Genomic DNA, 57,671 nt, shown 5'->3' on the forward strand with positions numbered 1-57,671 from the left:
CCCCCCCCCGGCTCCCACATGAGCCTATGTCCACCAGGACGATCTGTATCGTGCCTGTCAGGGCACCGGCATCACATCGATACGATACGGCTCGAAAATCTTCAGCATCTCGCCATCATCGCGCAAACGCTTGAGCAACGCGGCAAACGCTTCCCCCGTAATCGGCGCTTTCGGGCGCAACAAGGCGTAGTGGTGATAGACCTGGTCAATGCGTTCCGACACCAGGAACTGCCCGGCCATATCCGCGTTGCGCACCATGAAGTCACTCAAGTACGAACGCGTCACCAGGGCGATGTCGGCACGCCCGCGCGCGACCATCAACAGGTTGCTGTCATGGGAGTAGGTCAACGTGGCATTGAAGTGCTCGGCCATGTACTTGGGGTCGGGGTTGAAGTTGGCGAAGGCGTAGTGATAACCGCTGAATACCGCCAGACGCTTGCCGTTCAAGTCAGCGAAGTAAGCCTGATCACGGCCGGGCTCACGCTGGGCGACGAAAATTTCCGCGTCTTCCAGACCCATGTCGACTGTCGTGTGGGAAATCTTCTGCCAGCCCCAGGCGGGGTTTTCGAAGATCGCCATATCGACTCGGCCCTGCTCGAAATCGCGGAAGCGTCGAGGGATAGAGGTGGGCACCAACACAAACTGGTAATCGGTTTGCGCGGCGTTCAAGGCCTCGACCAGTTGCGGCAGCAACCCCGTATCGGCGCCCTGCTCCGGGCGCACGGTGTAGGGTGGAAAGTGCGCCGCACCGATGCGCACCAACTGCGCAGCCGAGGCTGGCATCCACCACGCGGTGCCCAGTGCCCAAAAGGTAAGTCCTGCAGCCAGCCGCCATGGCGAAAACATCAAGGCACACACCGTTCAAAAACACTAATGGCAATAAGCTAGGCGTTTTTGTCTGGCGAGACAACTTTCTACCGGCAAATTAATAGCTTGCACTTCAATCGGCCTTTAAAACCATCAACAGGGCTTCTTCAGCCAGTTGTTCGAGGGTCATGCTGCCTTCTGCGCGGAACCAGGTGGTCGTCCACGACAACGCCCCGGTCAGAAAACGTCGGGTGATAAATACATCGCCCCTGATGTAACCGGCGTCCTTGGCCTCGCCCAGCACCTGCAGCCACAACGCCTCATACACGTCACGCAGGGCCAGCACCTGGGCCTGGCCGTCGGCCGACAAGGAGCGCCATTCGTACACCAGCACCGCCATCGCCTCGCCGCTGCCGCCCATGATCGACTGCAATTCGCAGCGGATCAGCGCCAGCACCCGCTCGCGTACGTTGGTGGCTTCCTCAAGGGACGCGCGCATCATCGCGGTGTTGTAGTGGATGGTTTCTTCCATCACCGCACGCAGGATCTCGTCCTTGCTCTTGAAGTGGTGAAAGATACTGCCGGACTGAATGCCCACAGCACTGGCCAGGTCACGCACGGTCGTGCGCTCGAAGCCTTTGTTGCGAAACAAGTGGGCGGCCGTCTGCAGCAGCTTGCCCCGGGCGCTGTCGGGGTCGGTCAATTGGCCGCCGTCGACCATGGTGCGCATCACCCGCTGGGCTTTATGCTCATCCATGCCTCTCTCCTCTACTTCCACGGACGTCTTGGCCGGCAATTTAGGCCGTGGCGGCCACCCAAGCAAGCGCTCGGGTAAAACTTGTGACTGGAGTTTACAAACCAAGCGCTTGCTTGGTAGTCTCGCCCACAGCCATTCGAGGAAGGATTTCTCATGAGCAAGACGGTTCGTATCGGCTGTGCCAGCGCCTTCTGGGGCGACACCTGCACCGCCGCCGCCCAACTAGTGAACGGCGGCACGCTGGATTACCTGGTGTTCGACTACTTGGCGGAAGTCACGATGTCGATCCTCGCTGGCGCGCGCATGAAGGATCCCCAGGCGGGCTACGCCACGGATTTTGTCGACGTGCTCACGCCGTTGTTGGCGGATATCCAACGCCAGGGCATTCGCGTGATCAGCAATGCTGGCGGCATCCATCCACAAGCCTGTGCCGCCGCCCTGCAAGCGGCGTGCGACAAAGCCGGTGTCGAACTCAAAATCGCCGTACTGTTGGGCGATGACCTGCTTCCCCAGCTCAAGCCACTGCACGGCATCACGGACATGTTCAACGGCACACCCTTGCCGCCCGTGTGCGTGTCCGCCAATGCTTACCTCGGCGCACCGGGCATCACCCAGGCACTGGCCCTGGGCGCGGATATCGTCATCACCGGCCGCGTGGTCGACAGCGCCGTGGTCAGCGCGGCGCTGGTGCATGAGTTCGATTGGTCCTGGCAGGACTACGACCGCCTCGCCCAGGCCGCATTGGCCGGGCATATCATCGAATGCGGCGCGCAGTGCACCGGCGGTAATTTCACTGATTGGCGCGACGTGCCGGACTACGCACACATCGGTTTTCCCATCGTTGAAGTCAGCGCCGACGGCCAATTCACCGTCAGTAAGGTCGACGGTACCGGTGGGTTGATCAGCGAACTCAGCGTCGCCGAACAATTGCTGTATGAAATCGGCGACCCGCGCGCCTATCTGCTGCCGGATGTGATCTGCGACTTCAGCCAGGTCAAATTGCAGCAGCAGGGCAAAAACTGCGTGCGCCTGCACGGCGCCAAGGGTTTGCCGCCCACCGATCAGTACAAGGTCAGCGCGACCTACCCGGACGGTTTCCGCTGCACCGCCAGTTGCCTGATCGCCGGAATCGACGCAGTGGCCAAGGCCGAGCGGGTCAGCCAGGCAATCATCGACAAGACCTCGGAGCTGTTCAGCCAACGCGGCTGGGCGCCATACACCGAGGTGAATATCGAACTGCTCGGCAGTGAAGCGACCTATGGCATTCACGCAAGGCGCCAGGACTGCCGTGAAGTGGTGGTGAAACTGGCGGTGCGTCACCCGAATAAACAGGCGCTGGTGCTGTTCGCTCGTGAGATTGCCCAAGCCGCCACTGGCATGGCGCCGGGCCTGACCGGCATCGTCGGCGGACGACCGACCGTGTACCCGTTGATCCGGCTGTTTTCATTCCTGATCGATAAATCCGCCTGCGAGCTGCTGATCGACTTTCAACGGGAACGCCACGCCTGCACCCTGCCGGTTGCCGACGCCCCCGCCCTGCCCGAAGCACCGATTGACCCTCCCAAGCCACAAGGCCGCGCCGACGCCAGCGTACCGCTGGTGAAACTGGCCGTGGCGCGCTCCGGCGACAAGGGCAACCACAGCAATATCGGCGTGATCGCCCGCGATCCCGAGTACTTGCCGTGGATCGCCGAAGCGCTGACCCCGGAAGTGATCGTCGACTGGATGGGCCACGTGTTGGACCCCGTGCACGGTCGCGTCGAGCGCTGGTATTTGCCCGGCAGCCACAGCCTCAACTTCCTGCTGGAAAACGCCCTGGGCGGCGGCGGTATCGCCAGCCTGCGCATCGACCCGCAGGGCAAGGCCTTCGCCCAGCAACTGCTGGAAATCCCTATCGCCGTGCCGCAACAGATCGCAGATTTACTCAAATAACAGGAGCGTTGCCGTGGCCTTCGACTCGATCTTCAAAACCGACCTGTTCCAGGGTCACACCGTGATTGTTACCGGCGGAGGCAGTGGCATTGGTCGCTGTACTGCCCATGAACTGGCGGCCCTGGGTGCCCAGGTGATCCTGGTGGGGCGCAAGCCGGAAAAGTTGGAGAGAGTCGCGGCGGAAATTGCCGAAGATGGCGGCGTTGCGCAGTGGGGCGCTTGCGATATTCGCGACGAAATCAGCGTCACCACACTGGTCAGCCACCTCATTCAACAATACGGCCCGATCCACGGCCTGGTTAACAACGCCGGAGGGCAATACCCGTCACCGCTGGCTTCAATCAACCAGAAAGGCTTTGAAACCGTAGTCCGCACCAATCTCGTCGGCGGCTTCCTGATGGCCCGCGAAGTGTTCAACCAATCCATGAGCAAACACGGCGGCGCCATCGTCAACATGCTCGCGGACATGTGGGGTGGCATGCCCGGCATGGGTCACTCGGGTGCCGCGCGCGCCGGCATGGACAACTTCACCAAGACCGCCGCCTTCGAATGGGGCTACGCCGGGGTAAGGGTCAACGCCGTTGCGCCGGGCTGGATCGCCTCCAGCGGCATGGACACCTATGAAGGCGCGTTCAAGGCGGTGATCCCGACGTTGCGCGAACACGTGCCGCTCAAGCGTATCGGCACCGAATCGGAAGTCAGCGCGGCCATCGTGTTCCTGCTCAGCCCCGCCGCCGCGTTTATTAGCGGCAGCACCTTGCGCATCGACGGCGCGGCCAGCCTGGGCAGCCGCGCCTGGCCGTTGCACAAGGCGCAGGCACCGAGCGAGTCCTTCAATGGCTTTCATCGTGCTTACCTGCCGGATGTGCTCAGGGCGGAGAAATAAACCATGCCGGTGATTGAATCCCTGATCGACGCCCACAGCGCCCAGTTCGCGCAAAACCGCGCGGCCATGCTCGCGACCATCGCCCAACTTCATCAGTTGGAATCCAACCTGCTCGCCAAGGCTCAGGAGGCCAAGCCCAAGTTCGACAAACGCGGCCAACTACTGCCCCGCGAGCGCCTCAACCTGCTGCTGGACCCCGGCGCGCCGTTCCTGGAACTTGCCAGCCTGGCCGGCTACAAGCTGCACGATGACAAGGACGGCAGCGCCGCCGGCGGTGGGTTGATCGCCGGCATCGGCTACGTCAGCGGCGTGCGCATGCTGGTGGTGGCCAATAACAGCGCGATCAAGGGCGGCACCATTTCCCCCACCGGCCTGAAGAAGTCCCTGCGCCTGCAACAGATCGCCATGGAGAACAAACTGCCGGTGGTGACCCTGGCCGAAAGCGGCGGCGCCAACCTCAACTACGCCGCAGAGATTTTCGTGGAGGGCGCGCGCAGCTTTGCCAACCAGGCACGCATGTCGGCCATGGGCTTGCCGCAGATCACTGTGGTACACGGCTCGGCCACGGCCGGCGGCGCCTATCAGCCGGGGCTGTCGGATTACGTGGTGGTTGTGCGCGGGCGGGCCAAGCTGTTCCTCGCCGGACCGCCGCTGCTCAAAGCCGCAACGGGTGAAGTGGCGACGGATGAAGAACTCGGGGGCGCCGAGATGCACGCGCAAATCGCCGGCACCGCCGAATACCTGGCGGAAAACGACGCTGATGGCGTGCGCATCGCGCGGGAGATCGTCGGCCTGCTGCCCTGGAATGATCGCCTGCCCGCAGTGCCCAGACGTCCCTATAAAGAACCGCTGTACCCCATTGAAGAACTGCTGGGCCTGATCCCCGACGACCCGAAAAAACCCTACGACGTCCGCGAAATCCTCGCGCGCCTGGCCGACGGCTCGCACTTCCTCGAATTCAAAGGCGAGTTCGATGCCCACACCGTCTGCGGCCACCTGCACATCCAGGGCCGCGCCGTCGGTGTGATCGGCAACAATGGCCCGATCACACCCAAGGGCGCGAGCAAGGCCGCGCAATTTATCCAGCTCTGCGACCAGAGCCGCACGCCGTTGCTGTTCCTGCACAACACCACCGGTTTCATGGTCGGCACCGAGTCGGAGCAGCAAGGCGTGATCAAGCACGGCGCGAAGATGATCCAGGCAGTGGCCAATGCACGGGTGCCTAAACTGACGATAGTGGTGGGCGGTTCTTATGGCGCCGGCAACTATGCGATGTGCGGCCGTGGGCTCGACCCTCGCTTCATTTTCGCCTGGCCCAACAGCCGCACGGCGGTGATGGGCGGCGCACAGGCGGGCAAGGTGCTGCGCATTGTCACCGAGGCCAAGCAACTGAAAGATGGCCTGGTGCCGGACCCCAAGGTGCTGGACATGCTGGAACAGGTCACCGCGCAGAAGCTCGACAGCCAGTCCACTGCGCTCTACGGCAGCGCGAACCTATGGGATGACGGACTGATTGATCCACGGGATACGCGAACCTTGCTGGGCTTTCTGCTGGATATCTGCCATGAGGCCGAGGTACGTGAGTTGCAAGCCAATACCTTCGGTGTAGCACGCCTCTAAATTTCGCCCGAGACGCTCCGCGTCGCGATAAGGAGCACAATAAAAATGATCTTTACCCAGGAACACCAGGAATTGCGCCGCACCGTCCGCGCCTTCGTCGACCGCGAGATCAACCCCCATGTGGACGAATGGGAAAAAGCCGGGCGCTTTCCCATCCACGAGATCTTCCGCAAGGCCGGCGACCTCGGCCTGCTGGGCATTTCCAAGCCGGAGCAATTCGGTGGAATGGGCCTGGACTACAGCTACTCCATCGTCGCCGCCGAAGAGTTCGGCACCATCCGCTGTGGCGGCATCCCCATGTCGATCGGCGTGCAGACCGACATGTGCACCCCCGCCCTCGCCCGCTTCGGCAGCGATGAACTGCGCGACGAATTCCTGCGCCCGGCGATCAGCGGCGAGCAGGTCGGCTGCATCGGCGTCTCGGAAACCGGCGCTGGCTCCGACGTGGCCGGGCTCAAGACCCACGCGCGCAAAGACGGTGACGACTACGTGATCAACGGCAGCAAAATGTGGATCACCAACTCGCCCAGCGCCGACTTCATCTGCCTGCTGGCCAACACCTCCGACGACAAACCGCACATCAACAAATCGCTGATCATGGTGCCGATGAACACCCCCGGCATCAGCGTCAGCCCGCCCCTGGAAAAGCTCGGCATGCACAGCTCCGAGACTGCCCAGGTGTTCTTCGACGGCGTGCGCGTGCCCCAACGCAACCGCATCGGCCACGAAGGCGCGGGGTTCATGATGCAGATGCTGCAGTTCCAAGAAGAACGCCTGTTTGGCGCGGCCAACATGATCAAGGGCCTGGAGTACTGCATCGACAGCACCATCGAATACTGCAAAGAGCGCCAGACCTTCGGCAAGGCGCTGATCGACAACCAAGTGATCCACTTTCGCCTGGCCGAACTCGCCACCGAAATCGAATGCCTGCGCGCGTTGGTCTACCAGGCCACCGAGCAATACATCAAAGGCCAGGACGTGACCCGCCTGGCCTCCATGGCCAAGCTCAAGGCCGGGCGCCTGGGCCGCGAAGTCAGCGACAGTTGTCTGCAATACTGGGGCGGCATGGGCTTCATGTGGGACAACCCCGTGGCCCGCGCCTATCGCGATGTGCGCCTGGTGTCGATCGGCGGCGGCGCCGACGAAATCATGCTGGGCATCATCTGCAAACTGATGGGCACCTTGCCGGGGAAAAAATCATGAACACCCTGCTGCTCGAACCGCACAACGGTGTGCTGCACATCACCCTAAACCGCCCGGAATGCCGCAATGCGATGAGCCTGGAAATGGTCAATGAACTGCGCAACGTGCTGGCGCAGCTGGACAGCCAGACGCGGGCCGTGGTGATCAGCGGCGCGGGCGGGCACTTTTGCGCCGGGGCGGACGTGAAAGACCTGGTCACGGCGGGCAATCAACTCCAGGCGCTGAACCGGGCGTTTGGCACCTTGCTGCAGGCAGTGGAAGCCGTGCCGCAAGTGGTGATCGTGGTGCTGCAAGGCGCGGTGCTGGGCGGCGGTTTTGGCCTGGCATGCGTGAGCGATATCGCCATCGCCGATCACCAAGCGCAATTCGGCCTGCCGGAAACCAGCCTGGGCTTGTTGCCGGCACAGATTGCACCCTTTGTGGTCAAGCGGATTGGCCTGACCCAGGCACGCCGCTTGGCACTCACCGCCGCGCGCTTTGATGGCGTAGAAGCCGAGCGACTGGGGGTCGTGCACTTTACCGAGCGCGATCCGCAGGCGCTGGCAGAACGATTGGATGAAGTGTTGAGCCAGGTACTGAAGTGTGCGCCAGGCGCCAATGCACGGACCAAAGCGCTGCTGCTCGCGAGTGTGGATGAACCGATTGAGGCAGTACTGGATCGAGGAGCGCAGTGGTTTGCCGAGGCCGTGAGGAGTGAGGAAGGGATTGAGGGGACGCAGGCGTTTGTGCAGAAGCGGAAACCGAAGTGGTGCAGATGACGCCTTCGCGGGCAAGCCCGCTCCCACATTTTGAACCGAGCACACCCCAAACACTACCGGTCGGCTACCAGGCCGCCGCGCTTTTGCTTTTGATCTTGGGCGCCCCGTCAAACACGCTGGCCGAACGCAGGCTTGAATCCGTGGGTAACCCGCTGTAAGAGCGGAACCGCCAGCAGCCGTTACCGCAGAAATGGATATGTACCCGAGGACCGCAGCAATGCCGCAGCTAACAAAAATCCTAATCGCCAACCGCGGCGAAATCGCCTGCCGCATCCAACGCACCGCCCAATCCCTAGGCTATCGCACTGTGGCCATCTACAGCGAAGCCGACGCCCAAGCCCTGCACGTCCAGATGGCCGACGAAGCCGTCCACATCGGCCCCGCCCCCGTCCAACAGTCGTACCTGAATATAGAAAGCATCATAAACGCCGCCAAACGAGCAGGCGCCGATGCCATCCACCCCGGCTACGGCTTCCTCTCCGAAAACCCCGACTTCGCCCGCGCCTGCCAACACGCCGGCCTCACCTTCATCGGCCCCAGCGTTGAGGCCATCGAACTGATGGGCAGCAAACGCCTGTCCAAACTCGCCATGCTCGAAGCCGGCGTCCCCTGCATCGCCGGCTACCAAGGCAGCGCCCAGGACGACACCACCCTGCAACAGGAAGCCGACCGCATCGGCTACCCCCTGATGATCAAGGCCAGCGCCGGCGGCGGCGGTCGCGGCATGCGCCTCGTACACCAATCGAAAGACCTGCTGGACAACCTGCACACCGCCCGCTCGGAAGCCAAAAACGCCTTCGGCAGCGACGAACTGATCCTCGAACACGCCCTGATCGACCCGCGCCACGTCGAAATCCAGCTGTTCGGCGACAGCCACGGCCACCTCATTTACCTCGGTGAGCGCGACTGCTCGATCCAGCGCCGCCACCAGAAAGTCATCGAAGAAGCCCCCTGCCCTGTCATGACGCCCGAGTTGCGCCAAGCCATGGGCGAAGCCGCTTTGAAGGCCGGACGTGCGGTGAACTACGTCGGCGCCGGCACCGTGGAATTCCTGCTCGACCGCCACGGTCGGTTCTACTTCCTGGAAATGAACACGCGCCTGCAAGTGGAACACCCGGTGACCGAACTGATCACCGGCCTCGACCTGGTGGACTGGCAACTGCAGATCGCCGCCGGCCAACCGCTGCCGTTGACGCAGGCCGACGTCACCCTCAGCGGCCACGCCATGGAAGTGCGCTTGTACGCGGAAGACCCGACCCAAGGCTTCCTGCCGCAAACCGGCGATGTGTTGCGCTGGGACCCAGCCACTGGCGTGCGTATCGACCATGGCGTGATGGAAGGCCAACGCATCAGCCCGTTCTACGACCCGATGCTGGGCAAGATCATCGCCCATGGCGCCACTCGCGAAGAGGCGCGACGCAAATTGCTCCGGGCAGTGGAAGACACGGTGCTGCTGGGGGTCGCGACCAACCAGCCACTGCTGGTGGATTTGCTCAAGCATCCGGACTTTGTCGGCGGCGATTTCAGTACCGGGTTTATCGCTGAGCACTTCCGCGAAATCCCGCCCCTGACGCCATCAACAGAACAGCTGGCCCTGGCCGCCGCGCTGTTTTACCAGCACAGTGCCAACCAGCACCCCCAAGGCCTGGCGGGATGGCGCAACAACGCCAGCGCGCCTTGCACCTATCGCCTGGAGGTCAACGGGAACATCCATACCGTCAGTGCTGAGCCACTGCAACTCACCACCGACGGTCGCCACGCCACCCTGGTCTTCAATGGCATCCGGCGCCGCACCGCCTATCACCTCGACGCCAATCAGTTGTGGCTGCCCGGCCTCAAGGTGATCAACCGCACCCAGCAAGTCGCCAGCCGCCAGGCCGACGCCAGCAGCGGCACGGTCAAGGCGCCGATGGACGGTGCAATCGTCGATGTGCGGGTCAGCGCCGGCGACAGCGTGACCAAAGGCCAGTTGCTGCTGGTGCTCGAAGCCATGAAAATGGAGCATCCGCTGACGGCCGGTATCGACGGCATGATCAAGGGCGTGCAAGTGATTGCCGGTGATCAGGTGCGCAATCGTCAGGTTCTGCTGGAGATCGTCTAGCCCCTAGGCGGAACTACAGGGCCGGGCTACGCTCTATCCCCAACAGAAAGGGAAGAGTACGGGAACCTGCACGATGCCTCATTGGCTGATTATTGACCTTGAAGCCACAACGGATGAAGGCGGCTGGCCCGTGACGGAGATGGAAGTCATCGAGATCGGCGCGAGCCTGGTCAACCGCCAGGGCCGCGAGCTGGACCACTTCCAGCGCTTTGTGCGGCCGCTGCGCCGGCCATTGCTGACGCCCTTTTGCCGCCAACTGACCCACATCACCCAGGCCAACATCGATAGCGCGGCGCCGATTACCGAGGTGTGGCCGCTGTTCGAGCGCTGGCTGGGCCAGCATCAGCCGCGCCTGGAAGGCTGGGCCAGCTGGGGCGATTACGATCGCAAGCAACTGGAACTGGAATGGCAACGCCATGGCCTGGCCAGCGCACTCGCCACCACGCCCCATGTGAACCTCAAGCAACGCTTCGCCAAGGCCCGCCGCCTGGACAAGCCCCTGGGGCTCAATGGCGCCCTGCAATTGGCGGGGATGCAGTTTCATGGCCAGCAACATCGGGCGCTGGAGGATGCACGCAATACGGCGCGCCTGCTGCCGCTGATTTTGCCGGTCTAGGCAGCTCCTCTGCCCTTGGGCATACTGGCCGACCTTTCCAGACCCTTTTCCGAGGAATCGCCCATGTTTAAAGTCAACGAGTACTTCGACGGCACCGTCAAGTCGATCGCTTTCGGCACCGCAGAAGGTCCGGCGACCATCGGCGTCATGGCCCCCGGCGAATACGAATTCGGCACCGCCCAACGTGAAATCATGCACGTGGTGTCCGGCGCGCTGACCGTCAAACTGCCAGATGCCAGCGAGTGGGAAACCTTCGCCGCCGGCAGCCAGTTCAACGTGCCGGCCAACAGCAAGTTCCAGCTGAAAGTCGCCGTGGACACTGCTTACCTGTGCGAATACCGCGGCTAAGGCTTTCCCGGAAGCAAAAAAATGCCCGTCTCACAAGAGACGGGCATTTTTTATACGTGAGGAAAACTACTCCAGGATCGTCACCGGCATCCCGACTTCCAACCGCCCAATGCCATCGTTGACCAGGTTCTGGCCGAAAATCGCACCGTCTTCGGTCTTGCGGTAAGCCTCCAGCGTGGCGAAGGGTTCGCGGTCGGCGCTGCGCTCGCCGGTGTGCGGGTCGATGGTGGTGAGGATGCAGCGCGAGCACGGCTTGACCGCACGGAACTCCACGTCGCCGATGCGCAGGCGTTTCCAGCCGTCTTCGGCGAAGGCTGCGCTGCCCTCGATGACGAGGTTGGGACGAAAGCGCAGCATGTCCATGGAGCGGCCGATGCGTTGGGAAAGATCGTCCAGCGACGCCTGACCGATCACCAGCAGCGGGTAACCGTCGGCAAACGCGACCTGATCGTCGTCCTTGCCGTAACCGGCCTGGGTGGTGCGGGCGCGTTCAACGGGGATTTGCACCAGGCGCGTTGGCTTGCCGATGAAGTCGCTGACCCAAGCGGCCGCCGCGTCTCCCGCGTCCGGTACGCGCAGAGTGTCACGCCAGATCGTCACCCCCCGCAATTCGGCGTCGCTACCCGGCAGCGCCACGTCCAGCGCGGCGTAGCCCGGAGAACTCAATGTGAGGCCGCCGCTGCTGTTCCACAGCGCCGACAACTGACTCATCTTGGCCACAGCGCGCTGCGTGAGGAAACGCCCGCTGGCTTCATCCACCAGCATCCAGCGTCGGTCCCCGTCCACCCCGAGCTTATCCAGGCCGACCTGCTGCAGGATTTCGGCCTTGCCGGACTTCAAGGGGTAACGGTACAACGCGCTGAGACGAAGCATGGGCCTGCATTCCTGAGGGGCAAAGCCATCACCCTAAGGTCAAGCGGGCGCTTCGTCCAGCATCAGACGCTGACGCACCACATCGACCAGCTTGTCGGGCTGGAATTTGGACAGGAAGTTGTCACAGCCGACCTTCTTCACCATCGAGTCGTTGAAGCTGCCGGACAACGAGGTGTGCAGCACTACATACAGGCCACGCAGGCGCGGGTCGTTGCGGATTTCGGTGGTGAGGCGGTAACCGTCCATCTCGGGCATTTCGGCGTCGGTGAAGATCATCAGCAGCTTATCGGTCATTACGTGGCCGGCGTCGGCCCAGGCCTTGAGCATGTTCAGCGCCTTGAGGCCGTCACTGGCGATGTGCATCTTCACGCCCAGTTGGCCGAGGGTGTCGCGCAGTTGCGAGAGGGCCACATTGGAGTCGTCCACCAGCAGCACCTCGCGGCCACGGGCGCGCTCCAGCACCGGGTCTTCGAGTTTTTCACGGGAGACCTTGGCGTTGTACGGCACGATCTCGGCCAAGACTTTTTCCACGTCGATGATTTCCACCAACTGGTCGTCGACCTTGCTGATGGCCGTGAGGTAATGCTGGCGACCGGCGCTGGTCGGCGGCGGCAGGATAGCTTCCCAGTTCATGTTGACGATGCGGTCCACACCGCCCACCAGGAACGCCTGCACCGAGCGGTTGTACTCGGTGACGATAATGGTGCTGTTAGGGCCCGGCACCAACGGGCGCATGCCGATGGCCTGGGACAGGTCGATCACCGGCAGGGTCTGGCCCCGCAGGTTGACCACGCCGCAGACGAAAGGATGGCGCTGCGGCATCAAGGTCAGCTTGGGCAGTTGCAGGACTTCCTGCACCTTGAACACGTTGATCGCGAACAGCTGGCGCCCGAACAGGCGGAACATGAGGATCTCCAGGCGATTCTCACCCACCAGCTGCGTGCGTTGATCTACCGTGTCGAGAATGCCAGCCATTAAAAGCTCCTGATGCGCAAAGGGATTGTGCTGCTCACTTAAGGCTTGTTATCGGCGGCAAGCGCCAGACCTTGACCCTTGTAAAATGCCACGTAAATTCATTGATGTCACACTGACATCATGGTTTACTGCGCTGGCCTCTCCACAGAGCGGTACAGCGACGTTGCACGACATTCAATTCGATGCAAGGTTCCGCTATGTAAGGGATTCCCCTATGCACAATCAGGCCCAACCTGATATTCGCAATATCTAATAGCCATTAATGTGACGCCATTCTCAATGCATGAATGGAGTCAGGCTTTTGTTTGCCATCCCAAGCCCTCGGCCCACGGCCCTTCCAGACCTCCAGATGTCGGCAATTGAAGGTGCGCAATTGACCCCGCCTACGAGGGCCGCGCAGAGCCGTCGCCGTCACTCTAATAAACGCCCTACTAAAAACTCGGAAGCAACCTACAGATTCCAGTCATATTTGATCGCTACTTTTAAGCCATTCACCCGGTGCGACATCTCATCACCCGACCTTATGTTGTGGAGACTTGCATGATGAACGACGGTAAGGAGTGGCAACTTGCTCTTCCCGAATTCCTGCATGAAGCTGAAAAGCTGCTGGTCAAGTCGGAAGAGTGCCTGAGCCACCTGCACTTGATCCGAAACGACAGTGACGCCATCGACTGCATGAAGATCAGCCTGATCAAGCTCGCTGAAAAGGCCGACTGCCTTGCCCTGCAAGCGATCAGCGAATTTTCACGGCATATCCAGTACCTGATCGCCAATGCCGAAAGCCCCCTGCAATTGCATGATCAAGCCTTGGACGCCCTGGAGGAGTGCCTCAAGTTGCTGGCCTGGCAGTTGGAGTTGATTGATGTAAAGACAGGTCAGTTGGCACTGGATGAAGCGGAGCAGACCACGCTGATTGCTACGGTAACGCTGCATATTCCACAAAAGGATTTCAGCTTTAAACCACAGCAACGCACGCATCACGCGTCCTGAATAGATCGCAGGTCGTATTTAAACCTGAAGTTGTCTGAAAACGACATAAGCCGTTAATCCAACCGAGTTGAACTGAGCAGAAAAAGATATCAATTAGCCATTAACGGTAATATCGATACAACCAAACAAAAATAATATAACCCCCCCACTCCATGAACTCTGGGAATACCGCCCGGAGCATTTGCGCAGTTAATACCCCTTGCCAGGCACGGCACCAGGCGACCAACGGTAACAGTGGTGGTACTATGCCCGACTCGAAGTGACTCAACTTCATCATGCATAAAAACGATTCGATAACGCATTCCAAACAGAGTCCTGTCAGCCGCCATGACCGGACTTCCCGCAGCGAACCTTCATTGGCTCCATCCGCTATGTACGCCAACCTCAAGACACTCATCGCAAGGTCCGCGTCCCGCAGCAATGCACGCCGTCTGATCCTCGCCCTGTGCCTTGGCTCGCTACTGCTGAGCCTGTGGGCCTACAGCTTCTCCGCCGCCTTGCCGCTGCTGGTGGTACTTAACCTGGCCACGCTGGTGGTGGTCGGCCTGCAACAGTGGCACTCGCGTAAATCCATCAAGTTCCAGCCCCAGGAACTGGCCGATCGCCTGCTGCAAGTGCAGGAAAACGAACGCCACCGCCTCAGCCGCGAATTGCATGACGATATTGGCCAACTGCTCACCGCCGCCAAGCTGCAAAGCGAATGGCTCAAGCGCCGCCTGCCCGAAGACCTGCAAAGCCAATGCACGGTGCTGTGCAACACCCTGAATGAAACCCTGGCCAAGGTGCGTGACGTCTCCGCCATCCTCAACCCTCGCCAATTGGCCAGCCTGGGTTTGGAAGCCAGCCTGCGCGCGCACCTGCTCAAGACCCTGGAAAACACCCCAATTCACTGGAGCCTGGAATGCCAGCAGCGGTTGACCGGCATCCCGGAAGAAATGGCCGTGGCGGCCTTTCGCATCACCCAGGAAGCGGTGACCAACATGCTACGCCACGCCCAGGCGCGCAATCTGCTGGTACGCCTGCAACGCCTGCCCGAGGGCCTGTCGCTGAGCATCTGCGATGACGGCCAGGGTTTTTCGCCGGCCATCAACCCGGGCCTGGAAGGCCAACGAGGCATGGCCGGCATGTCCGAGCGGATTGATCAGCTTGGCGGTTCGTTATCCGTCAACAGCCAGCCAGGCAAAGGGACACGGATCGACGCGCTTTTCCCCTGGGCGCCCCGCGCCCTCGAACGGGCCAGTTCCCCTAAGGTTATCGAGTGACCTGCACATTACTCCTGGTGGATGACCATGCTCTGATCCGGGCCGGCGTACGCGCGCTGGTCCAGGACATTCCCGGCTACACGGTGGTCGGTGAGGCCAGCGATGGCGTACAGTTGCTGGAGCAGTTCAGCGCCCTGCTACCCGATATCGTGCTGTTGGACCTGTCGATGAAGCACACCGGTGGGCTGGATGCCCTGCAGCAACTCAAGCGCGCCTACCCCAAGAGCCGCGTGCTGATCCTGTCGATGCACACCGACCCGGAACTGATCATGTGCGCGCTGGAATCCGGCGCCCACGGCTACCTGCTCAAGGACACCACCGCCAACGAGCTGGAACACGCGTTGCTGGCCCTGCGCAACAACGAGCGCTACCTGAGCCCGGCGATTGCCCACACGGTGATCAACCAGGCGCTGGTGCGCAGCCAGGGCCCCACCACCCCGGCCGGCCATAGCCATAACCTTACCGCGCGGCAGCTGGAGATTCTGCGGTTGATTGTGCGCGGCAAGTCCACCCGGGAAATCGCCCACGGCCTGGGCCTGAGCATCAAGACCGTGGAAGCGCACCGCTCGCAGATCATGAAGCGTTTGCAGATTTTCGACGTGGCCGGCCTGGTGTTATTTGCGGTGCGCGAGCAGATCATCAGCCTGGACGACTAACGGCGAATCCACCGGCAGGTGCACGCGCAGGGCCTTGGGCAGGGCCTCGAAATGCAGGTCATCGCCCTCCAGAGGTTCGCCATCCAGGTTGATATACAGGCCTTGTGCGACCTTGATATTCACCCATGGCAGGCGCGCCCGCACAAACATGGTGTCCAGGCCCCAGCCATTGTTCATCAGCTCGCGCAGAGTGCCGACCACTTCCTGGGGTGCGGGCAGGATGCTGATATCCAGCAAACCATCATCGGCCATGGCGCCTGGGCATAGCTCATGCCCTCCGCCCGCCTGGCGACCGTTGCCTATACCCAGCGCGAGCAACTCGCCTTTCCAATGGAAATCCGGGCCATCCAGCTCGGCGTAGGCGGCCTTCAATTCGCTGAACCGCGTCAAGCCCGTGAACAGGTAGGCGGCGCCGCCCAGGACTTTCTTCAAGTCCTCGGAAGTGTTGGCGGTGACTTGGCTGCCGAAACCACCTGTCGCCATGTTGAGGAAGATCTGCCCCCCGACCTGACCGAGGTCGATCGCCCTTGGCGGCACGTCCAGCAGCGCCAGGGCCTGGGCGGGCTCCAGCGGCACGCCAGCGGCCTTGGCGAAATCGTTCGCGGTGCCCAGGGGCATCAGCACCAGGCTGGCGTCGGTCTTGGCCTGGGCCATGGCTTCGGCCACATCGCGCAGGGTGCCGTCGCCGCCACCGGCGATGATATGGGTGTAGCCGTCAGTGAGGGCTTCGTTGACCAGCCGCTGGGCGTCGCCGCCTTCCCAGGTGACCCGCACTGCCAACTCGCCGCCCTGCTCGCGCCGTGCCTGCACGGCGGTGCGGACGTCCTCGTTGAGGGCTTGCTTGCCGTGGAGGATCAACAGGGCTTTGGGGGTGGTCATTGCGGGAATCTCCTGATTCAAGGGTGCTTGGGGGATGTGGACCTTGGGCGGGGAGAAAAAAGCCATTGGATGGGAAAAAAATTGGATGATTGAGTACATATTCGTTTTTTGGGTAACGGCCACTTTGGGTTCCGTGTACGGGACAACCACATGGGTTACAAAAAAGTGCATTCACATAGGTGACACTTTGATCGAAATGTAGCCGTTCTTTGCATCCCTAGCATTAACACGCCCCAAAATCACCGGACCGAAAATCACGTTCCATATCCCGTCACCAATCATCTCCATGCCAATGGTCTGGTGTCGAAGTAAATGCCCCACATAAATCCGCAGACCTGAGCGACTAATAACTCCACTACAGTCAGCCAGGTAACACTCAACATGGCTTGCATACCCCATTTCCGGCAGCTTCTCCGGGTAAGTTCGGGCCGAGGGTGTATAGCAAGACGCCGGGGTTTTCTGGCTAAGTGCCTCGTGTCCCCGCTCATAATTATAGTGCTGCATGAAACGATCAAAGTGTTTTTGCTGAGCGTCCCAGGCAACCGCCGGCGGTTGGGGCAAGGTACTTTTCAGTGTCCGGTGCATCCGTTCATGGCGGCTCTGGGCGGCCTGGCTCAATTCGTTCAGGAATGATCCCTAACCTCAGCCACCAGATCGACAGCTGAGACAGCCCGGCACGTCCCTTGCTTGCAAACGGCACACCATTATCGGTGCGGATACGCTCAGGCATTCCATGCTCTCGAAAAACCCGCTCGAAAGTCTGCTGGGTCTCTTTGAGATTGGTACTCGCCATGCTCTCGCAAGCCAGCAAAAAGCGGCTCGCGTGATCCATTATCGTCAACGGATAGCACCACACACCGGCGCCTGTCAGGAACTGGCCCTTGTAGTCGGCACTGAAGAGCTGATTAGGTAATTCTGCTTTACGCAAAGGCTTAGGATAGACAGCAACACGCTGGCGCAAGAGCCTAGGTGTGATCAAATCGGCTGCCTTGAGTATGTTGTAAATAGTCGTTTTCGACGGTGGATCCTCACCCGGAAAACGTCGCTTCAGATCGTTCTGGATCTTCTTTGGGCCTGGCACTGTCTCGCCAATAGAACGAAGCTCGATGATCGCCTGCCTTACTGCCAAGGGCACCACATAGGTCTGGTGGTGCCGACGGCGACTACGTTCATCAAGCCCACAGGGGCCTTCTGCCTCGTACCGCTCGACCCATTTGTAACCAGTCTTCCGGCTGATCTGATAGTCCTGGCACAGCTGGCTAAAGCTGTGCTTTTCAGACAGATACTCGGCGATGAACATCACTTTGAGGTCCATAGGTTTCAGCTCTCTCCAGGGCATGGTCAGATCCTCGCGAAGTCGACCTTGCCAGTTAAAAACTGTTACCTATGTGCGTGAACTGATTTGTAACCCATGTGGGTGAGTCATACCCGCGAAGGCCTAATGAGATGGTCAGCCCGGCGAGAACCTCAGGTCTACACTACTGAGGTTCTCACTTTTCCTGAGGAGGCTTTCTCATGAACAGCGTAACGATTCTAGGCATCGACATTGGCAAGAATAGCTTCCACTTGCACGGCCAAGACGCACAAGGCCATCAGGTACTGCGCAAAAAGCTCAATCGTAGCCAGTTACTGCCATTACTTGCACAAATGCCACCCTGCAAAGTTGCCATGGAATCCTGTGGCGGATCACAGTTTCTTGCCAGAGAAATCACCAAGCTCGGTCATCAGGTCCAACTGATTGCGCCGCAGCATGTGAAGGCTTACGTCACCGGCAACAAGAACGACTTCATTGATGCCGAGGCTATCTGCGAGGCCGCATCACGCCCCAGGACACGCTCTGTGCAGGTGAAATCGGTTGACCAGCAGGTGCTGTCGACCGTACATAAACTGCGTAAATCACTGGTGAGTCGACGCACTGGCGTGATCAACCAGGTGCACGGATTCTTACTGGAGTTTGGCGTTATCTTTCCTGCCGGCTATGCCGCATTGGAGCGGGTTCCTGCATTGATGGAAGAGCACAATCTACCTCTGCGCCTGCGCCAGGCTATCAATCGGATGCTTGATGACATTCGCCAATTGACCAGCGAAATCAAAGCGCTGGATACCGAGATCAAGCAGCAGGTAAACGGGAGTGACGCTGGTAAAAGATTACAGAGCATCCCCGGCATCGGCCCCCTCATCGCTAGCGCGCTGGTGGCCGATGTCGGGGACGCTTCGATATACAAATCGTCCCGAGATTTTTCGGCTTCGTTGGGGCTGGTGCCACGGCAATACTCGACCGGAGGGCAAACCACGTTGCTGGGTATCAGCAAGCGTGGGGACAGGTATTTGCGAACCTTGTTGATGCAGGGCGCCCAAACCTTGCTTTATCGAATCGACAAACGAAACGACGCCCTTGGCGTCTGGGCCAGAAATCTACTGGCTCGAAAACCTCTCAACAAAGTTGCTTGTGCGCTGGCTAATAAAATGGCCAGGATCATCTGGGCGCTGTTGACCAAAGGTGGCACCTACAACGGACATTTCACCGCGTAATCCAGTTTTACCACCGGCTTTTGCGACGTCAGTAAGTGATGGCGATAAACGGCAGATACCCTGGCTGAGAACCTGATAAGCAAAATAGCTATCTAAGCTGAAGCCCTTTTCAGGACAGGCAGGAGCGGATACTCATCAAGGGCCGAGCGCGTAACCGCGCTCACAAGGAGCCCGGATACATTAGCGCAAGCCTGATTTACCGTTCATCGTGACTGGATAGCAAAAGGTGGGCTGACCATACATTTGGTTACTTTTGGGGCTCTTTTCCAAAAGTGACCCGCCGTAAGGGCGGAACCATAAGCGGCCGTGACCGCAGCAACGGATATGTACCCCCCCCTACATGACAAGATGAACTCCCCTCAGGTTTACTACTCTCTGAGTATGCTTTCACCGACTCCCCGGGTCGGTCCATCTAGGTCACCGAATGAACAAATACACCCCCCACACCTGGGAACCCCACGAGCGCCCAAGCCTCCCAGGTTCACCGTCCACCCCGCTGCACCCCACGCACAAGCGTTGGCTGTTCGCGCTGGTCGGCGTGCTGGTGGCAATCACCGGGGGCCTGGGTAACGCGCTGGTCATCGCCAACCTGCAATACCTGCAAGGCGCCCTCGGCGCGACCACCGCCGAAATGGCCTGGCTCCCCGCCGCCTACGTCATGACCAACGTCTGCATGAACCTGCTGCTGGTGAAGTTCCGCCAACAGTTCGGCCTGCGCGCCTTCACCGAAGTGTTCCTGGTGCTGTACGCGCTGGTCACCTTTGGCCACTTGTTCGTCAACGACCTCAACTCGGCCATCGCCGTGCGCGCAGCCCATGGGATGGTCGGCGCGGCGCTGAGTTCGTTGGGCTTGTACTACATGATCCAGGCGTTCCCGGCCAAGTGGCGCTTAAAGGCGCTGGTGCTGGGCTTGGGCACCGCGCAGCTGGCTTTACCCTTGGCACGCCTGTTCTCCGAAGACCTGCTGCAAATCGCCGAATGGCGCGGCCTGTACCTGTTCGAGCTGGGCATGGCGCTGATCTGCCTGGGTTGCGTCTTCCTACTTAAACTCCCGCCCGGCGACCGCTTCAAGACCTTTGAAAAACTCGACTTCCTCACCTTCGCGATCCTCGCCACCGGCGTCGCCTTGCTTTGCGCGGTGCTGTCCCTGGGCCGCATCGACTGGTGGCTGGAAGCGCCCTGGATCGGCATTGCCTCGGCCTGTTCCCTGGTGCTGATCATGGCCGGCCTGGCCATCGAGCATAACCGTGCGAACCCGATGCTGATGACCCGCTGGCTGGGCAGTGGCGTGATGATCCGCCTGGCGCTGGCAGTGATCCTGATTCGCATGGTGCTGTCCGAGCAGTCCACCGGCGCGGTGGGGTTCATGCAGATGTTGAACATGAGCTACCAGCAGATGCACACCCTGTACGTGGTGATGCTCGCCGGGGCGATTGCCGGGCTGGTGGTCAGTGCGTTGACCATCAACCCGGCGCACCTGTTGATGCCGCTGGTGATTTCCCTGGCGCTGATGGCTACCGGCTCGGTGATGGACAGTTTTTCCAGTAATCTCACCCGCCCACAGAACCTGTACATCAGCCAGTTCCTGCTAGGCTTCGGCGGCACGTTCTTCCTCGGCCCGACCATGGTGTTGGGCACCAAGAACGTGCTGACCAACCCGCGCAACCTGGTGAGTTTTTCGGTGATGTTCGGCATCTGCCAGAACCTCGGCGGCCTGATTGGCGCGGCGTTGCTGGGGACGTTCCAGATCGTGCGCGAGAAGTATCACTCCAGCATGATCGTCGAACACCTGACCTTGCTCGACCCGCGTGTGGCCGCGCGGGTGCAGAGCGGCGGCTCGGCCTACGGCGGCATTGTCGCTGACCCCGAGCTGCGCAACCTGATGGGCATTCGCAGCCTGGCCACGGCGGCGACCCGTGAGGCGAACGTGATGGCCTACAACGATGTCTTCATGTTGATCGCGATCATCGCGATACTCACCATGATCTGGATCTTTATCCGCAGTCTGTGGCTGATGAGTACCACTCGAGCAGCAGCCACTCCCGTTCAACCCAGCGGCGCACCTTCATGACCGAACCTTCGACCACCACGACCACTGCCATCGCCTCCACCCCGGAGGGCAGCACCCCACCCGGCGCGGTGCCCACTGAGCTGCGCCCGTTACGGGTGCGGATCATCTCGTCCCTGGGCTTTGCCGCAATCGCCATCGTCGGCGTGCTGATTGTGCTGTACGCCTGGCAGTTGCCGCCGTTCAGCAGCGCGGTGGAAACCACCGAGAACGCGCTGGTGCGCGGGCAGGTCACGATTATCGGGCCGCAGCTCAGCGGCTATGTGTTCGAGGTGCCGGTGCAGGATTTCCAGCACGTGAAGGCCGGCGACCTGCTGGTGCGCCTCGACGACCGCATCTACAAGCAGCGCCTGGACCAGGCGCTGGCGCAGTTGGCGGTGCAGCAGGCGTCGTTGGCGAATGTGGTGCAACAGCGCAACAGCGCCGAAGCCACCATCAAGTTGCGTCAGGCAGCCTTGGCGGACAGCCAGGCGCAGGCGCGCAAGAGCACGGCCGATTTGCGCCGCAACGAAGAGCTGATCAGCGATGGCTCGGTGTCCAAGCGCGAGCTGGACGTGACCCGCGCCGCCAACGCACAGACCATCGCCGCTGTGGCGCAAGCCCAGGCCAGCCTGGAAATCGCCCGGCAGGACCTGCAGACGGTAATCGTCAACCGTGGTTCCCTGGAAGCAGCCGTGGCCAGTGCCGAGGCGGCGGTGGAACTGGCGCGCATCGACCTGTCCAATACCCGCATCACCGCGCCTCGCGACGGCCAGTTGGGGCAGATCGGCGTGCGGCTTGGGGCCTACGTCAACTCCGGCGCACAGTTGATGGCGCTGGTGCCGCCGCAGTTGTGGGTGATCGCCAACATGAAGGAAACCCAGATGGACAACGTACAGGTCGGCCAGCCGGTGACTTTCACGGTGGATGCGCTGAACCACCGCAAATTCCGCGGCACGGTGCAGCATATTTCCCCGGCCACGGGCTCGGAGTTCAGCCTGTTGCAGGCGGACAATGCCACCGGCAACTTCGTCAAGATCGCCCAGCGCGTGCCGGTGCGGATCATGGTGGACCCGGACCAGGCCGAGAGTGAACGGTTGCGACCGGGGTTGTCGGTGGTCGTCAGTATTGATACGGCGGGGCGGTTAAACAACAGCCCGCCTTGAGAGGGGTTGATACTTGAGGGTAAAGGCCAGCTCCGCGGACTGGCCTTGCTCCAACAGCTTCAGCCCAGGCCGCCCTGGCAGGTGATGGGCATTCACCGGGTGACTCACCGGCTCAATACAAAAAAATCCCAGCCCCGGCGGGCAGTAGAGGAGGAAGTAATCACTCCCCGTGGCCTGGCATTCCAGGGTGTAACCCGGCTCCGGTTGCTCGATCAGGCAATGGCCGTCCCAGTCGCAAAAACCGTTGTCGACCAGGCCGTCAGGCAGGCTTTTCAACTGCTGGAAATCCCAAGCGGTGGGCACCGGCGCCAGCTCTGTCGGTAACTTGGCGGCGTCGCTCATCCACACCTGTGACGCCTTGGCCTGCAACCGCGTACTCGCCGTGCGCGGCAGATACGGATGCAATCCCAGCCCATGCCACGCGGGCTTTTCCGCCAGATGCGTCACGCGCAAAGTGATGCTCAGCTCACCGTTCTCCAACCGAAACCGCTGCTCGGCGCGATAGGCAAACGGCACGTCGCACACCACTTCCAGCACAACTTCATCCGCTGCTTGGCTGACCACCTGCCATGCCTGTTGCCAGGCCGAACCGTGAATCGGCAGCGGGTCGGTCAAGCTATTGGGCGCCAGCGCCAGCCAGCCGTCGGGGTTGTCGAAGCCCCCTTCGGCAATCCGGTTGGACCAGGGCGCCAAGGGATAGCACCCCAGCTTGCCTGGCAACCCGGTGTTGATCGCGTGCGCATCGCTGGGCCGCAACAGCGGCTGGCCGGTGGCGAGCACCGTCCAGTTGACGATGCTGCCTCCCGTGGCCGGCGCGAGGGTAAGGTGGGTCTGGTTGTCTTGCAGTTCAATCAGCATCAGAGCACCACGCTTGGCAGCCACAACGACAGCGCAGGAACGTAAGTCACGGCCATCAGTACCAGAAACAGCACGGCATAAAACGGCAGCAGCGCCTTCACGGTTTTCTCGATACTGACCTTGCCCACCGCCGCGCCGACGAACAGCACCGCGCCCACCGGCGGCGTGATCAGGCCGATACCGAGGTTGACCAGCATGATCATGCCGAAGTGCACCGGATCGACGCCGATACCCAGCACCACCGGCAGCAGGATCGGCGTGAGGATCAAGATGAGCGGCGCCATGTCCATCACCGTGCCGAGCAACAGCAGCATGGCGTTGATGCACATCAGGATCACGTAGCGGTTGTCCGACAGGGTCAGGAACATCGTGGTGATTTTTGCCGGGATCTGCATCAGGGTCATGATGTAGCCGAAGCTGGCGGCGAAGGCGATCAGGATCATCACGATGGAAATGGTGCGCACCGTGCGGTGCATCAGCTTGGGCAGCTCGCTCCACTTGTAGTCTCGGTAAATGAACATGGTCACGAAAAACGCCCACAGCACGGCAATTGCGGCGGATTCGGTGGCGGTGAAAATCCCCGAGAGGATGCCGCCGAGGATGATCACCATGGCCATCAGGCCCCAGAGCGCATCGGCGCAGATTTTCAGCGCCTGCTTGAGCGGAATGACTTCACCCTTGGGGTAGTTGCGCTTTTTCGCGAAGATCAGGCACAGCACCATCAGGCACGCGCTCATCAGCAAACCCGGCACCACGCCGGCCATGAACAGCGAGGCAATCGACACTGTACCGCCGGCTGCCAGGGAGTAGAGCACCGAGTTATGGCTGGGTGGGGTCAGCAGCGCCTGTACCGATCCACTGACGGTCACGGCCGTGGCGAATTCCCGGGGGTAGCCACGGCGTTCCATTTCCGGAATGAGCACCGAGCCAACCGAGGCGGTGTCCGCCACCGACGAGCCGGAAATTGCGCCAAAAAACGTCGAGGCCATGATGTTCACCAACGACAGGCCGCCGCGTACAAAACCCACCAGTACGCCGGCAAATGCCACCAACCGCCGCGACATGCCGCCCTCGGCCATGATCGCCCCGGCCAGCACAAAGAACGGAATCGCCATCAGCGAAAACTTGTTCACCCCGCCGGCCACCTGAATCATCAGGGCCTGGAACGGGATGTCGATCCACCACGCGCCGATCAGCGCCGACAACCCCAGGGCGTACGCCACAGGCATGCCGATCAGGATCAAGGCGATAAAGCTGCCCAACAGAATCAATGCGTCCATATCAAGCGGCCCCTTCGCTTTCTTCAACCAGGTCGAAGCGCACGACCCGACGGTTGCTCTGGTCACCGAGCAAGAGTTTTTCCACGACAAAGATCAGGGTCAGCAGCCCGCCGATCGGGATCGGCATATAGGTGATGCCCACACGCAGGGTAGGGATGGCACTCATGAACTGGTTCCAGGTGGACAGGCACAGTTTGGTGCCCCAAATGGCCATGAACAGGCAGATGGTGCCCATCAGCAATTGCGAGACGATGCCGATGATCTGGCGCTGACGGGGCGGCAGGCGGTCAGTGACCATGGCCACCGACATATGCGCGCCGGCGCGGTAACTGGCGGCGGCGCCGATAAAGGTGAACACCAGCATCAACAGGATGGCGGTGGGCTCCGGCCAACTGGAGCCGGTGCCGAGGACGTAGCGGGCGAAGATGCCCCAAGGGATGATCAGCGCGACCCCCAATACCGAGAGGCCGGCGACCCAGATGCAGGTCATGTAGATGCGGTCGTTGATGCGCAGCAGTAAATTCTTCATGGCGTTCACCGTAACCGGGCGCGTCGATGCCGACCGCGCCGGGCCTTGCTAGAGAAGGAGGGCGTTACTGAACGGCGTCGATACGCTTGATGATGTCGGCGTAGGCCGCACCGTACTTGGCGCGAACCGGCGCGGTGGCGTCATAGAAGGGTTTTTTGTCGACGGTGATGAACTCGACACCGGCGGCCTTGAGCTTGGTTTCACTGCTGGCGGACTTGGCGTCCCACAACACGCGCTCGTCAGCCTGGGCGGCCTTGGCGGCTTTTTTCACCATGTCCTGCTGCGCGGGGGTGAGCTTGTTCCAGGTGATTTTCGACATCACGATGGGCTCGGGCAAAATCAGGTGCTCGGTGAGGGTGTAGTACTTGGCGTTCTGGAAATGGTTGTGTTCCAAAAGGGTCGGCGGGTTGTTTTCCGCGCCGTCGATCACGCCGGTCTGCAGGGCGCTGAAGATTTCGCCGGTGTCCATGGCGATGCCGTTGGCCCCCATTTCATTGAAGGCTTCGATGAACAAGGGGTTACCTTGTACGCGGATTTTCATGCCCTTGAGGTCTTCGATCTTGCGCACCGGTTTCTTGGTGTAGAGGTTGCGCGTGCCGCCGTCCATCCAGGCCAGGGCGACCAGGCCGAATTCGGAATCGGTGATCTTGGCGAGGATCTCGTCGCCGATCTCGCCGTCGATGACCTTGCGCATGTGCGCCTGGTCGCGGAACACGAACGGCAGGTTGAACACGTTCACGTCCGGCACCACCGGGCCGACAATGCCGAGGCTGACGCGCGTCATCTGGATAGCGCCGACCTGAGCCTGTTCGACCACTTCTTTTTCGGACCCGAGGACACCGCCCGGGAAATACTTGAAGGTCAGTTCACCGTTGCTTTCCTTGGTCAGGGCCTTGCCCATGTTCTCTTCGGCAACGACGGTGGGGTAGCCGGCGGGATGGATATCGGCGAATTTGATTTCCAGCGCGTGGGCGGCGCTGCTGAGGGTGAAGAATGCAGCGGCGAGCAAGGTGCGTTTGAAGTCCATGGGGGTTCATTCCTGTCTTGTTATTGTTGTATTCAAGGCACAGCGATGCAGCTAAAGGGTGAAGGTGGGCTCCGGCAATCCGACAACGCCGGGGTTGAGGGCGAACACGCCGCCGGACAGTGACTGTTCACTCTGGTCATCGCGGATCGAGGTGACAAACAGGGTGTCCAGGCGACTGCCGCCAAAGGCGCACATGGTGGGTTTTTTCACCGGTACGGTGAGGGAGCGATCGAGGCGACCCTCCGGGGTAAAACGGTGGATCAGCCCGGCGTCGTTGGCGCAGATCCAATAGCAGCCATCGGCATCCACGGCCGCGCCGTCAGGGCGGCCGAGGTGCTTGTGCATGTCCACGAATACGCGGCGGTTGGACGGCGTGCCGGTGTCAATGTCGTAGTCGAAGGCCCAGATCTGCTGCACCAGCGGGTGTGAGTCCGAGGCGTACATCGTGCGGCCGTCAGGGCTGAAGGCCAGTCCGTTCAACGTGATGAAACCGTTCAACTGCGCATGGGGCGCCGCACCTGCTGCGTAGCGATAGAGGGTGCCCTCGGCCGCATTCAAACCCATGTTCAACACCATGCTGCCGGCCCAAAAACGGCCCTGGCGATCACACCGGCCGTCGTTCAGGCGCATGTCCTGGCGTGGGTGCTCTACAGCCGCCAGAGGCGTGGTATCAAGGCTGCCGTCGTTGTGCGGGGTGAGCTGGAAGAACCCGGTTTCCATGCCAGCGACCCAGTTGCCCGCCTCGCTGCGGGCGATGCAGGCAAGCATCTGCGGGGCTGTCCAGGCGGCAACATGACCAGTGGCGGCGCTCCAGCGTTGCAGGCCGCCCTTGGGGATATCCACCCAGTAAAGGGCTTTTTCCTCGGGCACCCACACCGGGCATTCGCCTACGGCATTGCGGGCATCGACGATCAGTTCAGCGTTCATGGTCAGTCCCCGAAAGGACCGGCCGCGCAGAACGCCCCGCCCTGGTAGACCTTGGCCGGGTCATCGGCGGCCACCGGTGGCTGGGTTTCGACTTGGGCGCGGAACACTTCGGAGCTGTCTTTGGGGGCAAAGCCCAGGTGGGCGGCGTAGCGGTTGTCCCACCAGGTGTCGAGGTTGTCCGACATACCGTAGACCACCGTGTGGCCGACGTTGGGGGTGTACAGCGCGCGCTCGAGCAATTGAGTCAGGTCATCGAAACTCAGCCAGGTGTGCATCATGCGGCGGTTCTGTGGTTCCGGGAACGACGAGCCGATACGGATGCTCACGGTCTCGATGCCGTAGCGGTCAAAGTAGAAACTGGCCATGTCTTCGCCGTAGGACTTGGACAGGCCGTAGTAGCTATCCGGGCGGCGCGGGGAGTGGGCGTCGAGTTTTTCACCTTGTTTATAGAAGCCGATCACGTGATTGGAACTGGCGAAAATCACGCGCTTCACACCGTGGCGGCGCGCAGCTTCATAGATATGGAAAATGCCGCTGATGTTCGCGCCGAGCACTTCTTCGAACGAGCGCTCCACCGAGACGCCGCCGAAGTGCAGGATCGCGTCGACGCCTTCCACCAAGTGGTGCACGGCTTGTTTGTCGGCGAGGTCACAGGGTTGCACCTCTTCGGACGCGTCGGCAGCCGGGGCCATGTTGGCGATGTCCGACAGGCGCAGTACCTGGGCGTAAGGGCGCAGGCGCTCGCGCAAGACTTTACCCAGGCCGCCAGCGGCCCCGGTGAGCAGCAGGCGATTGAATGGAACGGGCGTGGTTGTGGTGGTGGTCATGAGGGTTCCATTGTTGTTGTAGGTTGTCGTATGACTATGCCGAAGTATCGTTAGGGATTCTTGTGCTTGTCAACGCCCTTCTGTAGTGAACGGGTTTGTCTGTGGTGAGCGGGCTTGCCCCGCGCTGGGGGCGCAGCCGCCCCAATCCAGACAGCACCTTCTGTCTGATACAACGAGGTGTTTTTTTGGGGGGCGGCTTCGCCCCCCAGCGCGGGGCAAGCCCGCTCACCACAGACAAGCCCGCTCACCACAAAGTCATTCAGTGGCCTTTAGAGCAGTGAAATCGGATAGCTGATAAACAGCCGATTTTCATCAAACTCGTTATTGCTGAAATCCCGACGCATGGTCGAATTGCGCCAGCGCACATTCAGGTCCTTCAACGCACCGCTCTGCACCGTGTAAGCCAGCTCCGACTCCCGGCCCCATTCCTTGCCATCGGTGATCGCCCCGGTGTGCACGTTACTGCCGCTGATATAGCGGTTCATCAGGGTCAGGCCCGGAACGCCGAGCACCACGAAGTTAAAGTCATGGCGCACCTGCCAGGATTTTTCCTTGGCGTTGTCGTAGCTGGCGTTGTAGCTATCGTTGGCCAGGGTGCCGCCGCTGGTGCCATTGACGCGCATCCACACGCTATCCCCGGTGAGTTTCTGCAAACCCACATAGAAGGTGTTGCCGTTGTACTTGGCCGAGAGCAGGGCGAAGGCGGTCTTGTTGTCGAGGTCGCCGGCCAGGGCGCTGCCATCTTCCTTGCCGGTGAAGAAACCGAGGTTGGCGCCCAGGGTCCAGTCGCCCACCGGTTGGCTGTGGGTCAGGTTGAAATACTGCTGCTGGTAGATATCGGTGAGTTCGGCGTACCACACACCCACTTGGGTACGTTTGTCGTTGAAGCTGTACTCGCCGCCGCCGAAGTTGAAGCGGTCAGAGGTGAACGCGGCTTTGCCGTTCATGAACAGGTCTTCCATGCTCGCGTCGTTGCGCGGGCTGTTGCCGCGGAACTGGCCGCCGTAGAGGGTCAGGCCGGCGATTTCATTGGACGTGACCTGGCCGCCACGGAACGTTTGGGGCAGGGAGCGGCCGTCGTCGGAGCGCAGGATCGGCAGCACCGGCATCCATTCGCCGACCTTTAATTCGGTCTTCGATAACTTGGTTTTCAGTGCCACGCCGAGGCGGCCAAAGTTGTCGGCCGGGCGGCCGTCGCTGTGAATCGGCAGCAACTGCGTACCGCCAGTGCCTTTACCTCCATCAAGTTTTTGCGAATACAGGCCCAGCACGTCAATCCCAAAGCCCACGGTGCCTGTGGTGTAGCCGGACTTAGCGTCGAGAATGAAGTTCTGCGTCCACTCTTCGGCTTTGCCCTGGGGGTTGGTCGGGTTAGTGAAGTTGCGGTTGAAGTAGGCGTTGCGCAGGTTAAGCGTGGCCTTGGCGTCGTCGACGAAGCCTTCGGCCGAAGCGGCGAGGGGCAGGGTGAAAGCCAGGCTGCCGAGACCGATAAAACCCCGGCGAATGGAGGAATTGCGGGCGAGTGAACTCACAGTGAAGCTCCCTTTCTTTTGTTGTTTTTATTTTTCGTTATACGTTGTCGTACAACATTGGAGCGAATATTTGCGAGGTTTTCCGGGATTGTCAATCAGAAGTTATACGATGACCTGCTCGGGCCGGAGGCGGGAAGTTATTCAGCCCGCCATCACCATGGGAGGCAAGGTGCCAAGAAGGGAAACGGCGGCCACCGCTGCAACACCCAGCAGCCACTCCAGCATCACACTGGACTTCAAACTGCCCAGGCGTTGTTCACAGCGCTCGATACGCAGCCGGTTCAGCAGCGCCAACGCCAGCATGCCCAGCACCAGAAATACTTTGATCAACAGAATCAGCGCGAACCCGTTGAACAACGGCGTGGGCCAGAATTGCCCGGTCAGTACGCGCACGTTGATCAAGCCGGTCACCAGCAACCCGGCGACCAGCCCATAACCCACGCCGCTGAACCGCCGCAGGATCGGCTCCAGCGCCAAGGCTGGCGCTTGCCTGAGGATCAACACCAACAACAGCAAGCCGCCGAGCCAGGCACCGACACACACCAAGTGCACCACTTGATTTAGGATCAGCAATTGCCCGCTGAGCCCATTGAGCATGGCGCCATGACCCACCGGCGCCAAGGTCGCCAGCAGCAGCGCAATGACCGGCAGGCGCAGCATCCGCCAGGGTTTGGCCAGCACGATCACCAGCAACAGGTTCAGCAACAGGTGCCACACCCACACCTGGCCAAAAAAGGTCTTGCCCAGCACCAACTGCACGGTGGCCGGTTGCAGCGCCGCGTCCCAGCTGCCCGCCATGCTGGCGGTAATCAACAGCAGCCAGGCCACGCCAGAGAATAACGCCAGCCAGGCCAGCCCGCGGGTGATGCGCTCAAGTTGCCGGTCCAGCGCCGGTTGCGCTTCAGCGCCGAGCAGCCAGGGCCTGAATGCACAGGCGCCGAACATCAGCAGCACGACGATGAAATGCAGGAAACGGCACAGCACCAGCAGCGTTGCCATGGGTTATTGGCCGACCTTGAAGCTGTATTCACCGTTGCTCTTATGAGTGTCGACCGAGACCGCGTTCCACACCACTTTGTAGTTACCGGCCGCCAAGGGTGCGGCCGGAGTGACGACCAGGACTTTTTTGTCGGCGTCCGGTGTTTCCAGGCCCTTGATGGCGACTTCGGTGCCGTCCTTGCTCAGGGACACCTTGGTGAAGGTGGCCTCGACGCCTTCGCTGAAGGTCAGGCGCAGGTCTTTAGGCGCGGTGACGCTGCTGTCGGGCGCCGGTTCAGCGCTCTTTAGGCGCGCGTGGGCAAATGCAGCGGAGGCGCCCAGCAGGGAGGCGAGCAGGGCGACGGTGGTGAGGCTTTTCTTGATCAACATTGTTCAATACCTTCAGGGTCAGGGAGTCGGTAGAGCCATGTGCAGCAAGGGAAAGGGCTTGCCTTCGCCATCCAGCGGCGAGCGCGCAACCTGGATAAAACCATAATGCAGGTAGAAACCCACGGCCTGGGGGTTTTGTTCGTTCACGTCCACCGTGAGGGCGTCGTGACGGGCGCGGGCGTGGTCCAGCAATTGGCGGCCGATGCCCTGGCCACGGCGGTCGGGCTCGATAAACAGCATTTCCACGTTGTGCCCGCCAGTGCCGATGAAGCCGGCGATGCCGTTCTGGTCTTCATACACCCACACATCGAGTGCGGGCATGGGCAGGTAGGTGTCGCGCACCAGGGGTAGCAGACGTTGAATGTCATCCTCGGGGAGGAAGTCATGGGTGGCCCGCACCGAGCGCTCCCAGAGTGCGCCCAGCACGGGGTCGTCGGTGGCCACGCGAGGTCGAATAGTCATTGCAATGATCCTTCATGGGGACCGCGATCCTAACCAATCCGATTTCCAGGGGAAAGGTTCGCGTCAGAAGTTTCATTATGGCCTGTCGCCGCGATCTAGAGCCGATGGTAGTCTTTAAGCCAAGTTGTTGTCAGGGAGCCCTTATGGGCAATCACAAGATCGGAATTCGTCGGGTCAACGTCGAGAAAATCCTGCTGGCGGCGGAGAAAATCTTCGCCGAAAAAGGCTACGGCAGCACTGCCATGGCGGATATCGCCGAAGAAGTGCAATTGCCGCGCTCCAACCTGCATTACTACTTCACCACCAAGAGCGAGCTGTACAGCGCGGTACTGTTCGACCTGCTGGAAGTGTGGAAGCAGGATGCCCTGAGTTTCGAGACCTTCGACGATCCACGGGTGGTGCTCAGCAGCTACATCCGCGCCAAGATGCAGCGCTCGCGCACGCGGCCATATGGTTCAAAAGTCTGGGCCAATGAAATCATCCACGGCGCGCCGACGCTCGGTGAGGCGCTGGATGAGAGTCTGTACGACTGGGCCAAGATGAAGGAAGCGAAAATTCGCCAGTGGGTGGAAGACAAACGCATCCTGCCGGTGGAGCCGTCGAGCCTGCTATACATGATCTGGGCCTCGACCCAGCACTATGCCGACTTTGATCATCAGGTGAAGATCTTGAATGAGCACCAGCCGTTGTCGGATATGCAGTTCGAGAAGGCGATTCAGACGGTGACGAGTGTGATTTTGCGGGGGATTGGGTTGGAGCCTTGATATCGGTGAGCTGATCCCATTTTTGTGGTGAGCGGGCTTGCCCCGCGCGAGGCAAGCTCGCTCACCACAATATTTCGGGTTACACAGCCTCCCTGTATGGATTCCTCGGATCCTGCGTCCAATTCAAAAACGGCTTGCCCGTGTCCATCGGCACCATCTCGATACAGTCCGCCACCGGGCAGGTGATCTGGCACAGGTTGCAGCCCACGCACTCGTCATCGATCACTTCGTATTTATGCGTGCCATCCGTCTGTTTCAAACTGGAGATGGCCTGGTGCGAGGTGTCCTCACAGGCAATATGGCAACGCCCACAGCCAATGCACGCCTCCTGATCGATCTTCGCAATCACCTGATAGTTGATGTCCAGGTACTTCCAATCCGTCGTATTTCCCACCGCCCGTCCGGAAAAATCCTGCAGGCTTTTGTATCCTTGACTGTCCATCCATCGTGACAGCCCGTCCTTCATCTCCTCCACAATCCGAAACCCATGCAGCATCGCCGCCGTGCACACCTGCACCGCACCGCAGCCCAGGGCGACAAACTCCGCCGCGTCACGCCAATTGCCGATGCCGCCAATGCCGCAGATCGGCAGGCCCTGGGTCTGCGGGTCGCGGGCGATTTCGGCGACCATGTTCAGCGCGATCGGTTTGACCGCCGAGCCGCAATAACCGCCGTGGGTGCTTTGCGTGCCGACGACGGGCAGCGCGACCATGCGTTCCAGGTCGACGCTGGTGATGGAGTTGATGGTGTTGATCAGCGACACCGCATCCGCGCCGCCGCGATACGCTGCCCGCGCCGCCACGCGGATGTCGGTGATATTCGGCGTGAGCTTGACGATCACCGGCAGCGAGCAATACGTCTTGCACCAGCGCGTCACCTGTTCCACGTATTCCGGTACCTGGCCCACCGCCGCGCCCATGCCGCGCTCCGGCATGCCGTGGGGGCAACCGAAGTTCAGTTCGATGCCGTCGCAACCTGTGGCTTCCACCAGCGGCAGGATGTTTTTCCAGGATTCCTCGACGCACGGCACCATCAGCGACACGATCAGCGCGCGGTCGGGCCAATCCTTTTTCACCTGGGTGATTTCCCGCAGGTTGATCTCCAGCGAGCGGTCGGTGATCAGCTCGATATTGTTGATGCCCAGCACTTCACGGTTGGCGCCGTAGTGCGCCGAGTAGCGCGACGACACGTTGACCGCCGCCGGGTCCTCGCCCAGGGTTTTCCACACCACGCCGCCCCAGCCGGCTTCGAAGGCGCGCACCACGTTGTAGGCCTTGTCGGTGGGCGGCGCGGAGGCCAGCCAGAATGGATTGGGGGCTTTGATACCGGCAAATACAATCGAGAGATCGGCCATTACGCAGCCTCCACATTCAGCATGAGTTGGGCATGGATGGCCTCGGCGGCCAGCTTGCCGTGTTGCACGGCTTGCACGGTGAGGTCCTGGCCGAGGCTGACGCAATCGCCGCCCGCGTACACCCCGGGAATGCTGGTGCGCAACTGTTCATCGACAAAGATCCGTTCACCGACACGCTGCAGTTGCTGGGCCAGCGGATCGTGCAGTGCCTCGCTGTCGAAGCCCTGGCCGATGGCCTTGAAGATCGCATCGGCCGCCAGTTCGAAGGTTTCGCCGGTCGAGTGCAAACGGCCGTTTTCCATGCGTGTGCGCAGGAAGCGCATGCCACGCACATGGCCCTGATCGTCCAGCAGCACGGCCTCCGGCTGGGCCCAGGTCAGCAGGCGGACCTGGTTGGCCTTGGCGATGTCCTGTTCGTGATGAGTGGCGCCCATGTCCGTCAAGCCACGCCGGTAAACGAGGTTCACATCGCGGGCACCGAGACGGGCCATCTGCACGGCCATGTCGATGGCGGTGTTGCCGGCACCGAGCACGATGCAGCGGTCGGCCAGGGGCAGTTGGGTGAGGTCATCGGCCTGGCGCAGCTCACGGATGTAGTCGGTGGCGGCGAGCAGGCCGGGGGCGTCCTCGTGGGGCAGGCCGAGTTGTTTGCTGGCGGCGAGGCCGAGGCCGAGGAACACTGAGTCGAATTGCTGGTGCAGTTCACTGAGCGTGAGGTTGTCGCCCAGGCGCTGGCCGTGGCGAATCTCGATGCCACCTATCTGCAGCAGGAAATCCAGCTCCTTCTGCGCAAAGTCATCCACCAGTTTGTACTTGGCGATCCCGTATTCATTCAGGCCGCCGGCTTTTTCCCGAGCTTCGAAAATCACCACGTCATGACCGTGCAACGCACTGCGGTGGGCACAGGACAGCCCCGCAGGCCCGGCGCCGACCACGGCGATGCGCTTGCCGGTAGAGGCTGCGCGGTGGAAGGGGTGTTCGGTGAACTGTGCATTGTCGACGGCATAGCGTTGCAACAAACCAATCAACACCGGGGCGCATTCTTCAGCGTTGTTACGCACGCAAGCTTGCTGGCAGAGGATCTCGGTGGGGCAGACCCGGGCGCAACTGCCGCCGAGGATGTTGGCCGAGAGGATTTTCTGCGCGGCGCCTTGTACGTTTTCGGTGTGGATATTGCGGATGAACGATGGGATGTCGATTTCGCTGGGGCATGCGTTTACGCACGGCGCGTCGTAGCAATACAGGCAGCGCGAGGCTTCAAGCTGGGCTTGCCGGGCGTTGAGCGGTGGCGCCAGGTCGGTGAAATGGCTGGCGAGCGTCGGTCCATCCTCGGCGGGATGGGGGAGGTGGGTCAGGGTCTGGATCACGGTGTTGGCCTCACGGTTATTGAGGTACTGCCTCTGATGGGCATTGGTTTTTGTGTTGCCTTTGCTGGCCTTTTCGCAGGCAAGCCAGCTCCCACATGGGATCGGGTTCACATCGTTCAAATGTGGGAGCCGGCGGTGCGACGATTCGACTTGCCCGCGATAGGCCGAAGGCCGCTTTTAGCGCTTTACGGCGGTAGGCCTGGAACGCTCCGCCCGCTTGCTCAACTGCTCGAACACCGGCGGATACGTCGGCCGCTCCACATACCGCCCGGCACCCCGCTCGGCGCGCAGGTCGCCATCGGCCCACACAAGCTTGCCCTGGCTGATGGTGTGGCTCGGCACGCCGCGCACGGTCTTGCCTTCGAAGATGTTGAAGTCGACCTGCTGATGGTGGGTCTTGGCGGAAATGGTTCGCGTACCTTCGGGGTCCCACAACACCAGGTCGGCATCCGCACCCACGCGGATCGCGCCCTTGCGCGGGTAAAGGTTGAAGATCTTCGCTGTGTTGGTGGAGGTCAGCGCGACAAACTCCTGCATCGACAGGCGCCCAGTGTTGACCCCTTCATCCCACAGCAGCGCCATGCGGTCTTCGATCCCGGCGGTACCGTTGGGGATCTTGCTGAAGTCGTCCCGGCCAGCGGCTTTTTGCTCGGCGCAGAAGCAGCAGTGGTCGGTGGCGGTGGTGTGCAGGTTGCCGGATTGCAGGCCATGCCACAGCGCTTCCTGATGCCCGCGTGGACGGAAAGGCGGGCTCATCACGTAGCCAGCGGCGGTTTGCCAGTCCGGGTGCTGGTAGACGCTGTCGTCCAGCAACAAGTGGCCGGCCAGCACTTCGCCGTAGACCGGCTGGCCTTTGCTACGGGCGTAGGTGATTTCATCCAACGCTTCCTTGGTGGACACATGGACCAGGTAAAGCGGCGTGCCGATGGTCTCGGCGATGCGGATGGCGCGGCTGGCCGCTTCGCCCTCGACTTGCGAAGGACGCGACAGTGGATGCGCCTCGGGCCCGGTGATGCCCTGGGCCATCAGCTTGCGTTGCAGGTGGTACACCAGCTCGCCGTTTTCCGCGTGCACGGTGGGCACCGCGCCCAGTTCCAGGCAGCGTTCGAAACTGGCGACGAGGGTGTCGTCCGCCGCCATGATCGCGTTCTTGTAGGCCATGAAGTGCTTGAAGCTGTTGATGCCGTGGTGGCTGACTAACTCGGCCATTTCCTCGCGCACCTGTTCGCTCCACCAGGTGATCGCCACGTGGAAGCCGTAGTCCGCAGCGGATTTCTCCGCCCAGCCGCGCCACTGGTGAAACGCTTCCAGCAGTGATTGCTGCGGGTTGGGAATCACAAAGTCGATGATCGACGTGGTGCCGCCCGCCAGGCCTGCCGCGGTGCCACTGAAAAAATCTTCACTGGCCACGGTGCCCATGAAGGGCAGTTGCATATGGGTATGGGGATCGATGCCGCCGGGCATCAGGTATTGGCCGCTGCCATCGAGTATCTCAGTGCCGGCGGGAATATCCAGATTCGTACCAATAGCCCGGATTAGACCGCCTGCGCATAACACATCGGCGCGGTAACTTTCATCATGGGTAATAACGGTGGCGCCACGGATCAACAGCGACATGTCGAATTCCTCACAGGCTTGACCGGCTTGTGCCAGTTCTAAGTGTTGTAATGCTGCTTGCCGATGGCGTGATTAATTCCTGTCATCGGTGACAGGAATAGAAACTAGCCCGAGTTTTTAGATTGGGCAAGAAGATTTTTCATAAGCTTATATTTATATTAACTAGTTGATTAATAAGGATAAAAATAGAAAATCACCAAAATGTAGCGCGCGCTCACCATTTTGACGCACTTGACAGGTTCTTAAATTGAGCAACATTTCTTATTGCAAATCAGACGCTTGAGACTTGCCTCTTGACGGGGCAGGGAAATAAAAATAATTGTGTTGCACCAGATTGAGTCCTGACAGTTCGGGCAACTTTCACGTTATCTAGCCTGAGTAACATGGCAAGTACCGAAGGCTCACTCGGAAAGCTGATAAACATCAGCGAGTTATATAAGCGGTGCGGGTGTGGTAATGGTTGTCGGCACGGATATTGAGTGCAGTGGCGGCTGGCCGGGCCCGTGATGTCATGTTGTTTACGAGGTACTCCGGCCACCGGCACACACCGTGCAGGTGAGCAAAAATAATTCGAAAAAACCGTGGAGCGGCCATGCAACAGAACAGATCGCAAGTCATTGAACGCAACGGCCTGTACGAACTCGACGCCGGCCCCGACGTCCTCGACAGCCCGCGCTACAACCACGACATGGCACCGACCAAGGTGCACGAACGCACCTGGAACAAGTGGCACATCACCGCGCTGTGGGTCGGCATGTCGATCTGCGTGCCGACTTACACCTTGGGCGGGGTGCTCACCGCGTATTTCGGCTTATCGGTGGGCGAGGCGCTGATGGCGATCCTGCTGGCGAACATCGTGGTGTTGATCCCGCTCACGCTTAACGCTTTCCCCGGCACCAAGTACGGCATTCCGTTTCCGGTGCTGCTGCGCTCGTCGTTCGGCATCCTGGGTTCCAACGTGCCGTGCCTGATCCGCGCGCTGGTGGCCTGTGGTTGGTTTGGTATCCAGACGATGTTTGGTGGGCTGGCGATCCACCTGTTCCTCGGCTCGATTTTCGAGGGTTGGAAGTCCCTCGGCGGCACTGGTGAAGTGATCGGCTTCATGATTTTCTGGTGCCTGAACCTGTGGGTAGTGCTGCGTGGCGCCGAGTCGATCAAGCGCCTGGAAACCCTGTCGGCGCCGTTGCTAGTGGCGGTGGGCATTGGCTTGCTGGTGTGGGCGATGCCCAATGTGTCGATCAGTGAGTTGATGGCGATCCCACCGAAACGCCCGGAAGGCGCGAGCCTCACCGGTTACTTCATGGCCGGCCTCACCGCGATGGTGGGCTTCTGGGCCACCCTATCGCTGAATATCCCGGACTTCAGCCGCTACGCCAAAAGCCAGAAGGACCAGATCCTCGGGCAGATCTTCGGCCTGCCGCTGACCATGTTCCTGTTCGCCGCCCTCGGCGTGATCATGACCGCCGCCTCGGTGAAACTGGTGGGCGTCAGCGTGTCCGACCCGGTGACCCTGATCGGGCATATCCAGAGCCCGGTGTGGGTGGCTGTGGCGATGGCATTGATCATCGTCGCGACTTTGTCTACCAACACGGCGGCGAACATTGTGTCGCCCACCAATGACTTCCAGAACATCGCGCCCAAGCTGATCAACCGCACCACGGCAGTGATCCTGACCGGCCTGGTGGGGCTGGCGCTGATGGGCCATGAGCTGCTGAAAAAGCTCGGCCTGATCGTGTCCGACGTGAGCCTGGAAACCGTGTATTCGAACTGGTTGCTGGGCTATTCAAGCCTGCTGGGGCCCATTGCCGGGATCATGGTGGTGGACTACTTCATCACCCGCAAACAGCAGCTTGATCTGGCCGGCCTGTACCGCGACGACATCTACCCAGCGTGGAACTGGAGTGGATTCATCGCGTTTGGCGTTCCAGTGGTGCTGACCTTGCTGTCGCTGGGCAGTGATGCGTTCAGCTGGTTCTACAGCTATGGCTGGTTTACCGGTTCGGCGTTGGGCGGCTTGTTGTATTACGGCCTGAATGCCAAGCGCAGCGCTCAATCATTGGCCATGAAAACCCCCACATAACCCTGTAGGAGCCGGCAAGCCGGCTCCTACAGTTGACCATGTCAATTTATAAGAAATGTAGCTTGAGGAGATCACCCATGAACGCTGCCCTCGACGTCCTGCAAATCAACCGCGACCGCCTGTGGCAGTCGCTGATGGACCTGGCCAAACTCGGCGCCACACCCAAGGGCGGCGTCTGTCGCCTGGCCCTTACCGACCTGGATCGCAAGGCCCGCGACCTGTTCGTGCAGTGGTGCGAAGAGGCCGGCTGCACCGTGACCGTGGATGGCATCGGCAACATTTTCGCCCGTCGTCCGGGGCGCGATCCGAACCTGCCACCGGTGATGACTGGCAGCCACATCGACACCCAGCCCACCGGCGGCAAGTTCGATGGTTGCTTCGGTGTGCTGGCCGGTGTGGAAGTACTGCGCACGCTCAATGACCTGAACGTGGAAACCGAGGCGCCGCTGGAAGTGGTGGTATGGACCAACGAGGAAGGCTCGCGCTTCCCGCCGTGCATGATGGGCTCCGGCGTGTTCGCCGAGAAATTCATCCTGGCGGACACACTGGCCAAGGTCGATGTGGACGGCGTCAGTGTCGGCGATGCATTGAATGCGATTGGCTATGCGGGCTCGCGGCCGGTCAGTGGGCATAAGGTGGGTGCGTATTTCGAAGCACACATTGAGCAAGGCCCGATTCTTGAGGACGAGAAGAAAACCATCGGTGTGGTGCTTGGCGCACTGGGGCAGAAGTGGTTTGACCTGAAGCTGCGTGGGGTTGAAGCGCATGCGGGGCCAACGCCGATGCACCTGCGCAAGGATGCCCTGGTGGGCGCGGCGGCCGTAGTGGCGGCGGTGAATGCGGCGGCGCTGGGTCATCAGCCTCATGCGTGTGGCACGGTGGGTTGCCTGCAGGCGTATCCCGGCTCGCGCAACGTAATTCCGGGTGAGGTGCGCATGACGTTGGACTTCCGTCACCTGGAACCGGCGCGATTGGATTCGATGATTGCCCAAGTGCGCCAGGTCATTGAAGACACCTGTGCCAAACACGGGCTGAGTTTCGAAATGGAACCCACGGCTGACTTCCCGCCGTTGTACTTCGACAAAGGCTGCGTGGATGCGGTACGCGATGCCGCTAATAGCCTGGGTTTGTCGAACATGGACATCGTCAGCGGGGCAGGGCATGACGCGATTTTTGTCGCTGAGCTGGGGCCGGCGGGGATGATTTTTGTGCCCTGTGAAGGTGGCATTAGCCACAACGAAATCGAGAATGCCGCGCCGGATGATCTGGCGGCGGGGTGTGCGGTGTTGCTCAGGGCAATGGTCGCGGCGTCGGCGGCAATCGCCTGTGGCAAGTTGGCCGCCTAAGCCATCACTGCCCTCCGTAGGAGCCGGCAAGCCGGCTTCTAAGGAGAATGGACAGTGTCAGGAAGAGGGTCGCCAGCCGCCACCCAGCGCGGTCACCAGCCCGACACTCGCCTGCAACTGCCGCGTCTGCACCGCCTGCAATGTCCGCTGCGCCTGTAACGCCGCCGTCTGCGCCGTCACCACATCCAGATAACTCACGGCCCCCGCCTGATAGCTGTTCATCGCCAGTGCTTGCGTGTGCTGCGCTGCATCCGCTGCCGCTTGTTCATCCTGTGCTTCCTGCTGCAGATCCCGCAGTTGCGCCAGGTTGTCCTCGACTTCGCGCACGGCTTTCAGTACCTGGCTGCGGTACTGCGCCGACGCCTCTTCAAACTCGGCCTTGGCCTGGCGTTCGTTGGCGCTTAGACGACCGCCATCGAAGATCGGCAAATTGACCAACGGCCCCAATGCCCAATAGCGATTGCCCGCGGACAGCAGGTTGCCGACCCCCTGAGTCTGCCCGCCAATCAACCCCGTCAAACTGAAATCCGGATACCACGCCGCCTTGGCCACGCCGATGTTGGCGTTGGCGGCAAATACTCGTCGCTCGGCCGCTGCAATATCCGGACGACGTTGCAGCAGGTGGCTAGGCAATTGCGAGGGTATCCCCGGCAAGGCGATCAATTGCGTGCTCGGCGGTAACGAAAAATCGCTGGCTGCCACACCCACCAGTTCTCCTATGGCGTGCTCGGTCAGATTGCGCTGCCCGCGCACTTCATCCCATTGCGCCTTGGCCTCGGCCAGTTGATTCTGCGCGCGGGTAAGGTCCAGCTCCGACGCAATCTGCCCCTCATACCGGCTACGGGTCAGCTGCAACGCCTGGCTGAAATCCTCCAGTGAGCTGTTGAGAATCCGCGCCTGCGCATCCAACCCGTTGAGCTGCACGTACAACGTCGCCAACTGATGTTGCAGGCTCAAGCGCGCCACCGCCAAATCATCGCCGGACGCCTGTGCCTGCGCATCACCGGCCGCCACCTGGTTGCGGATTTTGCCCCACAGGTCCAGGTCGTAGCTCAGTGAAAACCCTGCGGTATTGCTGTTGTAGACCGACGGCTGCGTATCGCCTCGCAGTGGCCGCGAGTCCGATTGGCGCTGGCGCAACGGCTGCGCACTGGCGGTGATCTGCGGGAACAACCCCGCATGCAACTGGCTGGCATAGGCCTGGGACGCGTCGAAGTGCGCCAGTGCCGCCGCCAAATCCGGGTTGGCCTTGAGCAGTTGCTGTTGCAGGTCATTCAGGCGCGAATCGTGGTAGAGCGTCCACCACTCAGGCGCCAGTTGATCGGACGGTTGCGCGCTGTGCCAGGGGCCATCGCTGGTCTGTTCGCGGTAGCCGGCCGGCAAATCAACGCTCGGCACTTTGTAGGTCGGCGCCATCGAGCAGCCCTGCAACGCCAGCAGCATCAGCGCTGCCAGGGGTTTAAGCCTTAGGCGCATGCGCACCTCCGGCAGCATCGGCCAGTTGTACCGGGTCGCCTTCACGCAGGGCGTCCGGCGGGTTGTCGACCACGCGGTCGGCGGGTTTCAGGCCTTGGTCGATGACCAGGCGTTCGCCCAGGTCGAGGCCGATGTGAATGTCCTGCAGGTGCACGTGATTCTGCGCATCCAACACCGCCACTTGCGTGCCTTGGGCGCGGAAGATCAATGCGCTGGCGGGGATGCTCACGCCATGGGTATCCGCCGGAATCGGCAGGGTGGCTTCGGCGTAATCACCGGGCAGTAATTCGCCGTTGGGGTTGTCGGCCACGAACTGCGCGAGCAAGGTGCCCGAACGGCGGTCGATGGCGGTGGAATCACCGATCAGGTGCGCCTTGAAGTGTTCGCCGGGGTGCTCGGGCACGGTCAGCTCGGCTTCGAGGCCTGGGTGGATGACCGCCGCGTAGTTCTGCGGCACAGGCACATACAGGCGCAGTTGGTGGGTGTCGGCGATGTTGAACAGTTCCGGATCACTGTCGGTGTCGGCCTTGATCAACTGGCCGATATCGGTGTTGCGCGCGGTGATGGTGCCGGCGAATGGCGCGCGGATCGTCTTGTAGCTTTCCAGCGCGGACAGCCGCGCATAGTCGGCAGCGGCGGCTTCGGCGTTGGCTTTTGCGGCAGCGGCATTGGAGGTTTTTTCATCGGCCTCCTGGCGCGATACCGAATGGCTGGCGAGCAGGTTTTGCCAGCGGGTGGCGGTGGTTTCGGCCAGGCGTGCGTTGGCCTGTTCCTGTACCAGCCGGGCGTGGGTTTGCGCCAGTTGCTGGTCCAGGTCGGGGCTGTCGATCTCGGCGAGGATTTGCCCGGCTTTGACCTGGGTGCCGATGTCGGCTTTCCAGTCCTTCAAGTAGCCGCTGACACGGGCGTGAATCGGCGCCTTGCTCCAGGCTTCCAAGTGCGCCGGCAAGCGCAGGGTATCGCCAGCGACATTCTGCTGCGGTTGGAACACCATCACCTGCGGGATGGCGGCGGTTTCGGTCCAGGCGGTGACCGATTGTTCGTGCAGCGTGCGGGCATGCAGGCCGTTGGCGACCAACAGGGCGGCCAGGGTCAGGCCGCCGACACCCATGAGCATCAGACGCTTGCGCGAGGGTTTGTGATCAGACGACATGAGGCGTTTCTCCAGCAGTGGCGCGAGTAGGGTGACGGCCGTGGACCAGGCTGAAGACCACGGGGACAAACAACAGGGTGGCGGTGGTGGCGAGGATCAAGCCACCGATCACCGCACGGCCGAGCGGGGCGTTCTGCTCCTCGGAAATCGCCAGGGGCAACATGCCGATGATCATCGCCAGGGCGGTCATGCACACCGGGCGGAAGCGCGTGTAGCCGGCTTCCAGCGCGGCCTTCAGTGCATCACCATGTTCGGCCAGGCGTTCGCGGCAGAAACTCACCACCAGGATCGAGTTGGCCGTGGCCACGCCCATGCACAGGATCGCGCCGGTCAAGGCGGGCACCGACAACGAGGTGCCGCTGAGGAACAGCATCCACACGATCCCTGCCAGCGCCGCAGGCAAGGCGGTGATGATCACGAACGGATCGACCCAAGACTGGAAGTTGACCACGATCAGCAGGTAGATCAGCACTACCGCACCGAGCAGGCCAAGGCTCAAGCCGCTGAACGCTTCATGCAGCGCATCGATCTGTCCGTGCAGGCTGATCACTGCGCCTTTGGGGCGCATGGAGGCGGTGTCATCCAGCACTTTCTGCACATCACGGGCCACGCCGCCGAGATCGCGGCCTTGCACGTTGGCGTACAGGTCCAGGGTCGGTTCGATGTTGTAGTGGGTCACCACCGCCGGGCTTTGCACGCGGGAGATAGTGGCCACGCCGCCGAGGATCTGCGACTGGCCGTCGGCGCCGGTCACCGGCAGCGCTTCCAGCGAAGGCAGGCTGTCGAGGCGGTATTGCGGGGTGGCGGCGACGATGGAATAAGACACGCCGTTGGCCGGGTTGAGCCAGAAGGTCGGTGCCACTTGGGAACTGCCGGCGAGGGAGGCGACCATGCTGTTGGTCACGTCCCGCTCGGTGATGCCCAGGCCATTGGCGCGCAGGCGGTCGACGTTGACCTGCAAGGACGGGTAGCCGGTGGACTGCTGGATGCGCAGGTCGGCGATGCCCGGTACGTGTTGCAGGCGCCGTTCCAGTTCCACCGCATAGGCGCGGTTTTCTTCATCGCTGCGCCCGGAGATTTTCACGTCCAGAGGGGCTGGGGCGCCGAAGTTGAGGATCTGGCTGCTGATGTCTGCCGGCAGGAATGCGAAATGGCTGCCGGGGAAACTTTCTGGCAGGGCTTCACGCAATTTCTTTACGTAGTCGGCGGTGGGCGCGTGGTCTTTTTTCAGCGTGACCTGGATATCGCCGTCCTGCGGGCCGATGGTGCCGCTACTGCTGTAGGCCATGTCGATACCGCTGAGCGGGATGCCGATGTTGTCGACGATGGTGTCGAGTTCTTCGGCGGGAATCACTTCACGAATCCGCGCTTCGATACGGTCGAAGGCGGCGGCGCTTTCTTCGATGCGCGTGCCCAGTGGCAGGCGCACGTGCAGGGCCAAGGCGCCCGCGTCGGTGGCCGGGAAGAAGTCCTGGCCAAGGCTTGGCAGCAGCAGGAACGACGCCAGTACACAGGCCAGGAAGCCGACGATAAAACGCTTGCGATTGCCCAGGGCCAAGGTCAGCAGGCCGTGATAAGTGTCGCGGATGTTCGAGAAATGCCGCTCGAAACCCTGTTGGAAATTCAGCACCGATTGCAGCACGGCATTGCGCTGTTTCTGATGCTGCTCACCCTCGTGATGATTGATGAATTCATCTTCTGGGTGGTGCCCTGCACCTTGCTCCGGGGTGTGCGGCTTGAGCAGGAACATTGCCAGCGTCGGCACCAGCGTACGCGACAGAATGAAAGAGCTGGCCATGGCAAAGATCACCGCCAGGGCCATCGGCCGGAACAGATAACCGGCGATGCCTTGCAGCAAGAACATCGGCACGAAAACGATGCAAATACACAGCAGCGAGACGAACGCGGGGCCGACGATCTGTGCGGCGCCGTCGAGAATCGCGGTCTTCACCGCCTTGCCTTGTTCCAGGTGCCAGTTGATGTTTTCGATGGTCACCGTGGCGTCGTCCACCAGGATCCCCACCGCCAACGCCAGCCCGCCGAGGGTCATCACGTTGAGGGTTTGCCCGCTGACCGCCAGCAGCGCGATGGCCGACAGCACGGCCAGGGGAATCGAGGCGGCAATAATAATCGTGGAACGCCAGCTGCCGAGGAACAGCAGGATCATCGCACTGGTCAGCAGCGCGGCGATGATGCCTTCCTGGGCCACGCTGCCCACTGACTGTTTCACGAACACCGAGGCATCCCCCAGCAGCGAGGTCTTCAGCGACGGCGGCAGGGTTTCGTTGATGCGCGGCAGCATCTGGCGGATGCCGTCGATGATCGACAGGGTGGAGATGCTGCCGTTTTTCAATGCGGGCATGAGGACTGCGCGGTGGCCGTCGACGCGCACGATGTTGGTCTGCGGCGGCGAGCCGTCACGCACGTGGGCGACCTGGCCGATGGTGATCAAGGCTCCGTCGACCGTTTTGATCGGCAGGTCATTCAGCTCGTCGATGGCTTTGGGGCTGTTGTTGAGCAAGATGGTGTATTCGTTGGGACCGAGTTTGGCGGTGCCCACCGGGATGATCTGGTTCTGCAGCGCCAAGGCGTTGCCGACGTCCTGGGCCGATAAACCTTTGGCGGCCAGCGCCTGCGGGTCGAGGTCCAGGGTGATCTGGCGTTGCTTGCCGCCCATCGGTGTGGGCATGGCCAGGCCGGGCAGGGCGCTCAGGGGCAGGCGAATGTTGTTCTGCACCAGGTCGCGGATCTTGGCTTCCGAGAGGCTGGGGCTGGAGAACGCCATCTGCAAAATCGGCACCGTGGAGGCGCTGTAGTTGAGGATCAGCGGCGGCGTGATGCCCGGTGGCATCTGCTTGAGCACGGTTTGTGATACCGCCGTCACCTGGGCGTTGGCGGTGCGGATATCCACACCGGGTTGAAAGAAAATTTTAACAATGCCCATGCCGGGCAAGGATTGCGACTCGATATGCTCGATGTCGTTAACCGTGGTGCTCAGGGAGCGTTCATAGGTGTAGATCACCCGGCCAGCCATGGCGTCCGGCGACAGGCCGTTGTACTGCCAGACCACGGCGACCACAGGTATGCCAATGTCCGGAAAAACGTCAGTGGGGGTACGCAGGGCCGCCATCGGCCCGATGATGCAGATGAATATGGCCAACACGATAAACGTGTACGGCTTTTGCAGTGCGGTCTTTACCAGCCCGAGCATGCGTGAAACCTCCGGAGGGAGCAGGATTGCAAACCCCGGCAGTCTTGCCCGACCCACCTAACACGCACCTTTCAGCCAGGTGAAGGAACATTTAGGAAGGGGCTGAAGATCGTTTCATCTGTATTCATTTGTTCTACAAAGGGTGGCTCCTCAAGCTTGTAGCCCATTGGACACATCGTCCCTATTTGTTGGAGCCCTGCCATGTCACTCAAACCCTTGTTATTGATCCCGGCCCTCGGTGCTGTGCTGTTGTTGTCGGCGTGCGCCGGTCCGATTCCCAAGGCCGACCCGAGCGAAGCGTGGATCGGTTTGAAAGAAGAAGCCCCTAACGACCTGATGGCCGAACGCGTGGACGGCAAGCGCGTGGATGACGGACGTTTCTTCGAGGTGACGCCGGGGGATCATCGCCTGGATGTGACGCTGTTTGAGGAGGAGCCAGGCGACGACAACCAGCAGGACTGCCAGGGTCGGGTCGAATACAAGGATTTCAAGGCGGGTGAGCACTACACCCTGGTGGAGTCGAGCCTGGGCACCACCGTGCGCGCATCCTTGATGGATGGTCGCGGCAAGGAGGTCGCGGCGACTCAGGACTTCAATTGCATGCCTGGCTAGGCGTGATGTACCGCCACCTTATGGGGTTTGGCGGGCGCAGCGGGTTTGACGTGGGGGTGATGGTGCCGACGGGTGATGCGCAACACCCCCCACAACATGGCGCCGGCTACCGCCAGCCAACCGCAGATCAACAGGACAATCGTTGTTGCAAGGCTCATTAGGGCCTCCTTTCGCCCCCAGGGGGCACACACAGTCTTCTCAATGGACAGTCTAGCTACCTGACGGTTGCCTGCTATTGACCAATGGTCGTGTCTGTCCAACTTCTTTGCTCTATCCGCGTCCTTTACTAAGCCTGCGGGCTATACCCACGTGGCAGAGCGTCCTATGATCAGGGCCCTTACCGGCAGTTGATCAAGAGAGTAGAAAATTGCGGTTACGGTCGAACCTGAAAACATCCTTGTTCCTCGCGTGTGCCCTGGGCCTTGCGGCGTGTTCCTCCACTCCGTCGAGACTGGCGGGCCTGCCGGAGCGCGTCGAGCTCAATGGCGTGCCGACCTTTCGCAGCGAGGCTTATCAGGGCGGTCCTACGTCTTTAGCCAGCATGCTGTCGCAACAAGGCATTGTCATGACACCTGGGCTATTGGATAAACCGCTGCATTTGCCGGGCGGCGAAGCGGACCTTGAGCGCAATATGCAGGTGCTGGCGCGCGAGTACGGGCTGATGGTGTACCCGCTGGACGCCAAGCTGACAGCGGTGCTGGCACAGGTGGCAGCGGGTTATCCAGTGATGGCGCGGATAGGTGGCGGGCTGTGGTCGGACGCGCACTACGTGGTCGTGGTGGGGTTCAATCAGCAGAAAAGTACGGTGTTGTTGCGCTCTGGCATGGATCGACGTTTGCTGATGAGCTTCAGCGACTTTGAGTCCAAATGGAAAAGCGCCGGCAGTTGGGCAATCCTCACTCAGCGCCCGAGCCAGTTGCCGGCGAATGTAGATGCACAACGTTGGCGCGACTCGGCGAATGCGACGGCCCAGGCCGGGCAGGAGCGGGCGGCGGCGCAGGCACTGAAGGTGTTGGCGGAACGCAAATAAAAAACGGCGCTATCAAAGCGCCGTTTTTTATATCGTTTAGCGACGGGCTTCCGCAGCGTTGGGGCGATTCTTCAGGTTCTTGTCGGCCTTGTAGCGCAACGCCACATCCGGCACCGAACCGCTCTTGCCGGTCTCGACCCAATTGCGGATACGGCTGGCATCGGCAAAGTGGGTGAATTTGCCGAAGGCATCCAGGATCACCAACGATACCGGGCGGTTGCCCATGCTGGTCACCAGCACCAGGCAGTGGCCGGCCTGGTTGGTGAAACCGGTCTTGGTCAGCTTGATGTCCCAATTGGCACGGTTGATCAGGTGGTCAGTGTTGGAGAAGCCCAGGGTATAGTTGGGCTTGCGGAACGACACGGTCTTTTCCTTGGTGGTGCTCAATTGGCTCAGCAGCGGGTAGTGACGCGCGGCGGCCAGCAGTTTGCTCAGGTCGCGGGCAGTGGACACGTTGTGGATCGACAGGCCAGTGGGTTCTACATAATGAGTGCTGGTCATGCCCAACGCCTTGGCCTTGGCGTTCATCGCCGCGATGAACGCTGCATAGCCACCCGGGTAGTGGTGGGCCAGGCTCGCGGCGGCGCGGTTTTCCGAGGACATCAGGGCGATCAGCAGCATTTCCTTACGCGGCATCTGGCTGCCGATCTTCACGCGGGAGAACACGCCTTTCATTTCCGGCGTGTCGGTGATGTTGATATCGATGTACTCATCCATGTTCTGCTTGGCTTCCAGCACGATCAGGCCAGTCATTAATTTGCTCACCGAAGCGATGGGCACTACCACGTCCGGGTTGCTGGAATAAATGACCTTGTTGGTCTGCAGGTCGACCAACATGGCGCTGCCAGAAGCGATTTGCAGCTTGGACGTATCACGCGGGGCCTGGGTGGTTTCGGCGGCGTGCGCAAAGGTGCCTGTGAAAGCGAAAAATAGGCTGACAATAGAAAGACGAATTTTCACGCGGATGAACTCGCTAAAAGTAAGGAAATACCGTTCTGGAACGGGTTGTATGACAAATGCCGTTACATTTTAGGAGTATGGATCAGAAAGCGATAGAGGCCTTTAAATAAAGGCCGTAAGCCGATGATTGGTTAGGGTTGTACCGATTTTGAACCCACCTTGGGGGGCTCAAGTAACAGAAGCGTTCCAAGGTCATTTTTTGCATTGACCGGATAGTGCGAGATGAGCGCCGCGTCATCGATCTTCGCCAGGGTTTGCGAAGAGGGGCCTATTCCTAGGTAAATGCACGGTAGAGGGGTCGCGAGTGCCCCAGCCATGAGCGCGTCGAGGTCGCTCTGCAGCAAGGTTTCGATCATGCCGGGCCCAGGCAAAGGCGAGGAGGTTTGCAGTTGCGCATGATAGATAGCCTGTCGTTGTGCCAGGATCAAGCAGTTACGCCCCTTGTAGGTTGCGCGTAGAAACGCCAGTTCGTTCGCTACCACAGAGTCCCTGGGCGTGTGGAAGTCGGAGAGGGTGTCGATGCCAGTTGTTACAAGGTTGCGACTCGAAAAGGCCAGGGTCACCGTGCCGAGGCTCACGAAGACAAGAAACGGGACAGCCAGCACGTTGGATAGGGCAGATGTAGAGCGTTTGCGGATTGATCGCAGGATCAAGTCTGTCAGCACCGCACCTGTTACCAGTGCGGGCCATAGCACCATCATCAGGCAGAAAATGTGTGAACGCCCCTGGTAGTAGGTGAACAGTCCAAGTCCCATCAGGGAGGTGCAGAAGAGCAAGTCATACACCGGCTTGTCGCTATGTCGCCGCCATGCCGAAAGCGCTGTGACGGCCGCCGCTGCATAAACAAGCAGAATGACTTGCCAGGGATGGAAGGTGAGGGGCATTGGCAGCATCATGAAACCCGCTCCGTAGAACAGTTTCTGGGACGCAAGGGCTTCCTGAATGCCGAGTGGGGCGCCAGCCTTGATTCGCAGGGTAATCATCAGGATACACAGGCTCAGCACTGCAAAAAGTGAAAAGCCGAGCGCGGGTAGCAGACTTTTCCATTTCGGGCGCTGACTAAAAAGAGGTTTCACCAAAAGCGTTGCGCCTATGGAAATCAGCACTGGAATTCCAGAATCTATGTTCCAGAAAACCGCGATACCTGAGGCTATTCCCAGCGCGCCAAGGCGCATGCGTGAAGGGCGGGAGCAGTAGTGTGCGAACAGGAGCAGCGACACGGCAGGGCAAATAAAGCGAATAGGGTAGTACTGCAGATAGATTTCCTGCGCGAATCCGTTCAGGTACAGAAACAGGCTTGTAGGTATTAGCAGGCACAGGAACGTCAATATCCTCAGGCCGTGGTTGCGTACGTGAAGGTGCAAGATCACGGCGAGGCAGACAAGGCCGACGAGCTGGAGCACTGCAAAAAAAGTGCTGACGGAGAAGACACTCACTCCGACAAGTTTGAAAAATGGGGCGATCAGTTCCGGGAATAAACCATATTGCGAAGGTAATTCGCTGAGTAACGTTTTGCCTGCGACGACTTGGGTCAGCGCATAGGTGGCGGCGTCATAGCTGACAGACCATTGGCTTGCGAGGGTGACCGTGTCAATGGAAGCCAACCTGTAAGGGGCTATCTGGAAGATGAAGGTCGCTATACAAGCCAGCGCAATGGTAAGCGCCATCGACGAGCGGCTTGGCTTGCCCCCGGTCCAATTCTGTACCAGCACGGCTATCGAGAGGACTACGGACAGCGCCAGCATGATCGTCCGGCTGGTACCCGACACGCTCTTGGGGAAGAACATCACGCTGGTGAAGTCCGAGGCGATGAATGGGCCTGCCAATACGAGGGATAGCAGGGCTAGCGTCAGGCCCGCGAGCCAGGGTGGCGGGTTGAAGCCTCGCAGGAACCTGAGCGCGGCAACCAGGCCAATTGGAGCCAGTGCGGCGAGAATTATGAAAACCGCGCGTTCAACTGGCTCGGGATTCAACTGAGAGGGGGTTGTTATGCGCTCGGCTGCAAAAACCGGCACCTGAACATTGCTTCCTATTTGGAAGTAGATTGCCAGCAGACTCAGCCCAACGGCAGCAAGCGTGACGAATGCGGCGAAAATAATCAGGGTAAGCCCTTGGCCGGGGATAGCATCGTGCCTTGCCTGCGTAACGCTGTTCTTGGTCATTATCAACGCGCCGGGGTCAAGCGAATCGGGAGGGGAAGGCAACTGGCCAATAAAAAGCCCTGCCGATGGCAGGGCTCTTTGTTGGAGCGCTTGTTAGCTGTGCAGGGTTTCTGCAGCGTATAACGTGTTTTCCAACAGGCAAGCACGCGTCATCGGGCCGACGCCGCCTGGCACTGGCGTGATCCAGCCGGCGCGGGGCAGGGCGGTTTCGTACACCACATCGCCCACCAGCTTGCCGTCGTCCTGACGGTTGATGCCCACGTCGATGACGATGGCGCCTTCCTTGATCCACTCGCCTTTGACCAGCCCCGGCTTGCCGGCAGCGACCACGACCAGGTCGGCGCGGCCGACGTGGCCGGCGAGGTCTTTGGTGAAGCGGTGGGTGACGGTCACGGTGCAGCCGGCCAACAACAGTTCCATGGCCATCGGGCGGCCAACGATGTTGGAGGCGCCGACGACCACGGCGTCGAGGCCGTACAGGTCGACACCGGTGCTTTCCAGCAGGGTCATGATGCCTTTCGGCGTGCACGGACGCAGCAGCGGGATACGCTGGGCCAGGCGGCCGACGTTATAAGGGTGGAAACCGTCGACGTCTTTGTCGGGGCGAATGCGCTCCAGTAGTTTTGAGGCGTCCAGATGCTCGGGCAATGGCAGTTGCAGCAGGATGCCATCGATCTTCGGGTCGTCGTTGAGGCTGTCGATCAGGTCGGTAAGGGCCTGCTGGGTGGTCTCGGAAGGCAAGTCGTAGGCCTTGGAAATAAAGCCGACCTCTTCACAGTCTTTACGCTTGTGCGAGACATAAACCTGAGAGGCAGGATCGCTGCCGACCAGGATCACCGCGAGGCCAGGCGTGCGCAGGCCCTGCTGGCTACGCTCGGTGACTCGTTTGGCGATCTGCTGGCGCAGGCTGGCGGCGATTGATTTGCCGTCGATAAGTTGTGCAGTCATTACGCGTGATTAACCATCGAGAGGGGGAAGAAAAGTGCGCGCATTCTCGCATGCCAAGACGTGAGGGCAAAGGCGCTTGGTCTGCAAATTGCCCTAACCCCTTAAATAAAATGAATTTTTTTCAAAAAAGATTTGACGGGTTTCGAGGGCGTCTATACTATTCGTCGCACTTGTCGGGCACAGCCTAGCACTGGTTAAGAAGGTCGAGCAGAATAGCGTGTTGTTCTGCAAGGCTGGAAGCACTTAGTTTGTAATCCTCAAAGAGTACAGATTAATCAGGCGCCCGTAGCTCAGCTGGATAGAGCATCCGCCTTCTAAGCGGATGGTCGCAGGTTCGAGTCCTGCCGGGTGCGCCATTAGGCAGCTTTGGCACAAGTAGCGCTATATGGTGGGCGTAGCTCAGTTGGTAGAGCACGGGATTGTGACTCCCGTTGTCGAGGGTTCGATCCCCTTCGTCCACCCCATATTTTAAAAGGCGCCAGATTAATCGTCTGGCGCCTTTGCTTTAAGAGCTTCAAGCGCGGATGTGGTGGAATTGGTAGACACACTGGATTTAGGTTCCAGCGCCGCGAGGCGTAAGAGTTCGAGTCTCTTCATCCGCACCAAATAAAGCTTGGCCCCGTCGAAAGGCAGGGCAGGGCTCAACAAAGAAGTGGTTTGGTTTCTTTGTTAACGCAATATGGTGGGCGTAGCTCAGTTGGTAGAGCACGGGATTGTGACTCCCGTTGTCGAGGGTTCGATCCCCTTCGTCCACCCCATATTCGAAAGGCGCCAGATTTAACAGTCTGGCGCCTTTTTTGGTTTTAGCGGTTCGAAATATCCAGCGCCTGCAGGTGATGGGGTGCGACGGCGGGGCGTTTCATCGTATTTGTGTATCTCGATGATGCTGCGCTGCCAGCCAGTCCTGTTTGCGGGGTTGGCCGTCAGGGCGATGGATGACGACTTCTTCTATATATAGAAGGGGCGGCGCAGAGCCCTGGCGTGATGGGTTGTATTTGTCACCGGGGCGAAGTGCATCCGTGCCTTCGTACCGATAAATTGCCGGCTGTTTTCGGGCGTATTTGCAGTAGGGTGACTTCTTGAGTTTGACCCACTAGAATGCATGCCCTTGATTGGGGTCGGAAATGGCCGGCTAACGTCTGTGCAACGAGGAATATCCATGCAAGTTTCTGTTGAAAATACTACTGCTATCGAGCGTCGCCTGAGCATCACCGTGCCGGCCGAGCGTATCGAGACTGCGGTCAACAAGCGTCTGCAGCAGACTGCCCAGAAGGCCAAGATCGCTGGTTTCCGTCCAGGCAAAGTGCCAATGAGCGAAATCAAGCGCCGTTTTGGTGCCGATGCGCGCCAGGAAGCTGTCGGTGACGTGATCCAGGCTTCTTTCTATGAAGCTGTTGTTGAGCACAAGCTGAACCCAGCAGGTTCGCCGTCGATTGAGCCTAAGTCCCTGGAAGCTGGCAAGGACCTGGAATACGTTGCCGTATTCGAAGTGTTCCCTGAATTTGAAGTGGCCGGTTTCGAAGGTATCGAAATCGAGCGTCTGAGCGCTGAAGTGGCTGATTCGGACCTGGACAACATGCTGGAAATCCTGCGCAAGCAGAACACCCGTTTCGAAGTGGCCGACCGTGCTGCCCAGAACGAAGACCAACTGAACATCGATTTCGTTGGCAAGGTTGACGGCGAAGTCTTCGCTGGCGGCTCCGCCAAGGGTACTCAGCTGGTGCTGGGTTCCAACCGCATGATCCCTGGTTTCGAAGATGGCCTGGTTGGCGCCAAAGCCGGCGAAGAGCGCGTTCTGAACCTGACTTTCCCTGCTGACTACCAGAACCTGGACCTGGCTGGCAAAGCCGCCGAGTTCACCGTGACCGTCAACAGTGTTTCCGAGCCTAAGCTGCCAGAGCTGAACGAAGAGTTCTTCGCTCAATTCGGCATCAAGGAAACCGGCATCGAGGGCTTCCGCACCGAAGTTCGCAAGAACATGGAGCGCGAGCTGCGTCAAGCCATCAAGTCCAAGGTCAAGAACCAGGTCATGGACGGTCTGCTGGCCGCCAACCCGATCGAAGTGCCCAAGGCCCTGCTGTCCAACGAAGTGGATCGCCTGCGCGTACAAGCTGTTCAGCAGTTTGGTGGCAACATCAAGCCTGACCAACTGCCAGCCGAGCTGTTCGAAGAACAAGCCAAGCGCCGCGTCGTGCTGGGTCTGATCGTGGCTGAAGTGGTCAAGCAGTTCGACCTCAAGCCTGACGAAGATCGCGTTCGCGAAATGATCCAGGAAATGGCTTCGGCCTACCAGGAGCCTGAGCAGGTCGTGGCTTGGTACTACAAGAACGATCAGCAACTGAACGAAGTGCGTTCGGTTGTGCTGGAAGAACAAGTTGTGGATACTGTTCTGCAGAAGGCTAAGGTGACCGATAAAGCGGTCTCTTACGAAGAAGCAGTCAAACCGGCGGAAGCAGCACAAGCCGACTGATTGCCCAACTCGTTGGAAATACAACCATAAGCCAGCCTCGCGCTGGCTTATGCGTTTTCAAGACATGACTATTTGGGAGTAACTGCAGAGCATGTTCCGTAATTCCTATATTCAGCAGAACTCTGATATCCAGGCCGCTGGCGGCCTGGTCCCGATGGTTGTCGAGCAGTCCGCTCGTGGCGAACGCGCCTACGACATCTACTCGCGCCTGCTCAAGGAGCGAGTGATCTTTCTGGTGGGCCCGGTAGAGGACTACATGGCCAACCTGATCTGTGCGCAGCTGCTGTTCCTTGAAGCGGAAAACCCGGACAAGGACATCCATCTCTACATCAACTCCCCAGGCGGCTCGGTCACTGCAGGCATGTCGATTTACGACACCATGCAGTTCATCAAGCCGAACGTGTCGACCACCTGCATTGGCCAAGCCTGCAGCATGGGCGCATTCCTGCTGACCGCCGGTGCCGAAGGCAAGCGTTTCTGCCTGCCGAACTCGCGTGTGATGATTCACCAGCCACTGGGCGGTTTCCAGGGCCAGGCGTCGGACATCGAAATCCACGCCAAGGAAATCCTGTTTATTCGCGAGCGCCTCAATACGTTGATGGCCAAGCACAGCGGGCACACCTTGGAAGAAATCGAGCGCGATACCAACCGCGACAACTTCATGAGTGCCGAAGCTGCGAAAGCATACGGGTTGATCGACGACGTGATCAGCCAGCGCCCCGCTTAATATAAGCTGCTCAAAATAGGGCTGGTCGGCATGTCCGACCACTGGCGGGCTTGAAAAAGCCCGCATAAGCCTTCATCTTGTGTTGCAAGCCTATCGGATTTGGATCGAACGAATGACTGACACCCGCAACGGCGAGGACAACGGCAAGCTGCTCTATTGCTCCTTCTGTGGCAAAAGCCAGCATGAAGTGCGCAAATTGATTGCCGGCCCCTCGGTCTTTATCTGCGACGAGTGCGTCGACCTGTGCAATGACATCATCCGTGAGGAGGTGCAGGAAGCCCAGGCCGAAAGCAGCGCGCATAAATTGCCTTCGCCCAAAGAAATCAGCGGCATCCTTGACCAGTACGTGATTGGTCAAGAGCGTGCAAAGAAGGTTCTGGCCGTAGCGGTGTACAACCACTACAAGCGCTTGAACCAGCGTGACAAGAAAGGCGACGAAGTTGAACTCGGCAAGAGCAACATCTTGCTGATCGGTCCTACAGGCTCGGGTAAGACCCTGCTTGCAGAAACCCTCGCTCGCCTGCTGAACGTTCCGTTCACCATCGCCGACGCTACCACCCTCACCGAGGCTGGCTACGTGGGTGAAGATGTCGAGAACATCATTCAGAAACTGCTCCAGAAGTGCGACTACGACGTAGAGAAAGCCCAGATGGGTATTGTCTACATCGACGAAATCGACAAGATTTCACGCAAGTCGGACAACCCGTCGATCACCCGGGACGTTTCCGGTGAAGGCGTGCAGCAGGCCCTGTTGAAACTGATCGAAGGTACGGTCGCTTCCGTTCCGCCACAAGGTGGTCGCAAGCATCCGCAGCAGGAATTCCTTCAGGTTGATACGCGTAACATCCTGTTTATCTGTGGTGGTGCGTTCTCCGGTCTGGAAAAAGTCATCCAGCAGCGTTCGACCCGCGGCGGCATCGGCTTCAGTGCCGAAGTGCGCAGCAAGGAAGAAGGCAAGAAGGTTGGCGAGTCCCTGCGTGAAGTCGAGCCTGACGATCTGGTCAAGTTCGGTCTGATCCCGGAATTCGTGGGCCGTCTGCCGGTCCTGGCCACGTTGGACGAGCTGGATGAGGCTGCTTTGATCCAGATCCTCACCGAGCCGAAAAACGCCCTGACCAAGCAATACGCCAAGCTGTTCGAGATGGAAGGTGTAGACCTCGAGTTCCGCACCGACGCCCTCAAATCGGTGGCCAAGCGGGCACTGGAGCGCAAGACCGGTGCACGTGGCCTGCGTTCGATTCTTGAAGGCGTGCTGCTCGACACCATGTACGAAATCCCCTCGCAGTCCGAGGTGAGTAAAGTGGTGATCGACGAAAGCGTTATAGAAGGTAAGTCCAAGCCACTGTATATCTACGAAAACAGTGAGCCGGCTGCCAAGGCTGCGCCCGACGCGTAAGCGTTTCGCAGTTTCGGTATAAACAAGGGGCCTCCAGGGGCCCCTTTGTTTTTACGGCGTTTTTTACCCCAAAGCGTTTACTGCGTTTAACTGCTGGCAATAAGCTTGTTTTTTTTGCATGCAGCCCCCATCTTGGTTTCAAGCTTATTTTTCATCTGTCATAGAGGCGAAATCATGAAGACCACCATCGAATTGCCTCTCCTGCCGTTGCGTGATGTCGTCGTCTATCCGCACATGGTTATCCCGCTGTTTGTGGGGCGCGAGAAGTCTATCGAAGCCCTCGAGGCCGCGATGACGGGCGACAAGCAAATCCTGCTGTTGGCCCAGAAGAATCCTGCTGACGATGATCCAGGCGAAGACGCCCTGTATCGTGTCGGCACCATTGCTACCGTACTGCAACTGCTCAAGCTGCCTGATGGCACCGTCAAGGTGCTGGTGGAAGGTGAGCAGCGTGGTGCGGTCGAGCGCTTTATGGAGGTGGACGGCCACCTGCGCGCCGAAGTGGCGCTGATCGACGAAGTCGAGGCCCCTGAGCGCGAATCCGAAGTGTTTGTACGCAGCCTGCTTTCGCAATTCGAGCAGTATGTGCAGTTGGGCAAGAAAGTCCCGGCTGAAGTCCTGTCTTCCCTCAACAGCATCGATGAGCCAAGTCGCCTGGTCGACACCATGGCCGCGCACATGGCGCTGAAGATCGAGCAGAAGCAAGACATCCTCGAAATCATCGACCTGTCGGCGCGTGTCGAGCACGTGCTGGCGCTGCTGGATGCCGAAATCGACCTGTTGCAGGTTGAGAAGCGCATCCGTGGTCGCGTGAAGAAACAAATGGAGCGCAGCCAGCGCGAGTACTACCTGAATGAGCAGATGAAGGCCATTCAGAAAGAACTCGGCGACAGCGAGGAAGGCCACAACGAAATCGAAGAGCTGAAAAAGCGCATCGACGCCGCCGGCCTGCCGAAAGACGCCTTGACCAAAGCCACTGCTGAGTTGAACAAGCTCAAGCAGATGTCGCCGATGTCGGCCGAAGCCACCGTGGTGCGCTCCTACATCGACTGGCTGGTGCAAGTGCCGTGGAAGGCCCAGACCAAAGTGCGCCTGGACCTGGCGCGCGCTGAGGACATCCTTGACGCCGACCACTATGGCCTCGAAGAAGTCAAAGAACGCATCCTCGAGTACCTTGCCGTGCAAAAGCGCGTGAAGAAGATTCGGGGTCCGGTGTTGTGCCTGGTGGGTCCGCCTGGCGTGGGTAAAACCTCGCTGGCTGAGTCGATTGCCAACGCCACCAACCGCAAATTCGTGCGCATGGCCCTCGGTGGTGTGCGTGATGAAGCGGAAATCCGTGGTCATCGCCGCACTTACATCGGTTCGATGCCAGGAAGATTGATTCAAAAGATGACAAAGGTGGGCGTGCGCAACCCGCTGTTCCTGCTCGATGAAATCGACAAAATGGGCAGCGACATGCGTGGCGATCCGGCCTCTGCCTTGCTGGAAGTGCTCGACCCCGAGCAGAACCACAATTTCAACGACCATTACCTGGAGGTCGACTACGACCTGTCCGACGTAATGTTCCTGTGCACCTCCAACTCCATGAACATCCCGCCGGCGCTGCTGGACCGGATGGAAGTGATTCGTCTGCCGGGTTACACCGAAGACGAGAAGATCAACATCGCCGTCAAATACCTCGCGCCCAAGCAGATTTCGGCCAACGGCCTGAAGAAGGGCGAGATCGAATTTGAGGTCGAGACGATCCGCGATATCGTGCGCTACTACACCCGCGAGGCCG

Annotated in this window: 48 protein-coding genes, 4 tRNA genes and 1 pseudogene (1 of these 53 running past the window's edge); 27 read left to right on the forward strand and 26 right to left on the reverse strand. The window is 60.3% G+C overall.

The features are described 5' to 3' along the window. Positions 1-57 precede the first annotated feature (57 nt). Positions 58-846: a substrate-binding periplasmic protein gene (locus WH299_RS02455; RefSeq protein WP_122725699.1), complete on the reverse strand. Its 789-nt coding sequence runs from the start codon at positions 844-846 to the stop codon at positions 58-60. A gap of 94 nt (positions 847-940) precedes the next feature. Next, the gene (locus WH299_RS02460) at positions 941-1,564 is read right to left on the reverse strand and encodes a TetR/AcrR family transcriptional regulator (protein ID WP_122725697.1); all 624 of its coding nucleotides are present in this window, start codon (positions 1,562-1,564) and stop codon (positions 941-943) included. A 153-nt stretch (positions 1,565-1,717) separates the two neighbouring features. On the opposite strand from WH299_RS02460, the gene WH299_RS02465 reads away from it, so the two are divergent. The 8 genes from WH299_RS02465 to ppnP all read left to right on the forward strand — a co-directional run bounded on the left by WH299_RS02465 (position 1,718) and on the right by ppnP (position 11,028). Next, positions 1,718-3,496 (forward strand): acyclic terpene utilization AtuA family protein, encoded by a 1,779-nt coding sequence (locus WH299_RS02465; RefSeq protein WP_339549524.1) that lies wholly within the window; start codon positions 1,718-1,720, stop codon positions 3,494-3,496. A 13-nt stretch (positions 3,497-3,509) separates the two neighbouring features. Further along, the gene (locus tag WH299_RS02470) at positions 3,510-4,382 is read left to right on the forward strand and encodes an SDR family oxidoreductase (protein ID WP_339549525.1); all 873 of its coding nucleotides are present in this window, start codon (positions 3,510-3,512) and stop codon (positions 4,380-4,382) included. A gap of 3 nt (positions 4,383-4,385) precedes the next feature. Then, positions 4,386-6,002, forward strand: a complete 1,617-nt coding sequence (gene atuC / locus WH299_RS02475; RefSeq protein ID WP_339549527.1) for a geranyl-CoA carboxylase subunit beta — start codon at positions 4,386-4,388, stop codon at positions 6,000-6,002. A gap of 45 nt (positions 6,003-6,047) precedes the next feature. Further along, positions 6,048-7,205 carry a citronellyl-CoA dehydrogenase gene (gene atuD / locus WH299_RS02480; protein WP_106576488.1) on the forward strand — a complete coding sequence of 386 codons (1,158 nt, stop codon included), beginning with the start codon at positions 6,048-6,050 and terminating at the stop codon, positions 7,203-7,205. Beyond that, positions 7,202-7,963, forward strand: a complete 762-nt coding sequence (locus WH299_RS02485; RefSeq protein ID WP_122725689.1) for an enoyl-CoA hydratase-related protein — start codon at positions 7,202-7,204, stop codon at positions 7,961-7,963. Before atuD ends, WH299_RS02485 begins: the two co-directional genes overlap by 4 nt. Positions 7,964-8,180: 217 nt before the next feature. Beyond that, a complete protein-coding gene (locus tag WH299_RS02490) occupies positions 8,181-10,064 on the forward strand; it encodes an acetyl/propionyl/methylcrotonyl-CoA carboxylase subunit alpha (protein ID WP_339549529.1) in 1,884 nt (627 codons plus the stop codon). A 73-nt stretch (positions 10,065-10,137) separates the two neighbouring features. Further along, positions 10,138-10,680 carry an exonuclease domain-containing protein gene (locus tag WH299_RS02495; RefSeq protein ID WP_028617301.1) on the forward strand — a complete coding sequence of 181 codons (543 nt, stop codon included), beginning with the start codon at positions 10,138-10,140 and terminating at the stop codon, positions 10,678-10,680. Between the two features lie 63 nt (positions 10,681-10,743). After that, positions 10,744-11,028 carry a pyrimidine/purine nucleoside phosphorylase gene (ppnP, locus tag WH299_RS02500; protein ID WP_010208796.1) on the forward strand — a complete coding sequence of 95 codons (285 nt, stop codon included), beginning with the start codon at positions 10,744-10,746 and terminating at the stop codon, positions 11,026-11,028. Between the two features lie 66 nt (positions 11,029-11,094). Here the strand turns inward: ppnP and WH299_RS02505 are convergent, their stop codons facing one another. Next, positions 11,095-11,901 (reverse strand): MOSC domain-containing protein, encoded by an 807-nt coding sequence (locus WH299_RS02505; protein ID WP_123474450.1) that lies wholly within the window; start codon positions 11,899-11,901, stop codon positions 11,095-11,097. Between the two features lie 39 nt (positions 11,902-11,940). Continuing rightward, positions 11,941-12,876 (reverse strand): chemotaxis protein CheV, encoded by a 936-nt coding sequence (locus tag WH299_RS02510; protein ID WP_028617303.1) that lies wholly within the window; start codon positions 12,874-12,876, stop codon positions 11,941-11,943. A gap of 540 nt (positions 12,877-13,416) precedes the next feature. Between WH299_RS02510 and WH299_RS02515 the strand changes: the two genes are divergently transcribed. From WH299_RS02515 to WH299_RS02525, 3 genes are all read left to right on the forward strand, one after another. Then, on the forward strand, positions 13,417-13,866 hold the full coding sequence (locus WH299_RS02515) for a hypothetical protein (protein ID WP_178083562.1): 450 nt from the start codon (positions 13,417-13,419) through the stop codon (positions 13,864-13,866). Between the two features lie 371 nt (positions 13,867-14,237). Continuing rightward, positions 14,238-15,128 carry a sensor histidine kinase gene (locus tag WH299_RS02520; RefSeq protein ID WP_122725683.1) on the forward strand — a complete coding sequence of 297 codons (891 nt, stop codon included), beginning with the start codon at positions 14,238-14,240 and terminating at the stop codon, positions 15,126-15,128. After that, on the forward strand, positions 15,125-15,784 hold the full coding sequence (locus WH299_RS02525; RefSeq protein WP_122725681.1) for a response regulator transcription factor: 660 nt from the start codon (positions 15,125-15,127) through the stop codon (positions 15,782-15,784). The genes WH299_RS02520 and WH299_RS02525 overlap by 4 nt, the downstream gene beginning before the upstream one ends. Here WH299_RS02525 and yegS read toward each other — a convergent pair. Both yegS and WH299_RS02535 read right to left on the reverse strand, forming a co-directional pair. Beyond that, the gene (gene yegS / locus WH299_RS02530; protein ID WP_339497896.1) at positions 15,743-16,663 is read right to left on the reverse strand and encodes a lipid kinase YegS; all 921 of its coding nucleotides are present in this window, start codon (positions 16,661-16,663) and stop codon (positions 15,743-15,745) included. The two genes, WH299_RS02525 and yegS, sit on opposite strands and share 42 nt — an antisense overlap. 171 nt (positions 16,664-16,834) lie before the next feature. Beyond that, positions 16,835-18,002 (reverse strand): annotated as a pseudogene (locus tag WH299_RS02535) (helix-turn-helix domain-containing protein). A gap of 176 nt (positions 18,003-18,178) precedes the next feature. Between WH299_RS02535 and WH299_RS02540 the strand changes: the two are divergent. From WH299_RS02540 to WH299_RS02550, 3 genes are all read left to right on the forward strand, one after another. Continuing rightward, entirely contained in the window at positions 18,179-19,195 is a 1,017-nt protein-coding gene (locus tag WH299_RS02540) for an IS110 family transposase (RefSeq protein WP_126571765.1), read from the forward strand. Positions 19,196-19,619: 424 nt separating this feature from the next. Then, positions 19,620-21,266: an MFS transporter gene (locus WH299_RS02545; protein ID WP_028616961.1), complete on the forward strand. Its 1,647-nt coding sequence runs from the start codon at positions 19,620-19,622 to the stop codon at positions 21,264-21,266. Beyond that, the gene (locus WH299_RS02550; RefSeq protein ID WP_122729244.1) at positions 21,263-22,408 is read left to right on the forward strand and encodes an HlyD family secretion protein; all 1,146 of its coding nucleotides are present in this window, start codon (positions 21,263-21,265) and stop codon (positions 22,406-22,408) included. The genes WH299_RS02545 and WH299_RS02550 overlap by 4 nt, the downstream gene beginning before the upstream one ends. On the opposite strand, the gene WH299_RS02555 is transcribed toward WH299_RS02550, so the two are convergent. From WH299_RS02555 to WH299_RS02600, 10 genes are all read right to left on the reverse strand, one after another. After that, positions 22,388-23,263 carry an aldose 1-epimerase gene (locus WH299_RS02555; RefSeq protein ID WP_339549604.1) on the reverse strand — a complete coding sequence of 292 codons (876 nt, stop codon included), beginning with the start codon at positions 23,261-23,263 and terminating at the stop codon, positions 22,388-22,390. The two genes, WH299_RS02550 and WH299_RS02555, sit on opposite strands and share 21 nt — an antisense overlap. A gap of 2 nt (positions 23,264-23,265) precedes the next feature. Then, positions 23,266-24,546: a TRAP transporter large permease gene (locus WH299_RS02560; RefSeq protein WP_122729242.1), complete on the reverse strand. Its 1,281-nt coding sequence runs from the start codon at positions 24,544-24,546 to the stop codon at positions 23,266-23,268. A gap of 1 nt (position 24,547) precedes the next feature. Next, the gene (locus WH299_RS02565) at positions 24,548-25,075 is read right to left on the reverse strand and encodes a TRAP transporter small permease (RefSeq protein ID WP_123475485.1); all 528 of its coding nucleotides are present in this window, start codon (positions 25,073-25,075) and stop codon (positions 24,548-24,550) included. Positions 25,076-25,139: 64 nt separating this feature from the next. Then, entirely contained in the window at positions 25,140-26,102 is a 963-nt protein-coding gene (locus tag WH299_RS02570) for a TRAP transporter substrate-binding protein (RefSeq protein ID WP_028616956.1), read from the reverse strand. A 51-nt stretch (positions 26,103-26,153) separates the two neighbouring features. Further along, on the reverse strand, positions 26,154-27,029 hold the full coding sequence (locus WH299_RS02575) for an SMP-30/gluconolactonase/LRE family protein (protein WP_323624282.1): 876 nt from the start codon (positions 27,027-27,029) through the stop codon (positions 26,154-26,156). A gap of 2 nt (positions 27,030-27,031) precedes the next feature. Continuing rightward, positions 27,032-27,856: an NAD-dependent epimerase/dehydratase family protein gene (locus tag WH299_RS02580; RefSeq protein ID WP_123475489.1), complete on the reverse strand. Its 825-nt coding sequence runs from the start codon at positions 27,854-27,856 to the stop codon at positions 27,032-27,034. A gap of 269 nt (positions 27,857-28,125) precedes the next feature. Next, positions 28,126-29,388 (reverse strand): OprD family outer membrane porin, encoded by a 1,263-nt coding sequence (locus WH299_RS02585; RefSeq protein ID WP_122729234.1) that lies wholly within the window; start codon positions 29,386-29,388, stop codon positions 28,126-28,128. Between the two features lie 141 nt (positions 29,389-29,529). Continuing rightward, positions 29,530-30,387, reverse strand: coding sequence for a copper homeostasis membrane protein CopD (copD, locus tag WH299_RS02590; protein WP_339549532.1), 858 nt, complete (start codon positions 30,385-30,387; stop codon positions 29,530-29,532). Positions 30,388-30,390: 3 nt separating this feature from the next. Further along, positions 30,391-30,756 (reverse strand): copper homeostasis periplasmic binding protein CopC, encoded by a 366-nt coding sequence (copC, locus tag WH299_RS02595; RefSeq protein WP_339549533.1) that lies wholly within the window; start codon positions 30,754-30,756, stop codon positions 30,391-30,393. A gap of 18 nt (positions 30,757-30,774) precedes the next feature. After that, positions 30,775-31,218: a GNAT family N-acetyltransferase gene (locus WH299_RS02600; protein WP_122729230.1), complete on the reverse strand. Its 444-nt coding sequence runs from the start codon at positions 31,216-31,218 to the stop codon at positions 30,775-30,777. Positions 31,219-31,361: 143 nt separating this feature from the next. Here WH299_RS02600 and WH299_RS02605 point away from each other — a divergent pair, with 143 nt between their 5' ends. Beyond that, a complete protein-coding gene (locus WH299_RS02605; RefSeq protein WP_010209389.1) occupies positions 31,362-31,982 on the forward strand; it encodes a TetR/AcrR family transcriptional regulator in 621 nt (206 codons plus the stop codon). A 79-nt stretch (positions 31,983-32,061) separates the two neighbouring features. Here WH299_RS02605 and preA read toward each other — a convergent pair whose 3' ends face one another. The 3 genes from preA to hydA all read right to left on the reverse strand — a co-directional run bounded on the left by preA (position 32,062) and on the right by hydA (position 36,320). Continuing rightward, positions 32,062-33,336, reverse strand: coding sequence for an NAD-dependent dihydropyrimidine dehydrogenase subunit PreA (preA, locus tag WH299_RS02610; protein WP_122729228.1), 1,275 nt, complete (start codon positions 33,334-33,336; stop codon positions 32,062-32,064). Next, a complete protein-coding gene (locus tag WH299_RS02615; RefSeq protein WP_339549534.1) occupies positions 33,336-34,703 on the reverse strand; it encodes an NAD(P)-dependent oxidoreductase in 1,368 nt (455 codons plus the stop codon). Before WH299_RS02615 ends, preA begins: the two co-directional genes overlap by 1 nt. Before the next feature lie 177 nt (positions 34,704-34,880). Then, positions 34,881-36,320 carry a dihydropyrimidinase gene (hydA, locus tag WH299_RS02620; RefSeq protein ID WP_126570825.1) on the reverse strand — a complete coding sequence of 480 codons (1,440 nt, stop codon included), beginning with the start codon at positions 36,318-36,320 and terminating at the stop codon, positions 34,881-34,883. Between the two features lie 592 nt (positions 36,321-36,912). Between hydA and WH299_RS02625 the strand changes: the two genes are divergently transcribed. Together WH299_RS02625 and WH299_RS02630 are read left to right on the forward strand one after the other, a co-directional pair. After that, positions 36,913-38,400, forward strand: a complete 1,488-nt coding sequence (locus tag WH299_RS02625; protein ID WP_122729224.1) for an NCS1 family nucleobase:cation symporter-1 — start codon at positions 36,913-36,915, stop codon at positions 38,398-38,400. A gap of 77 nt (positions 38,401-38,477) precedes the next feature. Further along, positions 38,478-39,746, forward strand: a complete 1,269-nt coding sequence (locus WH299_RS02630; protein ID WP_339549536.1) for a Zn-dependent hydrolase — start codon at positions 38,478-38,480, stop codon at positions 39,744-39,746. Between the two features lie 57 nt (positions 39,747-39,803). On the opposite strand, the gene WH299_RS02635 is transcribed toward WH299_RS02630, so the two are convergent. Genes WH299_RS02635 through WH299_RS02645 form a run of 3 tightly spaced genes read right to left on the reverse strand, consistent with a single transcriptional unit; the run spans position 39,804 to position 45,586 of the window. Further along, on the reverse strand, positions 39,804-41,222 hold the full coding sequence (locus tag WH299_RS02635) for an efflux transporter outer membrane subunit (RefSeq protein WP_122729220.1): 1,419 nt from the start codon (positions 41,220-41,222) through the stop codon (positions 39,804-39,806). Next, positions 41,206-42,375, reverse strand: a complete 1,170-nt coding sequence (locus WH299_RS02640; protein WP_122729218.1) for an efflux RND transporter periplasmic adaptor subunit — start codon at positions 42,373-42,375, stop codon at positions 41,206-41,208. Before WH299_RS02640 ends, WH299_RS02635 begins: the two co-directional genes overlap by 17 nt. Beyond that, positions 42,365-45,586 (reverse strand): efflux RND transporter permease subunit, encoded by a 3,222-nt coding sequence (locus WH299_RS02645; protein ID WP_126570830.1) that lies wholly within the window; start codon positions 45,584-45,586, stop codon positions 42,365-42,367. Before WH299_RS02645 ends, WH299_RS02640 begins: the two co-directional genes overlap by 11 nt. Before the next feature lie 201 nt (positions 45,587-45,787). Here WH299_RS02645 and WH299_RS02650 point away from each other — a divergent pair, with 201 nt between their 5' ends. After that, positions 45,788-46,198 carry a PA0061/PA0062 family lipoprotein gene (locus WH299_RS02650; RefSeq protein ID WP_123475506.1) on the forward strand — a complete coding sequence of 137 codons (411 nt, stop codon included), beginning with the start codon at positions 45,788-45,790 and terminating at the stop codon, positions 46,196-46,198. Here WH299_RS02650 and WH299_RS02655 read toward each other — a convergent pair. Then, positions 46,195-46,356 (reverse strand): hypothetical protein, encoded by a 162-nt coding sequence (locus WH299_RS02655; RefSeq protein ID WP_016978011.1) that lies wholly within the window; start codon positions 46,354-46,356, stop codon positions 46,195-46,197. The genes WH299_RS02650 and WH299_RS02655 overlap by 4 nt on opposite strands. Positions 46,357-46,565: 209 nt before the next feature. On the opposite strand from WH299_RS02655, the gene WH299_RS02660 reads away from it, so the two are divergent. After that, a complete protein-coding gene (locus tag WH299_RS02660; RefSeq protein ID WP_050587865.1) occupies positions 46,566-47,228 on the forward strand; it encodes a C39 family peptidase in 663 nt (220 codons plus the stop codon). 36 nt (positions 47,229-47,264) lie between these two features. Here the strand turns inward: WH299_RS02660 and pbpG are convergent, their stop codons facing one another. The 3 genes from pbpG to folD form a co-directional block, all read right to left on the reverse strand. Then, positions 47,265-48,188 (reverse strand): D-alanyl-D-alanine endopeptidase, encoded by a 924-nt coding sequence (pbpG, locus tag WH299_RS02665; protein WP_028616939.1) that lies wholly within the window; start codon positions 48,186-48,188, stop codon positions 47,265-47,267. Between the two features lie 131 nt (positions 48,189-48,319). Further along, a complete protein-coding gene (locus tag WH299_RS02670) occupies positions 48,320-50,350 on the reverse strand; it encodes a hypothetical protein (protein WP_339549537.1) in 2,031 nt (676 codons plus the stop codon). 93 nt (positions 50,351-50,443) lie between these two features. Then, positions 50,444-51,298 carry a bifunctional methylenetetrahydrofolate dehydrogenase/methenyltetrahydrofolate cyclohydrolase FolD gene (gene folD / locus WH299_RS02675; protein ID WP_028616937.1) on the reverse strand — a complete coding sequence of 285 codons (855 nt, stop codon included), beginning with the start codon at positions 51,296-51,298 and terminating at the stop codon, positions 50,444-50,446. Positions 51,299-51,577: 279 nt separating this feature from the next. On the opposite strand from folD, the gene WH299_RS02680 reads away from it, so the two are divergent. The 8 genes from WH299_RS02680 to lon all read left to right on the forward strand — a co-directional run. Continuing rightward, positions 51,578-51,654, forward strand: a tRNA-Arg gene (locus WH299_RS02680). A gap of 32 nt (positions 51,655-51,686) precedes the next feature. Then, positions 51,687-51,762: transfer RNA gene (locus WH299_RS02685), tRNA-His, on the forward strand. Between the two features lie 56 nt (positions 51,763-51,818). Continuing rightward, positions 51,819-51,903: transfer RNA gene (locus WH299_RS02690), tRNA-Leu, on the forward strand. 77 nt (positions 51,904-51,980) lie between these two features. After that, positions 51,981-52,056 (forward strand) — tRNA-His (locus tag WH299_RS02695). Between the two features lie 401 nt (positions 52,057-52,457). Continuing rightward, positions 52,458-53,768, forward strand: coding sequence for a trigger factor (tig, locus tag WH299_RS02700; RefSeq protein WP_038848420.1), 1,311 nt, complete (start codon positions 52,458-52,460; stop codon positions 53,766-53,768). A gap of 91 nt (positions 53,769-53,859) precedes the next feature. Beyond that, complete coding sequence (gene clpP, locus WH299_RS02705) at positions 53,860-54,495, forward strand: ATP-dependent Clp endopeptidase proteolytic subunit ClpP (protein WP_028616935.1); 636 nt, start codon at positions 53,860-53,862, stop codon at positions 54,493-54,495. A gap of 112 nt (positions 54,496-54,607) precedes the next feature. Beyond that, positions 54,608-55,891, forward strand: a complete 1,284-nt coding sequence (gene clpX / locus WH299_RS02710) for an ATP-dependent Clp protease ATP-binding subunit ClpX (RefSeq protein ID WP_010209414.1) — start codon at positions 54,608-54,610, stop codon at positions 55,889-55,891. A gap of 174 nt (positions 55,892-56,065) precedes the next feature. Continuing rightward, positions 56,066-57,671 carry the 5' portion of an endopeptidase La gene (lon, locus tag WH299_RS02715; protein WP_028616934.1) on the forward strand. The gene runs 791 nt beyond the window's last position, so 1,606 of the gene's 2,397 nt are visible here — the first part of the coding sequence; its start codon is at positions 56,066-56,068; the stop codon falls past the right edge of the window.

The organism is Pseudomonas sp. MYb541 (genome assembly GCF_037479595.1).
GTDB classification, from domain to species: Bacteria; Pseudomonadota; Gammaproteobacteria; order Pseudomonadales; family Pseudomonadaceae; genus Aquipseudomonas; species Aquipseudomonas canadensis.

Coding starts and splice junctions, on each gene's coding strand:
- WH299_RS02655 (WP_016978011.1), bottom strand. CDS start 46,356: ATGAGCCTTGCAACAACGATTGTCCTGTTGATCTGCGGTTGGCTGGCG.
- atuD (WP_106576488.1), top strand. CDS start 6,048: ATGATCTTTACCCAGGAACACCAGGAATTGCGCCGCACCGTCCGCGCC.
- WH299_RS02455 (WP_122725699.1), bottom strand. CDS start 846: ATGTTTTCGCCATGGCGGCTGGCTGCAGGACTTACCTTTTGGGCACTG.
- WH299_RS02575 (WP_323624282.1), bottom strand. CDS start 27,029: ATGAACGCTGAACTGATCGTCGATGCCCGCAATGCCGTAGGCGAATGC.
- WH299_RS02650 (WP_123475506.1), top strand. CDS start 45,788: ATGTCACTCAAACCCTTGTTATTGATCCCGGCCCTCGGTGCTGTGCTG.
- WH299_RS02580 (WP_123475489.1), bottom strand. CDS start 27,856: ATGACCACCACCACAACCACGCCCGTTCCATTCAATCGCCTGCTGCTC.
- clpP (WP_028616935.1), top strand. CDS start 53,860: ATGTTCCGTAATTCCTATATTCAGCAGAACTCTGATATCCAGGCCGCT.
- preA (WP_122729228.1), bottom strand. CDS start 33,336: ATGGCCGATCTCTCGATTGTATTTGCCGGTATCAAAGCCCCCAATCCA.
- ppnP (WP_010208796.1), top strand. CDS start 10,744: ATGTTTAAAGTCAACGAGTACTTCGACGGCACCGTCAAGTCGATCGCT.
- atuC (WP_339549527.1), top strand. CDS start 4,386: ATGCCGGTGATTGAATCCCTGATCGACGCCCACAGCGCCCAGTTCGCG.
- folD (WP_028616937.1), bottom strand. CDS start 51,298: ATGACTGCACAACTTATCGACGGCAAATCAATCGCCGCCAGCCTGCGC.
- WH299_RS02640 (WP_122729218.1), bottom strand. CDS start 42,375: ATGTCGTCTGATCACAAACCCTCGCGCAAGCGTCTGATGCTCATGGGT.
- WH299_RS02510 (WP_028617303.1), bottom strand. CDS start 12,876: ATGGCTGGCATTCTCGACACGGTAGATCAACGCACGCAGCTGGTGGGT.
- WH299_RS02515 (WP_178083562.1), top strand. CDS start 13,417: ATGATGAACGACGGTAAGGAGTGGCAACTTGCTCTTCCCGAATTCCTG.
- WH299_RS02560 (WP_122729242.1), bottom strand. CDS start 24,546: ATGGACGCATTGATTCTGTTGGGCAGCTTTATCGCCTTGATCCTGATC.
- clpX (WP_010209414.1), top strand. CDS start 54,608: ATGACTGACACCCGCAACGGCGAGGACAACGGCAAGCTGCTCTATTGC.
- WH299_RS02485 (WP_122725689.1), top strand. CDS start 7,202: ATGAACACCCTGCTGCTCGAACCGCACAACGGTGTGCTGCACATCACC.
- WH299_RS02635 (WP_122729220.1), bottom strand. CDS start 41,222: ATGCGCCTAAGGCTTAAACCCCTGGCAGCGCTGATGCTGCTGGCGTTG.
- WH299_RS02625 (WP_122729224.1), top strand. CDS start 36,913: ATGCAACAGAACAGATCGCAAGTCATTGAACGCAACGGCCTGTACGAA.
- WH299_RS02550 (WP_122729244.1), top strand. CDS start 21,263: ATGACCGAACCTTCGACCACCACGACCACTGCCATCGCCTCCACCCCG.
- yegS (WP_339497896.1), bottom strand. CDS start 16,663: ATGACCACCCCCAAAGCCCTGTTGATCCTCCACGGCAAGCAAGCCCTC.
- WH299_RS02520 (WP_122725683.1), top strand. CDS start 14,238: ATGTACGCCAACCTCAAGACACTCATCGCAAGGTCCGCGTCCCGCAGC.
- hydA (WP_126570825.1), bottom strand. CDS start 36,320: ATGTCGCTGTTGATCCGTGGCGCCACCGTTATTACCCATGATGAAAGT.
- WH299_RS02600 (WP_122729230.1), bottom strand. CDS start 31,218: ATGACTATTCGACCTCGCGTGGCCACCGACGACCCCGTGCTGGGCGCA.
- WH299_RS02495 (WP_028617301.1), top strand. CDS start 10,138: ATGCCTCATTGGCTGATTATTGACCTTGAAGCCACAACGGATGAAGGC.
- WH299_RS02505 (WP_123474450.1), bottom strand. CDS start 11,901: ATGCTTCGTCTCAGCGCGTTGTACCGTTACCCCTTGAAGTCCGGCAAG.
- WH299_RS02465 (WP_339549524.1), top strand. CDS start 1,718: ATGAGCAAGACGGTTCGTATCGGCTGTGCCAGCGCCTTCTGGGGCGAC.
- WH299_RS02570 (WP_028616956.1), bottom strand. CDS start 26,102: ATGGACTTCAAACGCACCTTGCTCGCCGCTGCATTCTTCACCCTCAGC.
- WH299_RS02630 (WP_339549536.1), top strand. CDS start 38,478: ATGAACGCTGCCCTCGACGTCCTGCAAATCAACCGCGACCGCCTGTGG.
- copD (WP_339549532.1), bottom strand. CDS start 30,387: ATGGCAACGCTGCTGGTGCTGTGCCGTTTCCTGCATTTCATCGTCGTG.
- copC (WP_339549533.1), bottom strand. CDS start 30,756: ATGTTGATCAAGAAAAGCCTCACCACCGTCGCCCTGCTCGCCTCCCTG.
- WH299_RS02565 (WP_123475485.1), bottom strand. CDS start 25,075: ATGAAGAATTTACTGCTGCGCATCAACGACCGCATCTACATGACCTGC.
- WH299_RS02545 (WP_028616961.1), top strand. CDS start 19,620: ATGAACAAATACACCCCCCACACCTGGGAACCCCACGAGCGCCCAAGC.
- WH299_RS02490 (WP_339549529.1), top strand. CDS start 8,181: ATGCCGCAGCTAACAAAAATCCTAATCGCCAACCGCGGCGAAATCGCC.
- tig (WP_038848420.1), top strand. CDS start 52,458: ATGCAAGTTTCTGTTGAAAATACTACTGCTATCGAGCGTCGCCTGAGC.
- WH299_RS02670 (WP_339549537.1), bottom strand. CDS start 50,350: ATGACCAAGAACAGCGTTACGCAGGCAAGGCACGATGCTATCCCCGGC.
- WH299_RS02460 (WP_122725697.1), bottom strand. CDS start 1,564: ATGGATGAGCATAAAGCCCAGCGGGTGATGCGCACCATGGTCGACGGC.
- WH299_RS02540 (WP_126571765.1), top strand. CDS start 18,179: ATGAACAGCGTAACGATTCTAGGCATCGACATTGGCAAGAATAGCTTC.
- WH299_RS02605 (WP_010209389.1), top strand. CDS start 31,362: ATGGGCAATCACAAGATCGGAATTCGTCGGGTCAACGTCGAGAAAATC.
- WH299_RS02645 (WP_126570830.1), bottom strand. CDS start 45,586: ATGCTCGGGCTGGTAAAGACCGCACTGCAAAAGCCGTACACGTTTATC.